Source organism: Burkholderia sp. PR2 (assembly GCF_052372875.1).
Lineage (GTDB): Bacteria > Pseudomonadota > Gammaproteobacteria > Burkholderiales > Burkholderiaceae > Burkholderia > Burkholderia diffusa.
This window is the reverse complement of the sequence record NZ_JBQRWH010000001.1, coordinates 2,273,302-2,330,581: the sequence shown is the minus strand read 5'-3', so window position 1 is coordinate 2,330,581 and position 57,280 is coordinate 2,273,302. Positions and strand designations below refer to the sequence as shown.

Here is a 57,280-nt window from a genome sequence, read left to right as displayed (position 1 = left end):
TCGAGATCGTGATGTGCACGCCCACCGCGACGCCGCCGAAGTGGCTCGTCGACCGTCATCCCGAGATCCTCGCGATCGGCGCGGACGGCCTGCCGCGCAAGTTCGGCTCGCGCCGCCATTACGACTTCTCGTCGCCGACCTATCTGGAAGCGTCGCGCCGGATCTGCACCGCGGTGGCCGAACGCTACGGCCGCCATCCGGCCGTGCGCTACTGGCAGACCGACAACGAGCTCGGCTGCCACCAGACGGTCGTCAGCTACTCGCCGGCCGCGCTCCTGCGCTTCCGCGAATGGCTGAAGGCGCGCTACGGGACGATCGACGCGCTGAACCGCGCGTGGGGCACCGTGTTCTGGAGCATGGAATACCGGCATTTCGACGAAGTCGACGCGCCGGTCGGCACCGTGACCGAAGCGCATCCGTCGCACCGCCTCGACTACCGGCGCTTCGCGTCGGACGAAGTCGCGCGCTATCACCGGATGCAGGTCGACGTGATCCGCGCGCATTCGCCGGGCCGCGCCGTCGCGCACAACTTCATGCAGCTCTTCACCGAGTTCGACCACTACGAAGTCGCGCGCGACCTCGACGTCGCGACGTGGGACAGCTACCCGCTCGGCGCGCTCGAGGAGCAATGGTTCGCGCCCGACGTGAAGGCGCGCTGGCTGCGCACCGGCCACCCGGATTTCGCGTCGTTCAATCACGACCTCTATCGCGGCATGTCGAAGCTGCCGTTCTGGGTGATGGAGCAGCAACCGGGGCCCGTGAACTGGGCGCATTGGAACCCCGCGCCGCTGCCGGGCATGGTGCGCCTGTGGAGCTGGGAGGCGTTCGCGCACGGCGCCGGCTGCGTGTCGTACTTCCGCTGGCGCCAGGCGCCGTTCGCGCAGGAGCAGATGCATGCGGGCCTGCACACGCCCGACGACAAGCTCGACGAAGGCGGCCGCGAGGCGCAACGGGTCGCGCATGAAATCGCCGCGGTGCTCGGCGCCGGCGCGGATGCCGATGCGAACGGGGCCGTGCGTGCGCCCGTCGCGCTCGTGTTCGACTACGAAGCGAAGTGGCTGCTCGAAGTGCAGCCGCAAGGCGCCGATTTCCACTACCCGCGTTTCGCATTCGAGTACTACTCGGCGCTGCGCTCGCTCGGCCTCGATGTCGACATCGTGTCGGCACACGCCCCGCTCGACGGCTACCGGCTTGTCGTCGTGCCGCCGCTGCCGATCGTGCCGGACGACTTCGCGGCGCGGCTCGCCGCGTCGGGCGCGCATGCGGTGTTCGGCCCGCGCACCGGTTCGAAGACCATCGACCTGCAGATTCCGCCGACGCTGCCGCCCGGCCCGCTCGCCTCGATCCTGCCAATGCGCGTATGGCGCGTCGAATCGCTGCGGCCGAACGTGACCGAGCGGATCGACGGCACGCTGCGCGACGGCTCGCCGCTCGCTGGCGAGGCACGCCACTGGCGTGACTTCGTCGAGCTTCACGACAACACGCGCAGCGTCGTGCGTGCGCGCTTCGCCGACGGCCATCCGGCCTGCGTGTCGCACGGCACGCTGCACTACTGGGCCGCGCTGTTCGACGATGCGACCACCGTCCGGCTGTTCGCCGATGTCGCGGCCGAAGCCGGCCTGACACCGACGCCGCTCGGCGACGGCGTGCGCGTGAGCCGGCGCGGCGGCCTGACCTACGTTTTCAACTATGGCGACGCGCCGCACACGATCGACGCGGTGCCGCCGTCCGCGTTCGTGCTCGGCACGGCGCACGTCGGGCCGCAGGACGTGGCCGCGTATCGAAGCCGTTCGTAACAACCGTCGCCGGCGCCACGATGCGCCGGTGACGCACAACGACACCCAGAACAGGAGACACGTATGACACATCGCCCCCTTCGCGTCGCCACCCGGCTCGCCACGGCCGCCGCTGTCGCACTGGCATCGCTCGGCACGACGGCGCCCGCCGATGCCGGCACGCTGACGATCAACATCGCGTTCAAGGGAGCCAGCCAGCGTGCGGTCTGGCAGTCGACGCTCGAGGCGTTCCACAAGGCCCATCCTGACATCGAGGTGAAGCCCACCTTCGTCGACGAGGAAGCGTACAAGGTGCAGCTTCCCGCGTGGCTCACGACCGTCGCACCCGACGTCGTGAACTGGCACGCGGGCGAGCGGATGGCGTACTACGCGAAGCGCGGGCTGTTCGAGGACCTGAGCGGCGACTGGGCGAAGAACGGCTGGGGCGCGATGTACGCGTCGACGCGCGACGCATCGTCGTACAACGGCAAGCAGTACGCGGCGCCGACCGTCTATTACTCGTGGGGGCTGTTCTACCGCAAGGACCTGTTCCGCAAGGTCGGCATCGCCGACGAGCCGAAGACGTGGGACCAGTTTCTCGATGCGTGCAAGAAGCTGAAGGCGGCCGGCATCACGCCGATCGCGGTCGGCGGCCGCGACGCATGGACCCTCGCCGGCTGGTTCGACTATCTCGACCTGCGCCTGAACGGCAATGCGTTCCACCAGCAGTTGATGGCCGGAGACGTGCCGTACACCGACCCGCGCGTGAAGAAGGTCTACACGACGTGGAAATCGCTGATCGATTCGGGTTATTTCATCGACAACGCGCTGTCCTACGATCTCGACGGCGCGCAGCCGTTCCTGTTCCAGGGCAAGGCCGCGATGATGCTGATGGGCACCTTCATTGCCGCGGGCTTTCCGCCGAACGTGAAGCAGGAAATGGGCTATTACCGCTTCCCGATCATCGACCCGAAGGTGCCGACCGCCGAGGATGGCCCGGTCGAATCGCTGCACATCCCGACCAAGGCGAAGAACAAGGCCGACGCGCACACGTTCCTCGCGTTCGTCGAAACGCCTGAAATGGGCGCGAAGCTCGCGGAAGGGCTCGGCTCGCTGTCGGCCAACAGCAAGTCGCCGGAGCCGGCCGATCCGATCTCGCGGATCGGCTTCCGGATCCTCGCCGACACGCGGGGCGGCGTCGCGCAGTTCTACGACCGCGACATGACGAAGGAAATGGCCGACGAAGGGATGAAGGGGATGCAGCAGTTCCTTGCCAATCCCGCGCAGCTCGATACCGTGCTCGCGCAGCTCGAGCAGACCCGCAAGCGGATCTACAAGAAGTAACCGCGTGACCCCTGCGGCGGCCCCGTGCCGCCGCGTCCGCCCAGGAGGCTTGCCGTGTCCAGTCCGATCACGTCCAGACCCGTCGAAACGCCTGCCGCGCCGCCGGCCGGCAGGTCGCCCGCCGCACTGCGCGCGCGCCGGCCGTCGCCAACCGCGCGGCGGCAACGGCGCGCCGCGTGGCTCTTTCTGGCGCCCGCGTGCGCAATGGTTGCCGTCTATGTGGTCTGGCCGATCCTGTCCACGCTGTGGCTGAGCCTCTGCAACTGGGACGGGATGACCGAGCGCACGTTCGTTGGTCTCGCGAACTACGCCGAGCTGCTGCACGCGCCGACGTTCTACACCGCGCTGCGCAACAACGTGATCTGGCTCGCGCTGTTCATGCTCGCGCCGCCGCTCGGCCTCGCGCTCGCGCTGTACCTGAACCAGGCGGTCGCGGGCATCCGGCTCGTGAAGTCGCTGTTCTTCGCACCGTTCGTATTGTCCGGCGTGGTCGTCGGCCTGATCTTCTCGTGGTTCTACGATCCGACCTTCGGGCTGCTCGCGCTGATCGCCGGACACGGCATCCCGGTGCTCGGCGACGCGCGCTATGCGACGTTCGGCATCGTGTTCGCCGCGCTGTGGCCGCAAACCGCGTACTGCATGATCCTGTACCTCACCGGCCTCACGTCGGTGAACCCGGAGCAGATCGAAGCCGCGCGGATGGAAGGCGCGCGCGGTTTCGCGCTGTTGTGGCACGTGGTGCTGCCGCAGTTGCGGCCGACCACGTTCATGGCGATCGTCGTCACGGTGATCGGCGCGCTGCGCAGCTTCGACCTGATCTCGGTGATGACGAGCGGCGGCCCGTTCGAGAGCTCGACCGTGCTCGCGTATTACATGTACGACCAGGCGATCAAGTACTACCGGCTCGGCTATTCCGCGGCGATCGCGGTCGTGCTGTTCGCGATCATGCTCGTCTACATCGTGTTCCAGTTGCGCCGCATGCTGCGCAACGAGCAATAACCTGACCGGTGGCCATCATGTTTCCGACTCCCGTTGCTCAATGGAAGCTTGTCTCGCGCAGGCTGTACAAGTTGTCGCTGCCCGTTGCGCTGCTGATCTGGCTGCTGCCGATGATCGCGGTGTTCGTCACGTCGGTGCGCTCGACCGAGGAACTGGTCGAAGGTCACTACTGGGGCTGGCCGCGGCACTTCTCGATGATCGAAAACTATCGCGACGCGCTGACCACGTCGCCGATGCTGCATTACTTCTGGAACAGCGTGCAGATCACGGTGCCGTCGGTGCTCGGGTCGATCGCGCTTGCCGCGATGGCCGGGTTCGCGCTGGCGACTTACCGGTTTCGCGGGAATACCGCGTTGTTCGGGACGTTCGTCGCGGGGAATTTCGTGCCCGTGCAGGTGTTGATGATTCCCGTGCGTGATTTGTCGCTCAGGCTTGGAGTATTCAATACGGTCGAGGCGTTGATTCTCTTTCACGTCGCGTTTCAGACGGGGTTCTGCACGCTGTTTCTGCGGAATTTCATCAAGCAGTTGCCGTTCGAGCTGATCGAGGCGGCACGGATCGAAGGGGCCGGCGAGTGGACGGTGTTCTGGCGGATCGTGTTGCCGTTGATCCGGCCGGCGTTGGCCGCGCTTGCGATTCTCGTGTTCACGTTCGTGTGGAACGATTACTTCTGGGCGCTGTGTCTCACGCAAGGCGACGAGGCCGCGCCGATCACGGCGGGGGTAGCGGCGCTGAAGGGGCAATGGACGACGTCGTGGAACCTTGTCTCGGCCGGGTCGATTCTCGCCGCGTTGCCGTCGGTCGCGATGTTCTTCGCGATGCAGAAGCATTTCGTCGCGGGGCTGACGTTCGGGGCGACCAAAGGGTGAACGCGCCCTGACCGCCGATCGCGGATTCGGATCTCCCCCTCTTCATCGAGAGGATTGCCCGCTTCGGCGGGCTTTTTTATGGTTCTTCGTGGATTTCCGTGGACGTCGCTTGCCGACCCGGAGTTGCCGTTCAGGCTCACGTAATGAAAACGGCCGCTTTCGAGAGTACAAGCGGCATTGGCCGGCAGAGTTGGTGCGCACCAAGCACACCGCATCCCAGAGCAGGCTCATCAAAGCGGCTCTCTCCTCCCGAACGTCTCACGGACCGGGTGGAATGGTGCGCTGAGTCCAATCTTGCGGGTAATGCAGACTGGGTTCGGAGTTAGAACGTATGACGAACGCCGACCGCAAACGTATTGCCGGTGGGACGGGCGCTCAGCTTGTCGTAAGTGTAAATCGCGTAAATGTCCGTCCGTTTGGAGAGCAGGTGGTCGTAACCGAGAGAGGCGGTGTTGCGAAAGCTGTTGGTCGCATGAGTAGGTCCGGACCGTTGCGTACGTGCCCACTCTGCAAGCAGGAAGTCGGCCGGTGAGAAAGGGATCGACAACCCTGCTTCGTACGTGTGGCTGCCTGTCGGCGTACTCACGTCACTTGTCATCGCCCAGGCCCCGTAGAGCGTCACGAGCTTGAAGTCGTAGGCTGCACCCGCGAGATATGCGTACTGCGCGCCGAGCGGCCCTGCTGCGGTATACCGCACGCGCTGGCCGGACAGCACGGCCGTGAGACCGTGCCCTTGATAAGTCAAGTGAACCCCGAGGTTACCGATGCCAGGCGAACCCGCAACGCCGCCAAGGCCGTAGATGACTGTCGCGCCGAAACCCTTGAAGTTTGGGGTCGTGTATTTGGCGGTGTTATTCCACACCGTGTCGCCGATGATCGTGCCGCCATAATTGGCCACGAACGTCTGGACGACGAGCGGTGAAAAGACGACTGATGATCCGAATGGATTGACGAGGGATTCTGCTGTATAGGTCGGGTTCCGCTGCCGCCCGAAGGTCACCTGGCCGAAATCCCCGTTAAAGCCCACGTAGGCATTGCGCGACCAGAACGGGTCTGTCGCGTTGCGGCCCTGCGCGCCGTTTTGCGGCTGGAAAAAGCTCTCAAGGGCAAAGATGGCGCTGAGGCCGCCGCCGAGGTCTTCCTTGCCGCGGACGCCCCAGAACGAAGTGGTCAGTCCTCCGCTCCCCATCAGTACCGCAGACTGAGGCGTGTCGCTACGTTTGACACTCCCGACGTAGGTACCAACGAGCCCATAAAGCTGGACCTGCGAGCCGCTATCTGCGTGTGCATCGTCAGGCGTCAATGCCAGAGCTGAACCGAAAATTGCCGTCATCCCAAGCGTACCTACAACTTTCCGCGCACGAAGCCGGACCTTGACCCGATTTGTCTTTTCCATTTCGGTTGTCTCCATTCATATTCTTGTGAACGACTTCTTCTTGTGGCATCCCGTAGTAGTACTGATGGATAGCCTTTGAAGCAATGACGCTTCTTGCTAGCATGTCGCTGAAGCTAACGGTGTGACGAGTGAGGGGGCTCCTTCCCCTGAGTCATCCCAGGAGAAGGAGCCGTCATGATGCAAGTGGTTACGGGGAAATCTCTTCGAGCGCGCGATTGGTCGTCTCCACCATTCGTGTGGCGACGAAGAAGCCCACAACACTGACCACGGCAAACATGATGAATACCGCAGCGATGCCTTTCCCGGTCAATACGACGCCGACGATCGCGGGCGCGGCAGCAGAAGCGGCTCGCAGCCAGGACGTTGCGAGACCAGTACCGATCGCACGCATGCGGGTCGGATAGATTTCAGGGGTGTACAGGTACAGAAGTACAGTCGTGGTCGCCATCACAGCGTAGGCCGACGAACCCAGGAACATCACGGACCATGCGCTGCCTGCGCCATGAATGCCCAGAGTGGCGAGCAGGATTCCACTGACGATGAAGCAGGCCATGGCCCAGCGGCGGCGCCCTACCCGATCAATCAGCAACGCGCAAGCAAGCACCCCGCATGTGCTCAGGACGTTCGAGATGGACGCCATATGAAGCGACTCTTGCAGCGACAGATGGTAGACCGTCTTGTAGAGGCTTGGCAGCCAGTTGTTGATGCCATTGGCCACGAAATAGGAACTCGCCCAAAGTAACCACACGACGATGGTGCGTCCTCGGTAAAACGGCGAGAAGAGTTCTTTCCAAGTTCCTTTCTGCCTGGACTGGAGACCGTTCAGCAGGCCCACCACGCGCTCGTCGACCTCGGCCTTCTGCGTCTGCGTATCAAGGTTGCGCTTCGTCGTGCTTGACTCTAGCCGCTCGATGATGCGTTCAGCTTTATCGAAACGACCACGTGATATGAGCCACCGCGGCGATTCCGGAAGGCGTGCGATCAGGATCGCTACGACGATGCCAGGAATCCCCCCGATCAGGAACATATATTCCCAACCGAAGGTGGGGACAATGAACGCACCGAGCTGCGCTGCCGCGAGCAGACCCAACGGGAAAATGAGTTCGTACAGAATGAAGAAACGCCCCCGGCCATGCGCTTGAGACAGCTCGTTGATGTACGTGGCGGCCACGGGCACTTCTCCTCCCACGCCGATGCCCTGCAGGAAGCGCATCAGAAACAGCATATGGAAGCTGCCGGCGAAGGCGCATACCACGCTCATGGCTGACATGACGCCCACAGTGATTGTGGCGCTCGGCACACGCCCCAAGCGCTCGGCAAGCCAACCGAAGACCAACGCGCCTACGACCTGGCCAAGATAGCCGGAGGCGATCAGCACGCCGATCTGGCCCGGAGAAAGATGCCAAAGCCCCAGCAGTACAGGCAGGACAAAAGCAAGCGAAAGTGCGTCGAATGCGTCAAAGAGCGTCGCGCTGCCCATGACGATACGTGCTTTGGTGTGCCACTTGCAGAACGGCACGTTTTCGATGCGGAACAGCAGGTTCGCAGCACGCAGTTGCTCGCTCACGGGACGCGTTTCGCTCAGGGATTGACCAGGGCCGACGCCGTAGGCGGTCGAAGGGGTATTCATGCTGTCTCCTGAATAGCTGCATTTTATGGGCCTTCGGTTTTCTTCTTGTTTTGAAGCACCGTTCGCGTTCCTTTCGTGTTTTTTCGCGAAGTCGGTGCTTTTTGCGGTCGTTTCCCGATCCTGTTATGGCGACGAGCGAAATGAGTCTCGCGGGTCGCTGTTGGTGCTCAGCGCTGATAGCGAAGCGGGGCGGCGCTTCGCTAGCGTCATAACGGCTATGAATGCGCCGCGCCTGCGTCAGTCAACGAGGCCTGCCGAACGAAGCGCGTCTGCGATTTCAACGTCCGCGCCTTCTGCGAGCGGCAGCAACGGCGAACGCACCGTGGCGTGCTCGAGGATGCCGCGCGCCACGAGACCGTGCTTGAGTGCCACGGTGCCTTCCATGTGCGAGCCACGGTGGTACACGTTGCGCGTCACCGGCAACAGGCGATCATGGATCGCGCGCGCGGCCTGATAGTCTTTCGCCTTGCCTGCCTTGATCAGTTCGATGAGCGGCTCGGGAGCCAGTCCGCCGTAGCCGACGAGCGCGCCGTCGACGTCGAACATCGTGTGGAGCAGATACTCGTCGTGGCAGGTCAGGATTTGCAGGTCCGGGCGCTCGCGGCGGATGATGGGGATCTCAACGTCCCAGCGACGCATATTGCGCACGCCGTTTTTCATCGCAAAGACGCCCGGTTGTGCGGCGATTTCCAGCTGCGTTTCGAGGTTGTAGGTCGCCTTGGTGGCATCCGGGTACTGGAACAGGATGAGCGGCAGGCCGCTGCCTTCGTAGATCGCACGGTAGCGGTCTTGCGGTGCACCCTTCTGGTAGCCGAAGCGCAGCCAGCCGTGCGACGGATACACCAGACCGGCCGACGCGCCCGCCTCGACAGCGCGCTTCGCTTCGTCCACGGCGACTTGCGTACCTTCGAGCGTGATACCGGCGATGACCGGGATCTTGCCATCGACGGACTTCACGAAGCTTTCAATGACTTGGGCCTGTTCTTTCTGCGTCATGAACGTGCCTTCGCCAGCGTGGCCGAGCACCGTCAGACCTTTAACGCCTTCGATGCTGCCGAGCCAGGAACCCAGTCGTTGAATTGCTGCGTGGTCCACCGCTCCATCGCGGGTGAAGGGGGTAACGGGTGCCGGGACCAAACCGCGCAGATCGATCGCTTTCATAACGTCTCCAAATGTGAGCTTTTCCACTCCTCTTTCCGAGAGGAGAGCCCGCTGCTCGTTTCGCATCAAGCTGGAACAACGGTGCATGCGTTGCAGTGTAGGGATGACCGATTTATGCGGGAACTGCCTAATCGCACATTTCAGCTATACTTATTTGACATATCTTATTGAGGCTTGGCAGTGGACTACGCGGCTTGGAAGCTGTTTATCGACGCGGCGGAACTCGGCAGCTTGAGCAAGGCGGCCGTGGCATACGGGACCAGCCAGCCGCATATCAGTCGTCAGATCGTCGAGCTTGAGCAGTACTGCGGCGGTCGTTTGTTTCAACGCACAGGGCGCGGCGTGGTGTTGACCGATTTGGGAGCGCGGATTGCGCCGCGCGTCAGGACGTGGCTTGCCAGCACGGAGCAGTTGTCCAACGACATCCGCAGTTCGGCGAGTGAGCCAATCGGCGTGGTCAGACTCGGAATCTTGCCGTCCACCGCTCATCCGCTGGTCAGCACCTTGTACCATCGTCTTCGAGAGCGCTTTCCCTTGGTGCAGTTGCAGGTGCGAGAGGGCCAAGGGGCGGTGTTGGATACGTGGTTGGAAAACGGAAGTGTTGACCTTGCGATCCTTTTCCGAAATAGCCCGACGCCGAAAAACGGGGACGAGTATCTGGTCGAGGCGGCGACCTACCTGGTCGGCGCGGAAGGCGATCCTTTGACCAAAGACTCCACGGTTGCTTTTTCCAGGCTCGACGGAATTCCCCTCGTCTTTTTCTGTCGCCCCAATAGCTGGCGCGATCGGCTCGAACAAATCGCGGGGGAACACCGGGTCTGCCTGAATTTCGCGGCAGAAGCCGACTCGTTGAGTCTGCAGGGACACATCGTGGCAGACGGCGGCATCTACGCATTGCTCGGACCTTACGCGATTGCCAATCTTGAAAAGGAATGTCGGTTGCAGGCGTCAATGGTGGTTGAGCCGACCGTGTCGCGCTTCATTGCGCTGGCCATGTCGCCCCACGGCGAACTGACGCTGGCGTGCCGCACGGTGATGCAGCTCACCAAGGAGATCGCGCGGTCGCGCAACCTTTCTTCGGACCTTCGGCTGGGCGTGTCTGCTGCCTTCCTGCGCTCCATTTGAGGACTGTCAGGCGCGAGAATTGTGCGCTTCGCAATGTACTGTTGTTAGAATACGGGTAAATACTTACATTTTGGCGCATATACTTTGACGCTTCTAGCAGTACTTCAGATGAACCGACGCCAAAAAAATAGGTATGTGATGAAACAGATTTTCGTGGCGGCTGCACTTGCCTTGCTTGCCTCATTTCCGTTGCTTCGTTCGCCCAGACTGTCGCGCCGCTCACGCGCGCACAAGTGCGTGCCGAACTCACCAACCTTGAACGCGCCGGCTACAACCCCATCCCTGACGATGTAGAGTACCCGGCGCGGCTGCAGAAGGCTGAAGCCCGATTGCAAGCGGAACAAATGGCCTCGCAGCGCCAGGCTGCGAATCAGTCCGGCACGCAGCAACGCTAATTCGGCTCGCCGAAAGCCAGCCTAATCTCTGCGGGCAGCCGGACCCTGCCGGTCAGACAGATCTTTTCGAGCCTTAATGACGCTTAGCGGAGACCAGTCGCCGTTCGAATGTCATGGGACGGCAGTCGCGACAGTCCCTTGGTGGCCGAACACCGACGTTCCTCCCCGGCGTTCCCCGAAATTCCGCGATGAACCTTTTTTATGCGCAATTGCCGCCGAGGTAAAAGAGAAGCTCGGCGGCTTCGGTATGACGAAGCAATGACTGAGATCCCGGAAGGCGCATTTGACTGAGAACCCTCGAATAGCGTCATCCCGCCTGAAACGAGGGAAAAACGTCGTTGACGCCAGCATCGCTTGCCCACAGCGGCGCGCGTCAGAGCGACGCGGGCCGATTCATTGCCCCTCCCCTACACGCTCCCCGCCCCCTTCTCCCTCAACCGCGCATCCACCGCGCCGATATTCTTCTCGTGCGCGACCAGCATCAACGACAGCGCGTGATGAATATCCGGATCGGCCAGCGTCGGCAGCAGCGTCTGCAGTTTGCGCACGACCCAGCGTTGCCCGCGGTTCAGAAACGCCATCCGCTCGGCCAGATCATCGATCGCCATCGCCTTTTCATAGAATGAACCGGTCGCACGCGTAGGCATTGCACCGAGCGTCCGAATCGCGTCGACCAGCACGCTGCACCAGTGCGCCTCGTCCTGCCGAATATGCGCGATCAGCCGGTGGAGTTCGGCATCCTCAGTAACCGCTGCCGCAGTCTCGGATGCAACGCGCGCCCCCGCCCGCTCCGCCTCCAGCAATTCATCGAGCGCCGTGAGCAACGCCGCACGCGCCTCATCCACTTCACCAGCCGATGAAGCCGCGCTTGTCTCGACGATCGCCGCCGCATCACACACGATCCGGCGCAGCACCTCGCCGGCCGACTCGATCGCTCGAATTCGCGCGGCCCCCGTGCCCGCATACAACGCCATCGCCTCGAAATCACCAGTCATCGTACGCAACGGCGAGTCGGTGCTGAACAGATAGATGGGCCGCCCTTCCTCGTCGCCGATCACCACGCGCGCATCACTGAACGGATCACCGCGCTCGCCACGCGTGACACTCGACGGCAGCACGCGCACCCGCGCGCCGCGCGGCCAGTTGATGTGAAAGATATCGGTCAACAGCGTGTCGCCTTCACGCGCATCGACGATCCGCTGCTGGTGATACGCATGCGCGAACGATTCGTGCGTCGCGATGAACGCCGTACCCATCACCGCCCCCTGCGCACCGAGCGCCATCGCGGCGGCCACGTCGGCGCCGTCGACGATCCCGCCGGCCGCGAGCACCGGCAACCGCGTCGCGCGAATCACTTCAGGCAACAACTCGGCCAGCGGCCGATCACCACGCACGTGGCCGCCAGCCTCGCGCCCCTGAGCGATCAGCGCCTGCGCCCCGGCCGCCTCGGCCGCGCGCGCATCGTCGAGCGAACCCACCTGATGAACCACCCGCACGCCCGCATCGCGCAGACGCCGCACGACGCCCGGCATCACATCCCAGAACAACGCAACCACGGGCACACGCAACTCGATACACGCATCGATCTGCGCATTGAGCAATTCGGTCGGCGTCGACGCGGGAATCAGGTTGACGCCGAATGGCCGCTCGGTGGCCGCGCGCACCCGTTCGACCTCGCGCCGGATCAGCGCGACCGGCTCGCGCACCATCCCGAGAAAACCGAACCCGCCGGCGGCGCTCACCGCACTCGCGAGCTCCGCCCGCGCGACGCCGCCCATGCCCGCGAGCACGATCGGCCATGCACAGCCGAGCAGGTCGCAGACGGGGCGATGCAGGATCTGGACGGCGCGGGCCTCCGGCCCGTCGCCACGCGTCGGAATCGACATGCAGCGTCCTCCTTCAAGGATTGGCGGCGCGTCACGGTCAACCGCGAAGGCGCGTGTCGCGCAAGGGCGAAACGGGTCGTGTCGGGCCACGCATCAAATGGGTCACATTGTGACATATTGATCCATGAGACCGCGCGACCAGCGCAATATGCCTGATGCACGTCACGGCGCCAACGGCCACGCCGGTTCAAGCGGCTCAGGTCCATCCTTCAAGGCGCAGCGTCGAGCGCACGAGCCGCTGCTCCTCCGCTTCGATCTCGCGCAGATAATCGACGCACTGCCGGATATGCTCGCTCGCGGCCTTGCGCGCCTGGTCGGGCAACCGCCCGGTCACCGCGTTGTAGAGTCGCGCATGCTGCCGATCGATCTGCTTTTTCAGCGGCTCGCGGTGATAGAGATTGTTCACCGACGCGAACACGGAACTGAGCAGCAGATCCGTCAGCGACTGCAGCGTGTTGACGAGCACCGGATTGTGCGACGCCTCGCAGATCGCGAGATGGAACGCATGGTCGAGCTTCGCGCGCGCGGCCGGGTCGAGATCCTGCGCGTCGGCCGCGGTCATTTCCTCGTATCGGCGCTTGATCAGGATGAAGTCGGCGGGCGTGCCGCGCAGCGCGGCGAGCCGCGCGGCTTCGGTCTCGAGCATCCCGCGCACTTCGAACAGGTCGTACAGCGTGCGCGGCTGCGAGCCGAGCAGATGCATCATCGGCGAAACCTCGCGCTGCGGGGTCAGGCTCGCGACGAACGAGCCCTTGCCGTGCGTCGTGTCGATGATCCCGCGCGCGCGCAGCAGCTTCATCCCTTCGCGCACGGCCGTGCGCGACACGCCGAGCTTCTCGGTGAGCCGCCGCTCGGACGGCAGCGCCTGCCCGGCCTTGAGCACGCCGTCGACGATCAGTTGCTCGATCCGCTCGGCAACGACGTCGGCGACATTGCGCGCCGGCGCTTGTCGATCCTGCTTTTCCATACTGGTATGACCACTTTGGGCGAATGTCGTTGATTTTCTCACAATCCCTTGTTTGAATTGGGTTTTTCCCCTCGATCGATGCCCCTCGACAGGCACGTCTCGAAAAACTGGTATGACCACGCTGGCGACGTCTGGACATACCCCCTCCGCCCGCCAAGAATGCCGTCCATCCGGTGCGCCGCGCATGCCGCGGCCGCCTGCATGATGAAGAGGGTGGAGACGGAGACACACGATGAGTTTCACCTACGACGAACGGATCGACGGCCCGCTGGCGACCGTCGACCGCGACACACTCGTTGCCGCACTGCACGCGGCTGCGCCCGGCCTCGACGTGCTGCACGAGCGCGAGGCGCTCAAGCCGTTCGAATGCGACGGCCTCGCCGCATACCGCACGGTGCCGCTCGCGGTCGTGCTGCCCGACACGGTCGAGCAGGTGCGCGCGGTGCTGCGCGTCGCGGCCGCGCACAGCGTGCCGGTGGTCGCGCGGGGCGCGGGCACGGGCCTGTCGGGCGGCGCGATGCCGCTCGAAAAGGGCCTCCTGCTCGTCATGTCGAAGTTCAACAAGATTCTCGACATCGACCCCGATGCCGGCATCGCGCGCGTGCAGCCCGGCGTGCGCAACCTCGCGATCTCGCAAGCGGCCGCGCCGCACGGCCTCTACTACGCGCCCGATCCGTCGTCGCAGATCGCGTGCTCGATCGGCGGCAACGTCGCCGAAAACGCGGGCGGCGTGCATTGCCTCAAATACGGGCTGACGGTGCACAACATCCTGAAGGTCGAGATCCTGACGATCGACGGCGACACGCTCACGTTCGGCGCCGACGCGCTCGACGCCCCCGGCTTCGACCTGCTCGCGCTGTTCACCGGCTCGGAGGGGATGCTGGGCATCGTCACCGAGGTGACGGTCAAGCTGCTGCCGAAGCCGCCGAGCGTGAAGGTGTTGATGGCGAGCTTCGACGACGTCGCCGAAGCCGGTGCGGCGGTCGCGCGGATCATCGGCGCGGGCGTGATCCCCGGCGGGCTCGAGATGATGGACAACCTCGCGATCCGTGCGGCCGAAGACTTCATCCACGCGGGCTATCCGGTCGACGCGCAGGCGATCCTGCTGTGCGAACTCGACGGCGCGGCGACCGATGTCGACGAAGACGCCGAACGCGTCGCCGCGCTGCTGCGTGAGGCCGGCGCGTCGGAAATCCGCGTCGCGCGCGACGAAGCGGAGCGTCAGCGTTTCTGGGCCGGCCGCAAGAACGCGTTCCCGGCGGTCGGCCGCATGTCGCCCGACTACTACTGCATGGACGGCACGATCCCGCGCCGCGAACTGCCGCGCGTGCTCGAAGGGATCGCCGCGCTCTCGGCCGAATACGCGCTGCCGGTCGCGAACGTGTTCCATGCGGGCGACGGCAACATGCATCCGCTGATCCTGTTCGACGCGAACCGTCCCGGCGAGCTCGACCGCGCGGAGGCGCTCGGCGGCAAGATCCTGGAGCTGTGCGTCGCCGTGGGCGGCAGCATCACCGGCGAACACGGCGTCGGGCGCGAGAAGATCAACCAGATGTGCGTGCAGTTCAACGCCGACGAAATCACGTTCTTCCACGCGGTGAAGGCCGCGTTCGATCCGCGGCGCCTGCTCAATCCCGGCAAGAACATCCCGACGCTGCATCGCTGCGCGGAGTTCGGCGCGATGCACGTCCATCACGGCAAGCTGCCGTTTCCCGAACTGGAGCGCTTCTGATGCGACGCGAACGCGAACCCGAATCGATCGACGACAGCGCGGCGCTCGTCGCCCAGGTCGACGCCGCGATCCACGATCGCCAGCCGCTGCACATTCGCGGCGCGGGCACGAAGGCGTTCGTCGGCCGCGCCGTCGAAGGCCGCACGCTCGACGTGCGCACGCATCGCGGCATCGTCGCGTACGACCCGACCGAACTCGTCATCACCGCGCGCGCGGGCACGCCGCTCGCCGAACTCGACGCGATGCTCGACGCGGCGGGCCAGATGCTGCCGTGCGAGCCGCCGACGTTCGGCGGCGCGGCCACCGTCGGCGGGATGTTCGCGGCCGCGCTATCGGGGCCGCGCCGCCCGTGGGCCGGCGCGGTGCGCGACTTTGTGCTCGGCTGCCGCGTGATCACCGGCCACGCGAAACATCTGCGTTTCGGCGGCGAGGTGATGAAGAACGTCGCGGGCTACGACGTGTCGCGGCTGCTCGCGGGCAGCTTCGGCTGCCTCGGCGTCGTGACGGAGGTGTCGCTGAAGGTGCTGCCGAAGCCGCGCGCGACCGGCGATCTCGCGTTGCCGCTCACTGCGGGCGAAGCCGTTCAACGCGTCGCCGGGTGGCGGCGCGCGGGGCTGCCGCTCGCGGGCGCCTGCCACGCGAACGGCGTGCTGCGCGTGCGCCTCGAAGGCGGCGAGGGCTCGGTGAAGGCCGCGCGCGACACGATCGGCGGCGAGCGCATGGACGATCGCGACGACGGGTTCTGGGCGCGGCTGCGCGACCTGTCGCTGCCGTTCTTCGACGATCCCCGCCCGCTGTGGCGCGTGTCGGTGCCGGCCGCCGCGCCGCTCGATGCGCTCGCCGGTACGGTGCTCGTCGACTGGGGCGGCGCGCAGCGCTGGCTGAAAACCGACGCCGCACCGGCCGACGTGCAGCGGTTCGCCGCGCAGTGGGGCGGCCACGCGACCTGCTTCACGGCCGGCACGACGTCCGAGCCGTTCCAGCCGTTGCCGCCCGCGCTGCTGCGCGTGCATCGCCAGCTGAAGGCGCAGCTCGATCCGCATGCGATTTTCAATCCCGGCCGCCTGTACGCGGACGTCTGACGCCAACCCGACTTCGAACCGCCGATGCAAACCAATCTCAGCGAAGCCAGCAAGGCCCTCGACCGGGCCGACGAAGCGGAAGCGATCCTGCGCGCGTGCGTGCACTGCGGCTTCTGCAATGCGACCTGCCCGACCTACCAGGTGCTCGGCAACGAGCTCGACGGGCCGCGCGGACGCATCTACCTGATCAAGCAAATGCTCGAAGGCGAACCGTGCGGCGAGCGCACGCAGCAGCATCTCGACCGCTGCCTGACCTGCCGCAACTGCGAAACGACCTGTCCGTCCGGCGTGCGCTATCACACGCTGCTCGACATCGGCCGCGCGGAAGCCGAGAAACGCGCGCGGCGTCCGGCGCGCGAGCGCCTGCTGCGCGCCGGCCTGCGTCACGTCGTGCCGCGGCCGGCGACCTTCGCCGCGCTGCTGAAGGCCGGCCGCGCGCTGCGCCCGCTGCTGCCCGACGCGCTGCAGGACAAGATCCCGGCCACCGTGCCCGCCGCCATGCCGCGCCCGCCCGTGCGCCACGCCCGGCGCGTGCTGATGCTGGAAGGCTGCGTGCAGCCTTCCCTGTCGCCGAACACGAACGCGGCCGCCGCGCGCGTGCTCGACCGGCTCGGCATCAGCGTGACGCCCGCGCGCGAGGCCGGCTGCTGCGGCGCGACCGAATATCACCTGAACGCGCAGGATGCCGGGCTCGCACGCGCACGCCGCAACATCGATGCATGGTGGCCCGCGATCGCGGCCGGCGCGGAAGCGATCGTGCTGACGGCGAGCGGCTGCGGCGCGTTCGTGAAGGAATACGGCGACCTGCTGCGCTCCGACCCCGTCTATGCGGACAAGGCGCGGCGCGTCAGCGCGCTCGCGCGCGACCTCGCGGAAGTGATCGCGGCCGAGCCGCTCGACGCGCTGGCCGATGCGACGCAGCGCCGCGTCGCGGTTCATTGCCCGTGCACGCTGCAGCATGCGCAGCGGCTCGGCGGCGCGGTGGAGAGCATCCTGATGCGGCTCGGCTTCGATCTGACGAATGTCGCCGACGGCCACCTGTGCTGCGGCTCCGCCGGCACCTATGCGCTGACGCAGCCCGAACTCGCCACCAGGCTGCGCGACAACAAGCTCGACGCGCTCGAAGCCGCACGGCCGGACCTGATTGTCACGGCCAACATCGGCTGCCAGACTCACCTGAACGGCGCGGGCCGCACGCGCGTGCGCCACTGGATAGAGCTCGTCGACAACCGACTCGTCAACTGACCGCTGATTCCGGAGGAACGCCATGAAAACGAAGCCCGAACTCGAACTCGCCGACGTCGACCGCATGCTCGCCGCCGCCCGCGCGGAAGCCGAGCGTCACGGCTGGGCCGTGTCGATCGCCATCGTCGACGACGGCGGGCACCTGCTCGCGTTCGCACGCCTCGACGGTGCATCGGCGGCCAGCGCCTGCATCGCGCAGGACAAGGCGCGCGCGGCGGCGCTCGGCCGTCGCGAGACGAAGGCGTATGAGGATATGATCAACGGTGGCCGCACGGCGTTTCTGAGCGTGCCGCTGACGGGGTTGCTCGAAGGCGGCGTGCCGGTGACGGTGGAAGGCCGCATTGCGGGCGCGATCGGTGTGTCTGGCGTAAAGTCCGAACAGGATGCGCAGATCGCCCGCGCCGGCACACAAAGCGTCGCGGCCTGATCCGCGCGCGTTTTTCATTCCCCGGGAGGAATCACGATGATCGACCAAGCAGGACTGCAAGTCGCGCCAGCGCTGAGCCAGTTCATTGAAAACGAAGCACTGCCGGGCACCGGTATCGACAAGACCGCATTCTGGAGCGGTTTCTCGGCCCTGGTGCACGACCTCGCGCCGCGCAACCGCGAACTGCTCGCGGAACGCGACCGCCTGCAGCAGGAACTCGACGCGTGGCATCGCGCGCACCCCGGCCCGGTGCGCGACCATGCCGCGTATCGCGCGTTCCTCGAACAGATCGGCTATCTCGTGCCGGTCCCGTCGAACGTCGCGGCAGCCACCGCGCACGTCGACAGCGAGATCGCGACGCAGGCCGGCCCGCAGCTCGTCGTGCCGCTGTCGAACGCGCGCTATGCGCTGAACGCCGCGAACGCACGCTGGGGCAGCCTGTACGACGCGCTGTACGGCACCGACGCGCTGCCGGAGGACGGCGGCGCCGAACGCACCACGGCCTACAACCCGACGCGCGGCCAGCGCGTGATCGACTACGCGCGTGAAGTGCTCGACAACGCGGCGCCGCTCGCGAGCGGCTCGCACCGCGACGCACTGCGCTATCGCGTGGAGGACGGCCAGCTCGCCGTCGAAACCGGCAAGGGTGTCGTGCATCTCGCGCAGCCGGCGCAGTTCGTCGGCTATCAAGGCGCGGCAGGCGCACCGTCCGCGATCCTGCTGAAGCACAACGGCCTGCACCTCGAGATCCAGATCGATGCGTCGACCCCCATCGGCCGCGCCGATCTCGCGAACGTGAAGGACGTCGTGCTCGAAGCCGCGGTCAGCACGATCATCGACTGCGAGGATTCGGTCGCGGCGGTCGACGCCGACGACAAGGTCCAGCTGTATCGCAACTGGCTCGGCCTGATGCAGGGCACGCTGGTCGAGGAAGTCGCGAAGGGCGGCAAGACCTTCACGCGCCGCCTGAACGCCGATCGCGAATACACGACGCCGGCCGGCGGCACGCTGACGCTGCACGGCCGCTCGCTGCTGTTCGTGCGCAACGTGGGCCACCTGATGACCAACGGCGCGGTGCTCGACCGCGACGGCAACGAGATTCCGGAAGGCATCCTCGACGGCGTCGTCACGGTGCTGTGCTCGCTGCATGACCTGAAGGCGAAGCGCAACTCGCGCACGGGCTCGATCTACATCGTGAAGCCGAAGATGCACGGCCCGGTCGAAGTCGCGTTCGCCGACACGCTGTTCGCGCGCATCGAGGACCTGTACGGCCTGCCGCGCAACACGCTGAAGATGGGCATCATGGACGAGGAGCGCCGCACGAGCGTGAACCTCGCCGCCTGTATCGCCGCCGCCGCCGCGCGCGTCGCGTTCATCAACACCGGCTTCCTCGATCGCACCGGCGACGAGATGCACACCGCGATGGAAGCCGGCCCGATGATCCGCAAGGGCGACATGAAGTCGTCGGCATGGATCCAGTCGTACGAGCGCAACAACGTGCTCGCGGGCCTGTCGGCCGGCCTGCGCGGCCGCGCGCAGATCGGCAAGGGCATGTGGGCGATGCCGGACCTGATGCATGCGATGCTCGAGCAGAAGATCGCGCATCCGCGCGCCGGCGCGAACACCGCGTGGGTGCCGTCCCCGACCGCCGCGACGCTGCACGCGCTGCACTACCACCTCGTCGACGTGCAGGCTGTCCAGCAGGAACTCGAGAAGACGCCGTACGCCAGCGAACGCGACGCGCTGCTCGAAGGCCTGCTGACCGTGCCGGTCGTCGAACGCGCCGAGTGGAGCGAGGCCGAGATCCTGAGCGAAGTCGAGAACAACGCGCAGGGCATCCTCGGCTACGTCGTGCGCTGGGTCGAACAGGGCGTCGGTTGCTCGAAGGTACCGGACATTCACGACGTCGGCCTGATGGAAGACCGCGCGACGCTGCGCATCTCGAGCCAGCACATCGCGAACTGGCTGCGCCACGGCGTGATCACCGAGGCGTTCGTGCTCGACGTGTTCAAGCGGATGGCGCGCGTCGTCGATCAGCAGAATGCCGGCGACCCGAACTATCGCCCCATGGCGCCCGGCTATGACCAGTCGACGGCATTCAAGGCCGCGTGCGCGCTGGCCCTGCAGGGCACGTCGCAGCCGAGCGGCTATACCGAGCCGCTGCTGCATCGGTTCCGGCTCGCGTACAAGGCGCAGCAGCACGGCGCGTAAACCCTTGGCATGCGGGCTTTCCCGCATGCGGTTTCGCGAAACGGGCGGCCATCGTGGCCGCCCGTTTTTCATCTGCGAATTCATGCGGATACCGAAATGGATAATCGGTCCGTATCGCATGACCTCAAGTTCCTGCTTCACCGGCCGTTAAAGCAGTAAAACCGGCCAGCGTGGAATTCGCGCCGCTCCTGCCCCTGGCGCAAAGCCTTGCGCCGCAACGCTCCACGCGCGATTGGCAAGTGTCGGCCACGGCGATAAGTTGATCCGGATCAACGGTCCGCAACATTCTCCGCGCATACGAATACGCGCGTTATACTCGGATCAATCCGCGCCGCCCGATTCGTCGGATCGTCGGATCGCGGCCAAATCTTCCGGTGAACGGAGTGATTTTTGCGGTTTATCTGGCCGCAATCATCGATGATCGGCTCCCGTTCTCCGGTCGATCGGGCGGCATGCGCATCGGAGACCGCATACCGGATCGCCGCCGGCAAATCATACGAACAATCGCATCGGCCCGCCGCCTGGCGCAGATGCCCATCGATCCACGGACCATGGCAGAAACCGACTACGCAATGCCCAGCGAATCCGGTCTGACGGGCCGCATCGCCGCGCAATTTCGCCGGTTCCTGCTGCCGCACCTGATCTTCTATTCAGGGCTGCTGATCGCGCTGCTCCTGTTGCTGCTGTGCGCCATCGTGCTGTACGAAGGCCGTATCGACGCACGCGATATCGCGCGCACCACCCAGCAGAACATCGCGCTGATGGCGTCGTGGGACATCGAGCGCAACATCGAGATCTATTCGCTGTCGCTACAGGCGGTCGTCGACGGCTCGAACGATCCCGAAGTCGCCAGGCTGCCGCTGTCGCTGCGCCGCCAGGTGCTGTTCGACCGCGCGACGACGGCCAAATATCTCGGCGGCATCTACGTGCTCGACGCGAACGGTGACATCGCGGTCGACGGCATGAGCGATGTGCCGCGCAAGGCCAACTTCGCCAACGAACCGTATTTCACGGTGCACCGCGACCGCCCGGACGTCGGCCTGTACATCAGCGATCCGTACCATTCCCGACTGCGCGGCGGCTCGCTGAGCATCGCGCTCAGCCGGCGTATCACGCGGCCCGACGGGTCATTCGGCGGCGTCGCCGTGATGTCGATCCGGCTCGAATATTTCCAGAACCTGTTCTCGCGCCTGGCGCTCGGCGATCGCGGCTCCGTCGCGCTGATCAACACCGACGGCCGGATGGTCGCGCGCAAGCCGTACGATCCGGCGATCGTCGGCCGCGACATCAGCAAGGCCAGCACGTTCCGGCACTTCATGACCGCGAACGAGGGCAGCTTCGCCGATACCGCGTCGATCGACGGCGTGCGGCGCCTGTACGTGTTCCGGCATCTCGAAAACGTGCCGCTGATCATCATGGTCGCGCGCTCGGAAGCCGACACTTACGCAGCGTGGTACGACCGTGCGATCCCGATCGGTTCGGCGATGGTCATGCTCGCGCTCGGCTTCGCCAGCTTGTCGCTGCTGCTCGACGTGCAGCTGCGCAAGCGGCACCGTGCGGAAACCGAACTGCAGGCGCTCGCGCGCACCGACGGCCTCACCGGCCTCGACAACCGCCGGATGCTCGACGTCACGCTCGCGCGCGAATGGCGCCGCGCGGCACGCTCGCAACACGCGCTGTCGCTGCTGTTCGTCGACGTCGATCACTTCAAGCGCTACAACGACACGCAAGGCCACCAGGCCGGCGACGACGCGCTCGCCGCGGTCGGCCGCTGCATTGCGGGCTGCCTGCGGCGCCCGGCAGACTATGCGGCCCGCTACGGCGGCGAGGAATTCGTCGTCGTGCTGCCCGACGTCGACACGCCCGGCGCCGTGACGATCGCCGAAGCGATCCGCACCGGCATCCTCGATCTCGGCATCCGGCACGCCACGGGCTCGTCCGACCGCCTGACCGCGAGCATCGGCGTGACGACCTGCTACCCGGAACGCGACGACAGCATCCAGGCCGCGCTGAAGCTCGCCGACGACGCGCTGTACCGGGCCAAGGAACGCGGGCGCAACCGGGTCGTCGTGCAGACGGCCGAGAGCCTGGATCGCACGCCGCGGCGCGCCTGAGCCACGGCAGGCCGCCGCCCCGCCGACCCCGGGCGAAATCGCCGACAATGTCGGCTCGCCGCCGCGCGACACATGTGCCGGCCGGCCCGCGCCCGCTTCACACCACCATGAGACTCAAGGCAAAGATTTTCCTCCTGGCCATCGTGCCATTCCTGCTCGCGATCGCCGGCATCGGCTTCGGCGTGCGCCAGCAGGCGACGTCGCTCGCGCGCACGCAGCATGCGACGATCCAGACCGCCTACCTGTCGAGCAAGGAAGTCGAGCTGAAGCATTACGTCGAGCTCGCGACGAGCGCGATCATGCCGCTGTACGACGCGAGCGGCCGCAATGCGCGCGACGACGCGCTGCTGCGCACCCAGGCGCTCGCGATGCTGCAGAAGATGGATTTCGGCCCCGACGGCTATTTCTTCGTATATGACCTGCACGGCAATGCGCTGATGCATCCGCGCGAGCCCGAGCGCGTCGGCCACAACTACTGGTCGATGCGCGACCCGCAGGGCGCGCTGACGATCCAGCAGTTGATCGGCGCCGCGTCGCACGGCGGCGGCTACGTGCGCTACACGTGGCAGCGGCCGTCGACGGGCAAGCTCGCGCCGAAGCTCGGCTACGTCGTCGCGCTCGAACGCTGGGGCTGGATGGTCGGCACCGGCATCTATCTCGACGACGTCGACAACGCGTTGCAACGCATCGACGCGCGCGCGTCCGCGAACATCGAGCGGACGATGAGCTGGCTCACCGCGATCGCGCTGACTGGCGCGGCCGCGATCGCCGTCTGCGCGCTGGTGCTGAACGTCAGCGAGTCGCGCAGCGCCGACGCGAAGCTCAAGCAGCTCGCGCAGCGTGTCGTCGAATCGCAGGAACAGGAGCGCGAGCGGCTGTCGCGCGAACTGCATGACGGGATCAGCCAGATGATGGTGTCCGCGAAGCTGATGCTCGAATCCGCGCTCGCGCGCTTCGAGCGCGGTGCGACGCGCATGCCCGAAGCCGAGCAGGCGCTCGCGTCGGGTGTCGGACGTCTCGGCGAGACGCTGCGCGAAGTGCGGCGCATCTCGCATGCGCTGCGCCCGGCGATGCTCGACGATCTCGGCCTCGCGGCCGCGCTCGAGCAGCTCGTGCGCGAACTCGGCGCGGAAAGCGGCATCGACATCGGCTATACGCAGGTGGCGCACAGCGGCGCGCGGCCGTTGCCCGCGCCGGTCAATACGGCGCTGTTCCGGATCGCGCAAGAAGCGCTCAGCAACATCGTGCATCATGCGCAGGCGTCGCGCGCGGCCGTCACGCTCGACGTCGGCGCGCATTCCGCCACGCTGACCATCGCCGACAACGGCTGCGGCTTCGATGCCGAGCGGTCGCAGACCGATGCGCGCCGCGGCATCGGGCTGCGCAACATGCGCGAGCGCCTCGACGCGCTCGGCGGCACATTGACGATCACGTCGCAGGTCGGCCACACCGTCGTGGCCGCGCGCGTGCCGCTGCGCGCCGCCTGACCACGCGCCCCATAACCGGAGACCTTTGCCCATGAGCGCCCCCGACACCGCCCGGCCCGCCGCCCGACTGCTGCTTGTCGACGATCACCCGCTGGTGCGCGACGGCCTGCGGATGCGGCTCGAGGCGGCCGACCTGTCCGTGGTCGGCGAAGCCGGCAACGCGGACGAGGCGCTCGCGCTCGCCGCGTCGCTCGAGCCCGATCTCGCGCTGATGGACGTCGGCATGAACGGGATGAACGGCATCACGCTCGCCGGCGTCTTTCACGAGCGCTTTCCGGGGATTCGCGTGCTGATGCTGTCGATGCACGACAACGTCGAATATGTGACGCAGGCCGTGCGCGCCGGCGCGAGCGGCTATCTGCTGAAGGATTCACCCGCGAGCGAGATCGTGCGCGCGATCGGCGCGGTGCTCACGGGGCAGACGTTCTTCAGCGAAGGGCTCGCCGCGCGGATGATCCAGGCGAGCGCGACCGCGTCGCCGCTCGACCGCCTGACGCCGCGCGAACGCGACATCCTCGATGCGCTGGCCGAGGGGCTGTCGAGCAAGCAGATCGCGCAGCAGACGGGGCTCTCGGTGCGCACGGTGGAAACGCACCGGCTCAATCTGAAGCGCAAGCTCGAGATCGAGGGGCAGGCGGAGCTGATCAAGTTCGCGGTCGAGCATCGGCGGCGGTAGCCCCGACACCGGCGTTGCGTCGTGCCGAACATGACGCCGCCACCGCGAACCCGCAACGAAAAGGGCGCCCGAGGGCGCCCTTGATGCATGCCGACATGCTGCACAGCCGGCCGACTGGCGGCGATCAGTTCGTCCGCGAGTTGTGCTTCTGCAGATACGCGATCAGGCCGTCGATGCCGCCCGACGCGAGCTGGCTCTTGAACTGGCCCTGGTAGACCTGGATCAGCCACGCGCCCGACATGTCGATGTCGTAGATTTTCCAGTCGTTACCGACCTTGCCGAGGCGATAGCCGACCGACTGGCTGTCGCCCGGCGTCGTGACCGTCGACTGCACCAGCGCATCGGCGCCCGACGCGCCGCCGGCCTTGAACGAGAACTTCGCGTCCTGGCCGCCGAGCTGCGCGAGCGACGCGGCATAGGTGCGCGTCATCAGCAGCTTGAACTGCTTGTACAGCTCCTGCTGCTGTTGCGGCGTCGCCTGCTTCCAGGCATCGCCGACCGCGATGCGGGTCGTGCGTTCGAAGTTCGTCGCGGGCAGGAAGCGCTGCTCGACGACTTGCGTGACTTTCGCCATGTCGCCGCCGCGCGCGCCCGGGTCGGCCTTCATCGCGTTGACGGTGCCTTCGACCGCATTGCGGACGATGTCGACGGGCGCGCTCTGCGCGAAAGCGGAAACCGACACGGCAGCCGCCGCGACGAAAGCAAAGAGATGACGTTTCATACGGATATCGCACTCGATGAGAAAAAACGGCCGGCGGATTGCATCGGTAGCATTGGCCGGTGGGTCGAAGTATAGCGGCCTGGCGGCCGGCCTGCCGCGCGGTGACCGACTGTTACCTTTCAACCCCTTTTGTCACAGGCCCCGTCGCGGCGCGACGCCAGTCGATTATGTAAGCATCCCCATACAAATCGCCGGGCCCCGCGCGCCGATTCCTGCGCTGCGGAGCAAATATCCTTCCCGCCCCTTTACGCTCCAACGTCGCGACCGACGCCACGTTGCGCCGGTATACTCGTTGTTTTGTCCTTGCCAGCCCCTCCCCGCCGCCACATGGTGACATCTCTCATCGTCCGACTCGTCGCATGGTCGGTACGCCGCCCCGTCTGGGTCGTCGTGCTGTCGCTCGTCGTCGCCGTCTTCAGCGGCGTCTACGTCGCGCAGCACTTCAAGATCAACACGGACATCAGCAAGCTCGTCGATGCCGAACCCCAGTGGGCCGCGCTCGGCCAGGCCGTCGACAAGGCCTTCCCGCAACGCAACGGCACGATCCTCGCGGTGGTCGAGGCCCCGGCACCCGAATTCGCAACCGCCGCCGCGCATACGCTCACCGAAGCCCTGCAGAAGCAGGCCGACGCCGGCCGCATCGGCCAGGTCGCCGAACCCGGTGGCGGCCCGTTCTTCGAGCACAACGGGCTGCTGTTCCTGTCGCCGCAGGAAGTGTCGGACACGACGACACAGCTCGCGAGCGCGCGGCCGCTCGTCAACGAACTCGCGAAGAACCCGAGCCTGACCGGGCTCGCGACCACGCTGTCCACCACGCTCGGCCAGCCGCTCCTGACCGGCCAGGTGAAGCTGCCCGCGATGGCGAAGCTGCTCGCGCGCAGCGCCGCGACGGTCGACGACGTGCTGGCCGGCAAGCCCGCCGCGTTCTCGTGGCGCGGGCTGGTCGACAGCGATGCCGCGCGCCAGCCGGCCCGCGCGTTCGTCACGGTGCAGCCGGTCGTCAACTACGGTGCGCTGAAGGCCGGTGCCGAGACGACCCAGGTGATCCGCGACACGGCGAAAGCGCTCGGCCTCGAGCAACGCTACGGCGCGGTCGTGCGGCTGACCGGCGAACAACCGCTCGCCGACGACGAATTCGCGTCGGTCGAAGACGGCGCCGCGCTCAACGGCGCGCTCACGCTCCTCGCCGTGCTCGTGATCCTGTGGCTCGCGCTGCGCTCGAAGCGGATGATCGGCTCGGTGCTCGTCACGCTGTTCGTCGGCCTCGTCGTGACCGCGGCGCTCGGCCTTGCGATGGTCGGTTCGCTGAACATGATCTCGGTCGCGTTCATGGTGCTGTTCGTCGGCCTCGGCGTCGATTTCTCGATCCAGTACGGTGTGAAGTACCGCGAGGAACGCTTCCGCGATCCGCGCATCGATCACGCGCTGATCGGCGCCGCGCACTCGATGGGCATGCCGCTCGCGCTGGCCACCGCGGCCGTCGCGGCGAGCTTCTTCTCGTTCATCCCCACCGCCTATCGCGGCGTGTCCGAACTCGGCCTGATCGCAGGCGTCGGGATGTTCGTCGCGCTGCTCACCACGCTCACGCTGCTGCCGGCGCTGCTGCGCCTGTTCGCGCCGCCGGGCGAATCGAAGACGCCGGGCTTCCCGTGGCTCGCGCCGGTCGACGACTACCTCGATCGCCATCGCAAGCCGATCCTGATCGGCACGCTCGTGGTCGTGATCGGCGCGCTGCCGCTGCTCGCGTTCCTGCACTTCGACTTCAATCCGCTGCATCTGAAGGATCCGAACAGCGAATCGATGGCGACATTGCTCGCGCTGAAGGATTCGCCGGAAGCGGCCGTCAACGACGTCACGCTGCTCGCGCCGTCGCTCGCCGAGGCCGACGCGGCCGCGAAGCGCCTCGACGCGCTGCCGGAAGTGGGCCGCACGACGACGCTGTCGACCTTCGTGCCGGCCGACCAGCCGGCCAAGCGTGCGGCGATCGCCGCCGCCGCGAGCGACCTGCTGCCCGCGCTGACGCAGCCGGCCGCGCCGCCCGCGACCGACGCGCAGCGCGTCGCCGCGCTCAAGCGCGTGTCGGACCTGCTGAGCTACGCGGCCGAAGATCACCCGGGCCCGGGCGCGGCCGCCGCGCAGCATCTGTCGGCATCGCTCGCGAAGCTCGCCGCCGCGGATGCCGCGACGCGCGACCGCGCCGAACGCGCGTTCTCCGACACGCTGCGCATCGCGCTCAATCAGCTCGCGACGCTGCTGCAACCGCAGGACATCACGCGCGAATCGCTGCCGCCGCAGCTCGTGCGCGACTGGATCGCGCCGGATGGCCACGCGCTCGTGCAGATTTCGCCGAAGGTGCCGACGGGCGTCGATCCGAACGACGACACGATGCTGCGCCGCTTCGCGAAGGCGGTGAAGGCCGCCGAGCCGGGCGCGATCGGCGGCCCGATCTCGATCCTGCATTCGGCCGACACGATCATCAACGCGTTCCTGCATGCGGCGCTGTGGTCGATCCTGTCGATCACGATCCTGCTGTGGATCACGCTGCGACGCTTCGGCGACGTGCTGCGCACGCTGGTGCCGCTGCTCGTGTCGGGGCTCGTCACGCTCGAGATGTGCGTCGTGCTCGGCATGTCGCTGAACTTCGCGAACATCATCGCGCTGCCGCTGATGCTCGGCGTCGGCGTCGCGTTCAAGGTGTACTTCGTGATGGCATGGCGCGGGGGCCAGACGGGCCTGCTGCATTCGAGCCTCACGCACGCGGTGCTGTTCAGCGCCGCGACGACGGCAACCGCCTTTGGCAGCCTGTGGCTGTCGCATCATCCGGGCACGTCGAGCATGGGCAAGCTGCTCGCGCTGGCGTTGACCTGCACGCTGATCGGCGCCGTGGTGTTCCAGCCCGTCCTGATGGGCAAACCGCGCGTCAAACGCGCCAAGAACCAATCGCAAGGAATCAATGAATAAGGTGCGAATCATTGCGGCGACCGTTGCCGCCACCGCAGTGCTGTCCGGCTGCGCGACGGGACCGAACCGCAACCCCAATGACCCGCTCGAGCCGATGAACCGGGCGATGTACAAGTTCAACGACACCGTCGACACGAACATCGCCCAGCCGATCGCGAAGGGGTACCAGAAGGTCACGCCGACGCCCGTGCGCACCGCGATCAGCAACTTCTTTTCGAACCTCGGCGATCTCGGCAACATCGCGAACAACCTGCTGCAGCTCCGCATCACCGATGCAACCGAGGATCTGATGCGCGTGGCGATGAACTCGGTGTTCGGCGTCGGCGGCCTGATCGACATCGCGACACCGGCCGGGCTGCCGAAGCATCATCAGGATTTCGGGCTGACGATGGCGCGCTGGGGCGTGCCGTCCGGCCCGTACCTCGTGCTGCCCGTGTTCGGGCCGAGCACGATCCGCGATGGCGTCGGCCGCGCGGTGGACGTTCGCTTCAACCTGCTCAACTACATCGAGCCGGCCGTGCGCAATCCGATGTACATCGCGCAGTTCATCAGCGCGCGTTCGGACCTGCTCGGCGCAACCGACCTGCTGAAGCAGGCCGCGCTCGATCCGTATTCGTTCGTGCGCGACGCATACCTGCAGCAGCGCAAGTCGCTGACGTATCGCAGCCAGTCGTCGTCGGGCACGCTGCCGACCTACACCGAGCCGGGTGAATCGGGCGCCGTGCCGGCGGCCACGCCGGCCGTGCCGGGGTTGCCGAACTACGAGGATCCGGGCGAGGGTGCCGCACCGAACAACGCGCCGGCTGCGCCGGGGTTGCCGAAGTATGACGATCCGGGTGCGGACGGCGCGACGCCTGCGAGTACGCCTGCGAGTACGCCTGCGAGTATGCCTGCGAGCGCGCCTTCGAGTGCGCCTGCAGCGGCGCCGGCGGCTGCATCGGCCGGGGCGACGACCGCGCCGGCCGCCAACGGCGCGCCGATCGCGCCGGCGATGCCGACGGTGCCCGCGAGCGGTCCGGCCGCGCAGTAACGCGCACGGCATCCGCCCGCAAGCCGAAGAGCGCTGCATCATGCAGCGCTCTTTTTTTTGCGTGTCCGGAAAACGAAAAAGGGGAGGGGGAGAGGAGAAGCCGAACGCGGCGAGCGCCGCTCAGACGATCCGCATCGCGCCCGCACGTTCGAACGCGTGCCGCGCCTGGATCAGCGTCGTGCGCGCCGCGCGCGCATCGCCCGCGACCTGCAGCAACGGACCAAGCTGCGACGGCTGCTTCAGCAGCTCGCGCAGGATCGGCAGAATGGCCGTGCTGCCGTCGTCGCGCAGGCCGGCCGTCGCCGCGCGCGGCAGCGTGCGCCACGCAGGGTCGACGATCGCGCGGCACACCGCGAACGGCACGCCGCGCGACGCCGCGAAGGCCGCGGCGATATGCGATTCCATGTCGACGGCAAGCGCGCCCTTCGTGCGATGCAGCGACGCCTTTTCCTGCTCGCTGACCACCGGCGCGCCGACTGCCGCCATCGTGCCGCGCGTGACGCGCGCCCACACCGGCGTGTCGTGCAGCGCGGCGACGAGCCGCGCGCTCCAGCCCGGATCGGTCTGCACGCGGCCGAACGGCCCGTCGATCGCGTCCGCGATCACGAGCGCGCCCGGCGCGAGATCGGGTGCGAGCCCGCCCGCCGTGCCGAAGCTCACAATGCCCGCGCAACCGCGCGCGGTCGCCTCTGCCAGCGCGCGCTCGAGCCGGTCGGCCCGCGCCGCGAACACGGCCTCGACGCCGTGACCGCGCGCGATGCGTGCCTCGAATGCCATCCCCGTGACGGCGATGACGGGCAACGTGCCGTTGTGCTGCGCCGGTGCCACGCGTTACATCCCGACCGTCACGCGCGTCGCATTGGCGCGCTTCAGGTTGCGATAGCGCGCGAGCGCCCACAGCGGGAAGAACTTGCGATACCCGTGATAGCGCAGGTAGAACACGCGCGGGAAGCCGGTCGCCGTGAAGCGCGTCTCGTCCCACAGGCCTTCTTCGTTCTGCTGCGCGATCAGGTAGTCGACGCCGCGTGCAACGGCCGGGTTGTTCACCTCGCCGGCCGCCATCAGGCCGAGCAGCGCCCAGGCCGTCTGCGACGCGGTGCTCGGCGCCTGCTCGAAGCCGCGGTAATTCAGCTTGTAGCTGTCGCCGTCCTCGCCCCAGCCGCCGTCCTTGTTCTGGATCGACAGCAGCCACTGCGCGCCGCGCTTCACGCGCGGATCGTCCGGCGTCAGGCCGGCCGCGTTCAGCGAGCACAGGGCCGTCCACGTGCCGTACACGTAGTTCATCCCCCAGCGGCCGTACCAGCTGCCGTCCGGTTCCTGTTCCTTCAGCATGTAGTCGAGCGCGCGACGGGCCGGCTCGCTGTTCAGCGCACTCTCGCCAAGTTGCGACAGCATCGACAGGCAGCGGCCCGATACGTCCGAGGTCGGCGGATCGAGCAGCGCGCCGTGATCCGAGAACGGGATGTTGTTCAGGTAGTACTGCGTGTTTTCCGGTTCGAACGCGCCCCAGCCGCCGTCGCTACTCTGCATGCCGACGACCCATTCGCGCGCGCGCGCCATCGATTCGCGATACGTATCCGTCTGCTTGAGCTTCTGCGCACGGTCCATCGCCATCACGACCACCGCCGTGTCGTCGACGTCCGGATAGTGCGCGTTCGCATACTGGAACGCCCAGCCGCCCGGCCGCACGTTCGGGCGGCGCGAGATCCAGTCGCCGCGCACGTCGAGGATCTGCAGCGGGCGCAGCCAGTCGAGGCCGCGCAGCACGGCCTCCTCGGCACGCGCGTCACCGGTTTCGAGCAGCGCATGCGCGACAAGCGACGTGTCCCACACCGGCGACAGGCACGGCTGGCAATACGCTTCGTCCTCGTGCACGACGAGCAGCTTCTCGATCGACTTGCGCGCGATCGCGCGGTTCGGATGATCTTCCGCATAGCCGAGCACGTCGTACATCATCACCGCGTTGGCCATCGCCGGATAGATCGCGCCAAGGCCGTCCTCGCCGTTCAGGCGCTCGTCGACGAACGACACGGCCTGGCGGATCGCGCGTTCGCGCGTGTAGCTCGGGAACAGGCCGTCGACCGCGCGCAGCGCGTGGTCGACCACGCGGAAGAACGCGAACCAGCCAGGGCTCTGGTGGCCCTGGCGCGGCAGCAGGCCGGCGTTGACGGGCGGGTCGATGAACAGCTCGTCGATGCGCACGCCGCGCGGGTTCTTCGCGATCGGACGCTTCGCGTTCAGCACCAGCAGCGGCACGATCACGGTCCGTGCCCAGTACGACACCTTCGACAGGTGGAACGGGAACCATTGCGGCAGCAGCATGATCTCGACCGGCATCATCGGCACCGCGCGCCACGGAATCGCACCGTACAGCGCGAGCTGGATCCGCGTGAACACGTTCGACATCTCGGCGCCGCCCATCGCGTGGATCGCACGGCGCGCGCGCTGCATGTGCTCGGCGTTCTCGTCGTCGCCAATCACCTTCAGCGCGAAATACGCCTTCACGCTCGCGCTGATGTTCGGCGCGCCGTCGGTGAACAGCGGCCAGCCGCCGTCGGCCTGCTGGATGCGACGCAGATAGCGGCCGATCTTCTGTTCGAGCTCGAGGTTCGGCGTCTCGCCGAGATAGTGGACGAGCAGTATGTATTCGGCGGGAATCGTCGAATCGGCTTCGAGTTCGTAGACCCAGTGTCCGTCCGCGTTCTGCGCGGCCAGCAGCGCGTCGGTCGCGCTGGCGACAGCCGCGTCGAGTCCGGCCGGCACGGTGCCGGCGGACAGGTTAGCCATATCGGTGAGATCGTTCATCGGTCCCTCTCTTATTGTGTCTGGAGCACGTCCGCGGCCAGTTGGCCGGAACGGATCGCGCCCTCGATCGTGGCGGGCAAGCCGGTGGCAATCCAGTCGCCCGCCAGCACGAGATTGGTCCAGCGCGTACGCACGGCCGGACGTTTCATTTCCTGCGACGGCACCGCCGCAAACCCCGCGCGCGGCTCGACGACGAGCTGCCACGCGGGGAGGGTTTCCGGGTTCGCGCCGGTCACGCGCGCGACGTCTTCCCAGATGCGCCGCGCGAGCACATCGCGCGGCATGTCGAGCCAGCGGCCCGCGTCGCGGATCGTCGCCGCGAGCGGACCATCGCCTGCGCGCACCGCGTCGACGATGCCGTTGACGACGGCCGTCTGCAGCGGGCTGCCCGCCGGTGTATCGACCGCGAAATACGCGGTCACGACCGCGCTGAACGTGTCGGGCGCGGTGAGATCCGGGACGAGCGGCTGCGCGACCTCGGGCGGCACTGCCAGCACGACCGCGTCACCCGGCGCGAGATCGACACGCTCGCCGCCGATCGCGACCGCATCGACCGCGTTGCCGTGCGCGCCGAATTCGAACGCATCGAGGCGCGAGTTCAGGCGGATCTGCGCGCCGCCGTGCTGCAGCATCCGCAGCGCCGGTTCGACGAATGCGCTGCCGAGGCCGTGGCGCGCGACGAGCGGGCGCCAACCGGGGCCGCCCGCGGCAAACATGCCGCACAGTGCCGCGCGCGCGAGCTCGGCGCTCGCGTGGCGCGGTTCGACGTTCAGCACCCCGAGAAAATACGGCCGCAGCCAACGATCCCACAGCACGCCGTCGCATCGCATCGTCTGTGCGAGTGAGCGCCCGGTGCGCGCGAACGCGAGCGACGCCAGCGCGAGGTAGTCGACCGGCGTGGTGCCCGGCGCACGCGACGCGGCATCGAACACCCACGACGGCCAGCGCCCGTTGCCGAAGCGCAGCGTCCAGCGCTGCTGCGACGCGACGTCGATCACCGGATATTCAGGCAGTGCGGGCCCCGTGAGCTGATCGGCCGCGCCGATCGCGCGCAGGTAGCGCTGCGTCGCGGACTGCCCCGCGAAGACCTGGTGCAGCCCGCCGTCGAGCGTCGTGTTCAGCGTCTCGTCGAACCACGAGCGGCAGCGGCCGCCAGCATGCGCATGCGCGTCGTGCAGCACGATGCGCCGCCCGCGGCGTTGCAGCTCGACGGCAGCCGACAGGCCCGCGAGTCCTGCACCGATCACGTGGACGGTTCTGGGCATTGGCTCAGAACAGCGCGTAGCGCGCGGCGATCATCAGCATGCGCGCCTTCGGCTTGCGCAGCGGCACGCGCGGGGCGGCGAAGCCACGCGCGATCGCGGCTTCCAGAATGCAGCGGTACGCGCCTGACATGATGCGCGGCGCCTTGACCTGCGCGCGCGTGCAGCGATCCATCACGGCGTCCGCCGCGCGGAAATGCTCGAGCGCACGCTCGACGAGCGTTGCGCACACGCGCGGCAGCGCCGGGTCGCGCACGATCGTCGCCGGATCGGTGATCGCGATGCCTTCGCGCGCGAGCAGCTCGCGCGGCAGGTAGCAGCGGTTGATCGCCGCGTCGTCGTCGATGTCGCGCAGGATGTTCGTCAGCTGCAGCGCGCGGCCGAGGTGGTGCGACAGCTCGATGCCTTCCGCCTCCGGGATCCCGAAAATCCTCACCGACAGACGGCCGGCCGCACTCGCCACGCGATCGCAGAACAGGTCGAGCGTCGGTTCGTCCGGCGCGCAGATGTCCTCGGCGGCGTCCATCGCCATCCCGTCGATCATCGCGTGGAAGTCCTCGCGCTTCAGGTCGAATGCGCGGATCTCGCGCTCGAGCGCGACCAGATGGCGCGGCGGCTGGCCGGCGAAGCACGCGTCGATGTCCGCGCGCCAGCGATCGAGGCCCGCGTTGCGCTCGGCGCGCGGCAAGTCGCTGTCGGCGATGTCGTCGACCGCGCGGCAGAACGCGTAGACCTGGAACATCGCGTCGCGCTGCACCGCCGGCAGGATGCGCATCGCCAGATAGAAAGAACTGCCCGATGTGACGGCAGCGGCGTCGGTTTCTTGTTCGTCCACGACGAGATTGGAAACGGCCAAGACGAGCTCCACGGAGACACCCACGCGGGGCGATTGAAGAAGCCATGCCCGGCTGGGTTGGTCAGGGCGTCAAATGCGTGCGAGATATGCGAACGATCGACGCAGACAGGCACAAATTACCGGCCGGATGCCGGAATTGGGCGAAAGTATAGCAATCTTTGAAGTTCGAAGGGCGGAGACGCGCCGCGCCCGGCAGGCCGTCAGGGGGCTCGGGCCTGCGTGGCCGGGCGCGCCCGAGAGCGGCGTCGCGCCGCCCGTCAGCCGTAGACGATGTCGCGCTGCAGATCGAGCGCAATGAGCCCCATTTCACGGGTCAGCTGCAGCATCGAGCGGCGTTCGAGGCGCGAGCCCATGAAGCTCGTCACGCGCCCGTCGGGGTCCGCCGTAAACTGGAACGACGGGCCGCCGGTGCCGAACCACGCGCCCGGCACGTCGGGCGACTCCTGCCAGTCGATCTGCTCGAACACGCGCGCGATCCCCGCGCGCACCACGTCGCCAGGGCCGATCGGCGGCGCGATCTCGCCCAGGTCGTCGAGCGAATAGGGGCCAGGCTTGTCCGGCCGCCGGTAGAAGAGGTAGTCGACGTTCATGGGGCGCAATCGGAAGCAAAGCGTCAAATTAGCGCGCTTCGGCGCAAATTCAAATCAGATCAGGACGAATTGTGGCCTGAACGAGACAAAAGGGCCGCATCGCGGCAGCCGATCCGGGCACGCGCACGCGCACGGTCGGGCCGCGCGTTCATGCTTGGACGCGCGCGGCTTCGTCTAAGATGAACACCTCTCTCGAAAAAGACACGGACACCATGGAGACGAATGTAACCGCTGCCGCGCAATCCGGCCATCCCGTTTTCGTGCTTGTGCACGGCGCGTGGCATGGTGCGTGGTGCTACGCGCACGTCGCGGCCGCGCTGGCCGCGCGCGGCTACCTGTCGATCGCGCGCGACCTGCCCGCGCACGGCGTCAACGCCCGCTTTCCCGCGTCGTATCTCGAACGGCCGCTCGACGAGGACGCATTCGGCGCCGAGCCGTCGCCGGTGGCGAATACCACGCTCGACGATTACGCGACACAGGTGATGCAGGCGGTCGACGACGCATACGCGCTCGGGCACGGCAAGGTCGTGCTCGTCGGCCACAGCATGGGCGGCCTCGCGATCACGGCCGCGGCGGAGCGCGCGCCGGAGAAAATCGCGAAGATCGTCTATCTCGCGGCGTTCATGCCCGCGTCGGGCGTGCCGGGCCTCGACTACGTGCGTGCGCCCGAAAACAAGGGCGAAATGCTGGGCCCGCTGATGCTCGCGAGCCCACGCGTCGCGGGCGCGCTGCGGATCGATCCGCGCAGCGGCGATGCCGCGTATCGCGCGCTCGCGAAGCGCGCGCTGTACGACGACGTCCCGCAGGCCGACTTCGAGGCGGTGGCGAACCTGATGACCTGCGACGTGCCGGCCGCGCCGTTCGCGACCGCGATCCCGACGACCACCGCGCGCTGGGGCGCGATCGATCGTCACTACATCAAGTGCCTGGCGGATCGCGTGATCCTGCCCGCGCTGCAGCAGCGCTTCATCGACGAAGCCGACGCGTTCGTGCCCGGTAATCCGACGCACGTGCACCAGCTCGACAGCAGCCATTCGCCGTTCATGTCGCAGCCGGCCGTGCTGGCCGGCGTGCTCGTGGATATCGCGAAAAGCTGAACGGCGCGGATCGCACGCGTGAAGCGGCGGCGCGGCGGTTACGCGTAGGCGACCGACCGATCGCGCCCGAGCCGCTTCGCACGATAGAGCGCGGTGTCGGCCTCGTTGACGAGCGTGTCGAACGCCAACGCGCCCGCCGTCGCGCACGCGCAGCCGACGCTCGCCGTCACCGGCACGCTGACGCCTTCCGCGTCGACCGGCGTGCTGCCGATCGCGTCGCGCACCTTGTCGGCCACCCGCATCGCCTCGTCGAGATTCGTGCACGGCAGCAGCAGCGCGAATTCCTCGCCGCCGAAGCGGCCGAACGTATCCTGCGCGCGTACGATCGACGCGACGCGGCGCGCCGTCTCGCGCAATACCGCATCGCCGGCCGCATGCCCGAACCGGTCGTTGATCGTCTTGAAGTGGTCGAGGTCGAATAGCAGCACCGACAGGTCACCGCCGTAGCGCTGCCAGCGCGCGAACTCGTCGCCGAGCCGCGCCTCGAAGAAGCGACGGTTCGCGATGCCGGTAAGGCCGTCGCGATTCGCATGCTCGCGCAGCTTCGCGACCGCCTCCTCGCGCTCGCGCTGCATCACGCTCACGTGCGTGACGTCCGAGATCGTCACGCACACGGCCTCGACTTCGCGGCCACGCGTGAGCGGCATGAACGTGCAGTCCTGCTGCATGTAGTCGACGCCGCCGGTGATCGGCCGGTCGTGTTCGAAGCGAAACAGGTAGGGCCGCTGCTCCCACGAGCTGAATGCGAAACTGCCGAGCTGGAACACGCTCTCGAGCTTGCGTTCGAGCCATGCGCGCGGCAGTTCCGGAAAGCGGTCGAACAGGTTGCGGCCGATCACGTCGGCAGCCGGGATACCGCTGTGGTCCTGCATGAAGCGATTCCACATCAGCACGTTCATCGTGCGGTCGAGCACGAACAGGCCGAAGCCGACCCGTTCGATCACGAGGTCGCTCAGCGACGCGGCGGTGGTGATCGGGGTAGCGGTCATAGCGCGGACAGCAACGCGTCGAGCGCGTCGCCCATCAGCCGGATCGAATCCTCGGCCATCAGCATCACGAAATGTGCGCGGAATGCGTGATCCTCGAGGCCGAAGTTCACTTCGAGCAGCAGCGCGACGCTCCATGCGAGCGCGGTCGGCTGGAACACGTCGTCGAACGACACGTTCGCGCCGAGCAGCCCCGGCGGGAAGAACACGGGCTTGCGGCCGAGTTCGTCGAGAATCGACGCGACGCACGCGCTCATCAGCACGTTCGCGACGTCGAACACGAGTTCGTCCTGCGTGGCCATGCCGGCGTACACGCCGTCGCCGAACGTGCGGTCCATCAGCGACATGAGCCGCGCGACGCCCGCGCTGCGGCACAGCACGATCGCCTCGCCCTTGATGTCGGAACGGAATCCCTGGCGCACGGCTGTCACGTTCTCGTGGATGCCCGTCATCTCGCGCAGCGCGTCGCCCGCATCGGCGGCCTTCACGACGCGCACGCGCGGGACCGAGAGCTCGATGAAATGCCCGAGAAGGAGCGCGAGCCGTGCGGCGGCGCGGCCCATCGCGAGGTTGGCGATCTCCTGCAACGCGTCGCGTTGCTCCGCCGTGAACACCGATTCAGGCATACAACCCATACTCCTTGAGAATGGGCAGCAACGCCTCCGACGTCACGGGCTTGGCAACGAATGCGATCGCGCCCAGCTCGCGCACGCGTGCTTGCGCCTGCGGCTGAATATCGGCGGATACCACGATCACGAACGTGTTCAGATCTTCGTGGCGCAGTGTCTCGAGCACCTGATAGCCGTTCATGTCGGGCATCGTCAGGTCCAGAAACATCACGGAAGCTTTGCCGTCACGATAGAGCGCCAGAGCCTCGCGACCATTCGCCGCATACGCGACGTCGACGTCCCAGTCTCCCGGCAGTGCCTTTGTCAGAAGTTTGCGAGCGAGCAAGGAGTCGTCGGCGATCACGATCGGCAAAGGCATGGCGGCGAAGCGGTATACGGAATGGTCTCTCTCGCGTTAACGACTGCGCGGCGCACTTCTTGAGGCGCCATGCAATCAAGCGTGGGCCCCACCGTGCGGCCGCGCGTGGGCGTCGCGGCGCGAGGCACGCGACACACCGCGCCGCGAACGCCGGCGGGCGCATATATCTGTCATAGGGAAAGCAAGGCGCGATTCTCTGAGTAAACCGAGGGCAGTGCAACTCGCCATTTTCACCATTTCGAACAGAATCGGTTCGATCGCACGGCATTCCGAAAACAGTCGCGGCCATTTTCAAGATAAGCACGCAAAATTTTTCCTTGTGTACGTTTGCGCTGCCGGATTCATAGCGTTTTCAAACTTTCATTTCACACCTGTCGGAATCATCAGGTTGCACATCCGTGCGCCGGTACGGCGAGCAAGCGCAACTCGTTTATGATTGAACATCTCAGCCTGGCCCGCATTCCTCAATGACGTCCGAACGTCCCGCCGACTCCCGCACACCCGCCTCCCCGCCCGCCGACGACTGGCAGGACGACGGCAGCTATGCGTCCGGCGCACCCGAGCACGATTTCGCTGTCCGGCGCGTGACGCTGATCGTGCTGCTGGTCGCGGCGATCGTGCTGCCGTGCATCTACGTGTCGGTCATGGCGTACAACGACCTGACGGCACGCGAGGCCGCGGCGAGCGACGTGACGATGCGCACCGTGCGCGTCGCCGAGGAGCATGCGCTCAAGGTGTTCGACCTGAGCGAGACGCTCGATGCGCGCATCGTCGACCTCGTGCAGGACATGGACGACGCCACCGTGCGCCGCCACGAATCCGACATCCACGAAGCGTTGAACACGATCGGCGGCGGCTATCCGCAGGTGGCCGCGGTGTCGATCTTCGGTGCGAGCGGGATGCTGCTCGCGAACAGCCTCTACTATCCGGCGCCCTATGCGTCGATCGCGTACCGCGACGACTTCGCCGGCATCCGCGACGGCAAGGTGATCGAGCACATCTCGAAGCTGATGATGGGGCCGCTCAAGCTCGAGAACATCCCCGTGTTCAACACGGGCGTCGCGCGACGCCACAGCGACGGTTCGTTCGCCGGGATGGTGTCGATCGCGCTGAAGTCTTCGTATTTCAATGCGTTCTACCGCGACCTGCTCGGCGGCGCGGCCACGCCGATGACGATGGCGCTCGCGCGCTCCGACGGCGCGGTGATCGCGTCGTATCCACCGCCGCCATCGCTCGCGCATACCGATCTCACGGCCACGTTCGGCAACGCACGCAACGATCCGCGCGCGGGCGTCGTGCACGTGCGCCACGACGGCGCCAGCAGCGAGATCGTCGCGTACCGCCAGGTCGGCAGCTACCCCGTGTACGTGACGTGTGCGTACCGCACCTCCGCGATCTGGCATGAATGGTACGAACACCTGAGCGTGCTGTTCATCTCGATGTTCGCGCCGTCGATCGCGCTGTGGTCGGTGATCTGGCTGTCGCTGAAGCGGTTGAAGGCGGAAGAGGAAGCCTGGGACCGCTGGCAGGCCGAAGCGTCGATGCGGCGCTCGATCGAATCGGCATACCGGCAGTCGCGCAAGATGCAGGCGCTCGGCAACCTGGTCGGCAGCGTCGCGCATGACTTCAACAACCTGCTGATGATCATCTCGAGCAACGTGCAGATCGCGCGGCGACGCGGCGTCCAGCATCTCGACAAGGAACTCGGCGCGATCGAACGCGCGCTGAAGAACGGCCAGTCGCTCACGCGCCAGTTGCTCGGCGTCGCGCGCAAGCAGCCGCTGCACAACGAAACGATCGACGTCGGCCAGTGGCTCGGCACGTGCCGCGAACTGCTGAAGACGTCGCTCGGTTCGAAGTCGTCGCTGGTCGTCGCGATCGAGCCCGGCATCTGGCCGATCCGGGTCGATGTCGCGGAGCTCGAGCTCGCGGTGATCAATCTCGCCGTCAACGCGCGCGATGCGATGACGGTCGGCGGCCGCTTTACGGTCGGCGCGCGCAACGTGACGCTGCGCCGCGAGGACGGCTTTCCGCTGATCGGCGACTTCGTTCAGATCTCGCTCGACGATACGGGCTCGGGCATGGCGCCCGACGTGCTCGCGCGCGCGTTCGAGCCGCTGTTCACGACGAAGGCGCAGGGAATGGGAACGGGGCTCGGGTTGCCGCAAGTGTTCGCGTTCTGCGAGCGCTCGGGCGGCCTCGCGACGATCGACAGCGCGGTCGGCGCCGGGACGTCGGTGCGCCTTTACCTGCCGCGCGCACGCGTCGAGGACATCGTCCCGCGGTCACAGCCCGTCTCGCACGACGCCGGCACGCTGGCGGGCCTGCATGTGCTGCTGGTGGAGGACAACAGTGAAGTCGCAGCCGGCACCGAAGCGCTGCTGACGCTACTCGGGCACCGCGTCACCTACGCACCCACCGCCGACGACGCGTTGCGCCTGATCGAGGGCGCGGCCGCGAACGACGCATTCGATCTGGTGATCTCGGATATCCACATGCCGGGCCGCCTGAACGGCATCGATCTCGCCGAAGCGATCGACAAGCGGCCGGGGAAGCTGCCCGTGATCCTGGTCACGGGATACGCGGAGGAACTCGACCGCACGCGTACCGTCAACGTGCGCGTGCTGTCGAAGCCGTTCGACATCGCACTGCTCGACGAGATCCTGCTCGGCATTCGCGAAGCACGCGATGCGCGGCACGCCGGCGCCTGACCCGCGGCATGCGGGCCGGTGCCGGCGGCGGGAAGGGGACGGCGATCAGGCCGCCTTCAGCACGCGCACCCAGTCGACGTAGCGATCGACGAAACCCTGCAGGAACTTGCGGGTGTCCTCGCTGACGATCTGCCCCTCGTCGTCGATGCGCGCCGGGTCATGCTTGATGAACATTTCCGGCTGCCCGAGCATCTTCACGTCGAGATACGCGAGCACGTTGCGCAGGTGCTGTTGCGCGAGCGCGGTACCAACCGCGCCCGGCGACGTGCCCAGCACGGCGCCCGGCTTGCCGGACCACGAGTTGTGCCCCCACGGGCGCGAGCCCCAGTCGAGCGCGTTCTTTAGCACGCCCGGGATCGAGCGGTTGTATTCGGGTGTGACGAACAGCAGCGCGTCGGCCGCTTCGATCGACTGCTTGAAGCGCTTCGCGACTTCCGGAAAATCCGTGTCGTAGTCCTGGCTGTACAGCGGCAGTTCGCCGATCTCGACGAATTCGAAAGAGAAATCGGCGGGGGCGAGCGAGATTGCGGCGTGCGCGAGCGCGCGGTTCCAGGAACCGCGACGCAGGCTGCCGACGACGACTGCAACACGATAGGACATGGCTTTCTCCTTCCGGTGAGTGAGGAATCGGATCGATTGATTCCGAACAGGCAAAAAAGGTCTGTTTATAGGCAAGCCAGCCCGCGAGCCGTCCCACGGGGCAAACCAGCCGACTTTCCACAAGGTTTTCCACAGAAATTGTGGATAACTTGACCGTTATGATCTGATGTTACAGAACGCCCGCGTCGCGATTTCGCAACGCGCGACGCGGGGCTCCGGAAAGCATAGCGCAGCGCGCCGACCGGCTTCATGAATTCGTGACGGAACATCCATTGCGGCGCGGCGTCTCGCCCAGTAAGCTGCTCGCACCGCGATGCGCCCGCCCGGTGGCGCGCACACGATCGCCTCCGCTTCGTAAGGCTCCCGATCCGCCATGCCGTCCGCATACGACGACCCTGCCTATCTCGCGCAACTGCGCCGCGACCTGTTGCGCTTCGCACGACTCCAGCTACGCGATGCCGATGCGGCCGAGGATGCCGTGCAGGATGCGCTGACCGCTGCATGGACGCATGCGGGCGAGTTCGCGGGACGGTCGGCCCACAAGACCTGGGTATTCGGCATCCTGCGCAACAAGCTGATCGACATCCTGCGTGTACGGCAGCGGACGGTGAGTCTGTCCGCACTCGATGCGGAGCTCGACGGCGAATCCGTGCTCGATCGCGAATTGTTCAAGGAAAACGGGCACTGGGCCGCGCACACGAAGCCGCGACCGTGGGCAGGCCCCGAAACGCTGTTGCGGCAACAGCAGTTCTGGACGCTGTTCCAGGCCTGCCTCGACCATCTGCCGGAACACATCGGACGCGTGTTCATGATGCGCGAATTCCTCGACGTCGAGATTGACGACATCTGCAGCGAACTTACGTTGACGACGAATCATTGCAGCGTGCTGCTGTATCGGGCGCGCACGCGCCTGCGCACCTGCCTGAGCGAAAAAGGACTGACGACCGAAGATGCTGCTGGGGAAATGTAAAGACGTGACGCGACTGCTCTCGGATGCGCTCGACCGAGCGTTGACGCTCCATGAGCGCATGCAGGTGCACGTGCATCTGCCGGCTTGCAGTGGATGCCGCGCATATCGCGAGCAGATCGCGCTGCTGCGAACGGCGGCGCATGCGGCGGCGGGGCGGGGGACTGGGGATGAAGCGGGGGGTGATCGGGATGAATCGTCGGGCGACGGGCGAGAGGGCTAGGTTGCCGATGTCGGTCTGAGGTTGCGCTTTGCAGTTGGCGATGTCGTTGTTGACGTCGTAGGTCGACGCTCGAGGCAGCTCGCGGGGCGCGCACGTCGAATACGGGCTGTCCGCTGCGCGGCGTCGGAGGTGGTTGGCGATTGCGAATTTTGTCGGTCGATCCCGGCGCAGTCGCGCCGGGATGATTCGATAAGAAAAATACGTCGAACTAAAATTATTCGAACAACGCCCGCACCGACTCGGGCGGGCGGCCGATGGCTGCCTTGCCTCGATACACGACGATCGGACGCTGCAGCAAAATCGGATGCGCCGCAATCGCTTCGTAGGCCTCCGCGTCCGTCAGATTCGCACGGGCCAGATCCAGCGTCTTGTACGGCTCCTCGCCTTCGCGAAGCATGTCGCGCACCGGGCGCCCAAGCTGACGATGCAGCGCTTCCAGTTCCTCGACCGTCGGCGGCGTCTTCAGGTACTCGACGACGTTCACCGGCGTGCCAGTGGTGTTCAGCGTCTCGATCAGTGCAAGTGTCTCGCGGGACTTCGAGCAGCGGGGGTTGTGGTAGATCGTGATCATCGTTCGGGCCTGCATGAGAAAGGCCCGTATTGTAGCCAGTCTGGTTGCGGGTGTTTCGGCGGGGTGTCGGCACACGGGAGGAAGGGGATTGGAGTCTCGGTGTGGCGTGCAGAGAGCGTGCGTTGCGCCGACGAGCGCGCAGCCCGCTTGACGCGTTTATGCGCATAAAGTGCGTTGCATCGGAAATTTCCGAGGCCTTCTTCGTCGGCGAATAGCTCGGGGGATAAGCTCATCGTCATGCTGTGTTGCCGGCGCCGACACAGAGCCACCGCATGTTTCCGGCGCGCGGTTTTATGCGCAGAAAGCTATCGCGCCCCTGGGTGGAGACGACCGCTGATATCGCGGTCGGCCCGGACACTTCGATGCCCCGAACGATCATCAGCGCAATATGCGATGGCGTCCGCGGCATCGCCGTACGGTCGTCTTTATGCATGTCTGCCGACCGTGCGACCATTGATATCGGCCGAGCCGCTCGATCGTTTATGCGCATAAACACAGCGGGGGACGGCCAGCACGCTTCGTCACTGAACATGGCACGTATGCACCGCATCGGCCTGAGCCGCGCGGCGTTCGTCATCGGAGTGGGGCGCGCGAGCGAGGACTCAGACTCGCCGATGCTCTCCAATACCGCCGAGTTTATGCGCACAAACTCCCCGACACCAAGGCAGCAGCCCCCTTCAATGATCGAAAGGGCAGCACCGATACATTGCGCCGATCAGCGTGCCGAACGTGAGACCGAAGCCGCCCGCCGTCACGACTATCTCCGTTCATCCTCCAACGCAGCAACCTTGCGTCCGCCGGTGCCAGCCATCCGGCATCACCCGCTCGTTTATGCGCATAAACCAATAGCCCGAATGGCTAACGCGTAGTTGGCGAACGACAATTTCATTGAAATATAAATATCGTCCTGTAGAATTCCAACGACCAAAAACAGGAGTGAAAATTGGCCGCGGAAATCATTGCAGTCACTCAACAAAAAGGTGGCGTCGGCAAAAGCACGATTGCCATGCACCTCGGCGCGGCATTCCATGAAAAAGGGAGGCGCGTCCTCGTCATCGACGCAGACGGTCAAAACACATTGGTTCACTGGTCGAGCGCATCCGGTGATAGCGACGCCGGCATCCCGTTCCCGGTCGTCAACCTCGCCGAAGCCGGCGGCCAGATCCATCGCGAAATCAAGAAGTTCATCAACGACTACGACATCATCGTCGTCGATTGCCCGCCGTCGATCACCGAGAAGGTCTCCGGCGTGGTGCTGCTGGCCGCATCGATCGCCGTGATCCCGACTTCGTCGTCGCCGGCCGATTACTGGTCGAGCGTTGGGCTGGTCAAGCTGATCCAGCAGGCGCAGGTGATGAACGAGGACCTCCGCGCCGTCTTCCTGCTGAACAAGACGGAAGAGAAGCGCATGCTGACGCGCGAGCTCAAGCGCGCACTCGAGGAACTCGGCTTCCCGTTGCTGAAGACGCAAATCCCGACCCGGGAAGCGTACAAGCAGGCGATGGCGCTCGGTCAGACCGTGCTGCAGATGAACGATCGCGGCGCCAAGCTGGCCGCTGCGGAAATCCGCGCATGTGCCGACGAAATCGTCGCCATGCTGCCCTGACTTTATGCGCATAAAGGAGTCGCATGAAACCCTCCCAATTTGCAAAAGGATTCCAGGCGCGCCCGGATATCACGACGAGCGAGAAGCGCACGGCGCTTGATCGGCTGAATGCCATCGATGGCATCGTCAAATCCGAGACGGCCACCCCGGCCCCGACGAAGTCCGCCAAGAAGGACATCGCGCCGCCGCCGGCACCGGACGTCCTGCTCGATCCGCTGACCGACGAGTCGCCGCAATATCGCGCGTGGCGCCTCGAGAACCGTTATGCGCCCGGCCAGGTGATCGAGCTGTCGCTGAAGGCGATCAAGCACAGCCCGTTCAACCCGCGGCACTTCTATCTGAAGTCGTCGATCGCCGAACTCGCGGTCAACATCGCGAAGCAAGGGCAGCAGCAGGCGATCCATGTGATTCCGGACTACGACAATCCGGGTTCGTATTTCGTCAGCGACGGTGGCCGTCGTGTGCGTGCGTTGAAGGAAGCGAACAAGGAGTCGGTGAAGGCGATCGTGATCGACGTGCCGATCGGAATCCAGAGCTACAAGCTCGGCTACGACCTGAACGTGCAACGCGATTCGCAGACGGTGTTCGACAACGCCGTCGTATGGCGCCGCTTCCTCGACGACAAACATTTCCAGAGTCAGAAGGAACTGTCCGAGCATCTCGGCCTCGACGAATCGACGGTCGCGGTTGCGCTGTCGATCGGCAAGCTGCCGGAAAGCGTGATGCAGGAGATGGTCGCACGCCCCGATCGCTTCGGTTCGAACATGGCGTATCAGGTCGGCCGTTATCACAATGCGCGCGGCACCGAGGCGACGCTGCGGCTGATCAACAAGATCGTGTCCGACGATCTCAGCACGCGCCAGGTATCGGACATCGTCAAGGGCCGCGTCGCGGCGCAGGAAACGCCGAAGCCGGCGGGTCGCCAGCGCTATGCGCAGCGTCTCGAGATCAAGCTCGGCGGAAAGTCGGTTGGCGACCTGAAGTCGTATGGCGAAGACCGCATCGAACTGCGCCTGCGCGGCCTCCCGAAGGACAAGCGCGACGCGATCCTCGAGCAGCTCGAGCGGATGCTGTTGTCGGATTGATGGAAATGGCCGACAGGGCCTGGCGAGGCGCCGGGCCCGCCGTATGGGCGGGTGGCCGGCGCTGGCCCGTCAGAGGGGCCTGAACGGGCCTCAGGCGGCCCGAGATTGATTCAGGGTGAACGACAGCAGGTCGCCGTCGGTCGGCTCGCCCCAGGTTTTCTGGGCAAGCCAGTCGAAAAAGGCCGTCTCGGCCAGCTTCGAATCGAGACCGCGCTTGCGCCAGTCGTCGCGCAGGTGCGAGCCCATCGTCGGCAACACTTCCGACTCGAACGACTCGCGCGCCACTTCGCGCTCCGCGTCGCCCTGCTCCTCGTACAACACCTTCGCTTCCTTGCGGCGGAACGCCGCGAATTCGCTCAACAGACGTGCCTTCAGATCGTCCGGCTGCGCCGAGACGGCCTTCGCGGCAGGCGCGCCGGAAGGCAGCGCGTCGACGGACTCGACCGGCGGCGCATAGCCCTTCTTCAGCGCGTCCTTGAACAACGCGGGCGCACTGCGCACCGGCGGCAGCGTCGTGCTGCGCATCCGCTGCTCGGTCATCTGCAGCGCGGCGCGAATCCGGTTTTCCTCGCTGTCCGCGTAGAGCGTCTGCGCTTCCTTGAGCGGAATCCCGAGCTTCACCATCCGGTCGACCAGCGTGCTGTCGAACACGTTCGGATGCTCGTCGAGCGCGAGCATCGGCTGCTTGCGCTCGGTCACGCGGAACTGGATCTCCGCGACCCGCCGCCCTTCCCGATGCTCGATCAGCTCGACGAAAATGTTGGTGACCGCATTGACCTCTGCGATCGCCGGACGCAGGTAGTCCCGCTTGAAGTACTTGTACTCGCGCTTCGCCTCGTCGCCGGCTTCCGTATCGGGCGTGCCCGACAGGATCGGACGCCACCATTCCCACGGCTCGCGCATCGTCAGATGGCTCGGGTTCGTCAGGTAACGCACGCAGATTTCGTAGAGCGCAAGACCAGCGCTGCTGCGCAGCTGGCTCTGGAACTGCAGGCTCAGACGCGCGTACTGGACCGGGTCGAGCAGCTTCTTCTTGATCTTCGGTGCAAATGAAAATTCGACCCACACGCGGCGCGTGGCCGGATCCTCAAGAATTTCGGCATCGGCGATCAGTGTCGAGATCCCCCACTTGCGGCCCGGCTTCTGGCTCGACGTCCCCGAGCTCCATTCGACCTGGACGGACACCATACGGCGCAGGTGTTCCTTCACCAGCGCGGTGTCGTTCGAATCGAAGGCGGAGTTGGCGACGATGTCCGACAGCAGCGCGCGATAGGTATCGCCCGAGTCGTCGGCCTGCTGCGCGACGGCGAGCAGGACGTTGAACAGCTTGCGGGTCAGGAGCGTGATCTTGCCGCTCTTCGGCTGAATTGCGATCGCCTCGACGGCCTTACGCAATTCGGCTGAACTGGCACTCACCACATCCACATCGGTTTTCTTGGCGCGCTTCGTGGCCATGCGTCAGGTCGGAGGAGAAGTTTCACGGAAGGATAGCGCCTGTGGTGATATGCGTCCAGAACGACATGCTCACCATAGCCGGTGAAGCGCACGTGCAAAACGGCACTCACCCCAACCCTCTCCCGAAAACCCTCACCGGTCCGGATTTAAAGCGTTTCGGACTCGTCCAGACGTGTCGCGGGATGCGCGGATTCACAGATTTTTGCCTGTGCTCGATACGTGCGAAATTTGCTCCCGTATCGGCTCACCTTTCGATTTGTCGTAATTTTACGACTGCACTTCCGGGTCCTCGTCACAGGGTCGCCACTGGCTGTCACGGCATCGAGCGGACAGGCCCGCAACGCCCTGTATGCATGTACAGGCTCGACTGACGGGGCGATCGCGACCGCGACCGGTGCCCGGAAACCCGCGCCGAAGAGGGACTCCGCGACGTCGATCGAAACCGTTTCAACGGCCCGGGCGCGCATTGTACAGCGCACAGAAACCATTCAGTCCCGAAAATTCTCACCTTATCGGCTCGAAATTCTGTGACCCTGATATCGACGAATCCCCGGCACACGCGGGATCAGCAGCCAGAGGCTCCCGCAAAACCTCACCTTGACGACAAAAACGGCATTCCAACGGACGCGGAAGCGACTCCCGAAAAATCTCACCGTAACCGCCGCGGTATCAAAAATGTCAATGACATCCGATACTTATGTGCGTCAGGCGTTCCGCTGTGTCCGGCGACCATCTCCCGAAAAACCTCACCTTCACGGTGTTCGGGCGGACGCGACAGCCGTGTGCCGATTCCCGAAAAATCTCACCTGTGCCAAAAAGTGGCACAGGGAAAATCAGATTTCCGCCAGTCCCGGTGGGCTTTTCAGCGAATTCGCCCCGCTCCGGATCCCGGAAAGCCTCACCTTTGACCAATTCTTGAGCAAATAGCGCTCCTGAAAAACCTCACCTGTAAGACATCCGACGGCCTGTGACCCATGCCCCGAAAAAGCTCACCTTATCGGCATCCGGGCAGGAAAACCCGCATTTCGCTCCCGAAAAGCCTCACCTTTTGGGCCTCACAGGCTCCACAGGGCACTTTTGCTGTGCAAAATGACGGTCGATTCCCGGAAATCCTCACAGCAAATCGCTGTGGAGTCCCGTGAAACCTCACCTTTCCCGAAAACTGCCCAAAAGATGGGCAGAATGGGGGCGCGAAGAAGGTCCCGCAAATGCTCACCCATGTCTGCACAGGCAGAAAACTGTGCGTTCAGGCACAGCATGGGTTCCGTGGCTGTGTGGCCCCGAAAAACCTCACCTTTGGGAAATCTCGTGTTTCACTGTGATCCCGAATCCGCTCACGACCTTTCCTGCATCGGCTCACGCAGATCCCTGAATCCCATCACTTCAGCTCCCGCAGAAGATCACCTTGGTTCCCGTAAAACTTCACCTTGTCGGTCGGAAAGCCTTGCTACATAAGGCTGTGCCGTGGCGTTAACGTTTTTAACTAAGGGTTCAAGGGTGTTTACTTCTAATACTCTCAAGACATCCGTCATCGAGTTTTCCACAGAGACCCCAACCCCAGAACACCGGCCGGCTACGATGACGCCTGGCATGTGAAACAAATGCACTTTTTCGGGGCCTACCCGAAAACGCTTCCAGAACAAAGACTTGCCTTGTTTTCTTCGCTTTGTTTCACGGAATCGAAGTGCTGGTTCGTCCGGATTGGCTCACAGCCCAGATTTCCGTGCACAGCGATGTAAATTCACCACGCTGTGCGAAAACAAGTATCAAAAAATACGTATTTCGTTATGATCGCAACATGTCAATGTCTGCGAGTCCTCCCATGACGCTGGATGAAATGCGTGGAGTCATCCGAGAAGAACTGGAATCGCTTCGTGCGAGCGGCGCGCGCCGCCAGGAGTTGTCGCTGCATGCGTGCAAGCGGTTGTTCTTCGATCTCGGTATCCGACCATCGGCTGCCAACGTTCGCGACCTGACCCAGACCGGCAGCGCCAGCGACATTCCGAAGGACATCGATCATTTCTGGGAACGAATCCGTTCCGCCTCGAAAATCCGGCTCGACGGTGCGGCGATCCCGAAAGCGGTCGAGGAAAAGGCAGGCTCATTGCTCGGAGCGCTATATGAAGAGGCGTTGAAAGCGGCCAGGGAAAGCCTCGATGTCGATCGCGAACAGGTTCGCGCCTGCATGGCGGATGCGGAACAGCGGCTGCGCGACGCAACGGTTCGCCAGGAAACCCTAGAGGGCGCACTGACGCGCAGCGAAACCCGCAACGAGCAACTGCAGGCGCGTGTGACCGAGCTCGAGGTGCAGCTGGCCTCGCAATCGACGCACGGTTCGGCAAACGAGGCGACGCTGCTCACCACAGTCGGTCGACTTGAAAAGGAGCTGGCTGTCATGGCTGCCCGTGTCGACGCGGAGCAGACGCAGAACGCGACGCTGCGCGACCGCATCGACACGCTCCAGGCCGAATTGCAGCAGCGCACCGAACACTATGCGCAGCAGATCAAGGATGCCGTGGCCGAAGCCGAGCGCCGCGTCAAACCAATGCTGGTCGAGCTGGACTCGCTGCGCAGCATGGCGTCGAGCTACCAGAGCGGCCTGCGCGACGTGCAGCGCAAGGAATTCGATTTTCTTCAGCAGCTGAGTTCGGCCAAGGCCCGCGCGGACCGGCTCGAGGAACAGCTGCGCACCCAAAGCGACGAATTGGACCGTGCGACACGCGACGTGAACACGCTGCGCGCGAGCCGCGGGATGAATCCGGAGATTTCCGCGCTGATCCGGCGCTTGGCCGATGCAGGTCAGCTCGATGCGGATGCGTTTTCCGCGATCGGGACGTCACTGGACCATGAGATTCCGGTGCCGACCCAGTGCCCGCACTGCGACGGCGAACCGGAATTGTCGCAGGGCGACGACGGGTTCGAAGTGTCTTGCCCCGAATGCGAACATGCGTCGGGGCCCTGGCCTTCCCGATTCGAAGCGGTCGCGCGCTTTACGCGCGACTGACGTGTCGCCCGGCACAGGGATCGCACAGGTGAGGAAATTCGGGACGCGTGAGGTGAGGTTTTACGGGAGCTGTGAAACGGTGAGGCTACGCCGCACAAGGCTGCTCACGGATCATGCCGCGTGAGCAGCCGGGTCGGCATCAGTGAGTTTCGTCCTGCTCGGACGCGTCACCATTCGCGAGATCATCGCGCCAGTTTTTCCATGCGCGATGAAGGCGGTTCGACGAGATCGGCCGCATGAAGCCGAGCCATTTGCCGACCCGCTCGGGTGGCACGTCGTGCTCGAACAGTTCGGCAGCGTAAGTGTTGCGCAGCGTTTGCGGGCTCGCGCGCGCGGTGCGTGACGACGTGAGCCCCGCGGATTCAACGATTGCATCGATCGCGCGCAGCATCGTTGCCTTGTGCATCGGCCGCCCGGCGTGCGATGCCGGAAACACGAGCTCGCCCGGAATCTCCTGGCGCTTGCGTTCCACGAGCCATGCTTCGAGCAACGCGATCGCGAACGAGGCCAGATGGGTTTCGCGCGCGAAATCGGGATGTGTCGACGGGATCTGCAGCGACGTTCCACTTGCATTGATGCAACTAATCGTAAGCGCGCGTGCTTCGCCGGTTTTCACGCCGGCCCCGAGAAATGCGGCGACGAGCGCGCGGTCACGCCGCTCCTTCCAGTATGCGGAGCCAGATACGCCAATCGGCGAAAACAGGTAGGCCAGCAACTTCGCGCGTTCGGCCGGTGTCAGGAAACCGGTCGGCTCGTTGTCGCGTGCCTGACGCCAATCCGCTTCGCCATCCTGAGCAATGAAGCGGGCCGGGTTGGTGGACGCGAGCTCGGTGCGCCGGATGTGGTCGAGCACGCGTTCGATCAGCCTCAAATAGCGCATTCGCTGCGTTTTCCGTATGGGAAGCTCGCTGACGAAATTCGCGATCGTTGCGGTATCGACCGTGGCCAGGTTTTTCTGATGTGCACGTAGCCACGCGAGAAAGGCGCCCCATTGTGCGCGGTAGACGTCGGCCGACGAACGGCGGTAGTCCTGCATGGCAAGCCATGCGTCGAACGCGGCTTCGGGCGAGATGATCCAGTCGGACGCACCACGGTCGAACAGATCCTTTTCTTCCGGGCGTGCGGGCGTGTCGGAGGGGGTGGGAAGGGACATGTTGTTTATTCCGTTAGTTGCGTATATGGTAGCCCTATCCGCAACGTGGCGGGCAGCAGGATGCGGGAGCCGGCCGCCGTGCCGAACGGCCAGGGCCTGATGTCAGTCACCCCACGCTTTGGATGGGCGATGAATGCGCTCGCTGGGTGCCGCTTCCTGCGATCTGGCCGCCGCTTCGTACGCGAGAACCGCGAACGAGAAGACAGCGGGTAGCGCATTCGATCGTCCGAAATCGATCGGATCATCCGTTTCGGGAAAAGTCATGTCCGACGGCCGTTCGAACAGCTGGCGCATGCCGGCTTCGTGCCGACTGGCAAACCCGAGATCCGCGAGTGCCTCGGCTTCGATGGCGTGCAGCAGGCGCCACGACAGCGGGACGCGCTGATGGATGTAGCGCCCGGCTATATGGCGCACAATCAACTCGAGGTCGTGCGCGGCAGCCTTGAAGCTGAGCGCGGCCAAATCTTGTTCTTCTGTCATCGCAGGCTCCTGTCGACCGGAGCGGGCGCCTCGGTGCGGCGGCCCCGGCCAATGCATGGCGGAATGTCCGTATACTGTACAAACATACAGTGTTTTCCGCAACTGGCCTTTCGGCCAGCTATTCGCATCGTCAGCGATGAATCACGATCAGTAGTGCGCGCGCTTCCGCCTTGCCGGGATTGCGGATGGCGTGAGGCGTGTCGGCCGGGTAGCGCGCGGTATCGCCCGCTTTCAGGCGTCGGCTCGCCGCCGCGGCTTCGATTTCCATCGCGCCCTGGAGCACGGTGAGGTGCTCGCGCGTGCCGGGTTCGTGCGCGTTCGACACGAGCGCGCCGCCGCCCGGCAGCGTCAGTTCGTACCACTCGAACTTGCCGGCCAGGTCGATCGGGCCCCATACGCGCAACTGATAGCGGCCGTCGTGGCCGGCGAGCGTCGGGATGTCGTGCGGACCATCCACGCGGATCGTCTCCGGCGCTTTCGGTTGCGAGAACAGCTCGTCGAGCGTGATGCCGAGCGCATTCGTGAGCCGCCATGCGACCGCGATCGTCGGATTGGCCTTGTCGCGCTCGATCTCGGAGAGCATCGACTTCGATACGCCGGCTGCGCGCGACAGGTCGTCGAGGGTCAGCTTGCGCTCGTTGCGCAGTCGCTGGATTTGCTCGCCGACGCGCGGCGGCGTCACGCCCGGCGGCTGCGGTGCGGCGCTGGCAGGCGTGCGCCGCGACGCGGAGGAACTTGCCATTTGGTTTCCGTTCGCTTAGAGTTGTTCGGTATTTCGAATTCTAGTTCGGAATATCGGATAAATGCGGTCAACCGAACGACCGACTATAACAGTAGCAGGCCGTTGCGCAGCCGCCACGAGCGGCGCGCGGCGGATTGCGAATCCCTGTCAGGAGCTTTGCGATGCGTGATGCCTTTCTCGCCCAGGTGCGCGGGACGCTCGACCAGATCCGCGCGGACGGTTTTTACAAGACCGAGCGCGAGATCGCGAGTCCCCAAGCGGCGGCCGTGCGGCTCGCCAGCGGTGCCGGCGTGCTGAATTTCTGCGCGAACAACTATCTCGGTCTGGCGAACGATCGGCGCCTGATCGCCGCGGCGCAGGCAGGTCTCGACCAGGACGGCTTCGGCATGGCGTCGGTGCGCTTCATCTGCGGCACGCAAACCGTGCACAAGCAACTCGAAAGCGCGTTGGCGTCGTTTCTCGGCACGGAAGACAGCATCCTCTATTCGAGCTGCTTCGATGCGAACGGCGGCCTGTTCGAGACGCTGCTCGACGAGAACGACGCAGTGATCAGCGACGAGCTGAACCACGCGAGCATCATCGACGGTATCCGCCTCTGCAAGGCGAAGCGTTTCCGTTACAAGAACAACGATCTCTCCGATCTCGAGGCGAAGCTGAAGGAAGCCGACGCAGCGGGCGCGCGCCACAAGCTGATCGCGACCGACGGCGTGTTCTCGATGGACGGCATCATCGCCGACCTGAAAGGCATCTGTGACCTCGCCGATCGTTACGGCGCGCTCGTGATGGTCGACGATTCGCACGCGGTGGGCTTCATCGGCGCGCATGGCCGCGGCACGCCCGAGCACTGCGGCGTCGATGGTCGCATCGACATCATTACCGGCACGCTCGGCAAGGCGTTGGGCGGCGCATCGGGCGGCTATGTCGCGGCCCGCCGCGAGGTCGTCGAATTGCTGCGCCAGCGTTCGCGTCCGTACCTGTTCTCGAACACGCTGACGCCGAGCATTGCCGCGGCGTCGCTGAAGGTGCTGGAACTGCTCGGCAGCGAAGAAGGGGCGAAGCTGCGCGAACGCGTGCGCGAGAACGGCGTGCGTTTCCGCGAGCAGATGACCGCCGCGGGTTTTACGCTCGTGCCCGGTGCGCATCCGATCATCCCGGTGATGCTCGGCGACGCACAGCTTGCGACCAACATGGCCGACAAGTTGCTCGAAGAAGGCGTCTACGTGATCGGCTTCTCGTTCCCGGTCGTGCCGCGCGGTCGCGCACGCATCCGCACGCAGATGAGCGCCGCGCATACGCCTGAACAGATCGATCAGACGGTCGCCGCGTTCGTGCGCGTCGGCAAGTCGCTCGGCATCGTCTGACGGAGGCGCGACCATGAAAGCACTGGCAAAGCTCGAGCGCGGCCCGGGTCTCACGCTCACGCGCGTGAAGCGCCCCGAGGTCGGACACAACGACGTGCTGATCAAGATTCGCCGCACGGCGATCTGCGGCACCGACATCCATATCTGGAAGTGGGACGACTGGGCGCAGAAGACGATTCCCGTACCCATGCACGTCGGCCACGAATACGTCGGGGAGATCGTCGAGATGGGGCAGGAAGTGCGCGGCTTCGCGATCGGCGACCGCGTGTCCGGCGAAGGCCACATCACGTGCGGCTTCTGTCGCAACTGTCGTGCCGGTCGCCGGCATCTGTGCCGCAACACGGTCGGCGTCGGCGTGAATCGAGAGGGCGCGTTCGCCGAGTATCTGGCGATTCCCGCGTTCAACGCGTTCAAGATTCCGCCCGAGATCTCCGACGATCTCGCGTCGATCTTCGATCCGTTCGGCAACGCGACGCACACGGCGCTGTCGTTCAATCTCGTCGGCGAGGACGTGCTGATCACGGGCGCGGGCCCGATCGGCATCATGGCCGTCGCGATCGCGAAGCACGTCGGCGCGCGCAACGTCGTGATCACCGATATCAACGACTACCGGCTCGAACTCGCGCGCAAGATGGGCGCGACGCGCGCGGTCAACGTCGCACGCGAGTCGCTGCGCGACGTGATGGCCGACCTGCACATGACGGAAGGCTTCGACGTCGGCCTCGAGATGTCGGGCGTGCCGAGCGCGTTCACCAGCATGCTCGAGGCGATGAATCACGGCGGCAAGGTTGCGCTGCTCGGCATTCCGCCCGCGCAGACGGCGATCGACTGGAACCAGGTGATCTTCAAGGGGCTCGAGATCAAGGGCATCTACGGGCGCGAGATGTTCGAGACCTGGTACAAGATGGTCGCGATGCTGCAAAGCGGCCTCGATCTGTCGCCGATCATCACGCATCGTTTTGCAGCCGACGATTACGAACAAGGCTTCGCCGCGATGCTGTCCGGTGAAAGCGGCAAGGTGATCCTCGACTGGACGGTCTGAGTGCCGGCGGGGCGGCTCGGCGCGTTTGCCGAGTGCCCCGTTCGTGTCGGCATGAGCGTTTGTCGAGGCAGGGCGGCTTCGACGAACGCGTGAGGTGAGATTATTCGGGAGCTGTTTGCGTGCCGCATGATGGCTCGATCGTGCCTTCGGCTGACGCGCAGGCGAAGAATTCAACGACGGCACCGCGTTTTTTCTTGACGATATGAGGGCGATCGCGCTTCGCTGCCGCAGCACGTATCGATGACATGCAATCACGCATGCATCTCACTCGTCAGCGTCGCGCTCCCGCCCGCACTCTCGCGTCGCTCGGCGCGAGTGTCTCTTCCTGCCCTTCCGTTTCGTTTGCCGCGCCTGAATAGCGCCGTCCTGTCGCACCGCCTGCCTGGGCCACGGTCTTGCCGTGCTTTCGTGACAGCACGTCACCACGCAACGCCGTCACGGCGCCTTCTTGATGCGTGAGCCTATCAACGACGTGCGAACTCACCTGTCCGCCTGCGAGGCCGCATTGATTGGTGCGCTTCCCGCTACCTGATGCGCTCACCGTTCAACCATCGCGGTTCGAGTTGCAGACTCAACACGACGAGCCAGCGTTTCGGGCATTGCGGTGCGATCTCGATCAGTTCGCCATGCTCACGGACATCGTCACGAGCCCGCGCTTCGCCGCGTGCCGATACGCGCGGGATGCGTCCGCCTGAAGCCAGAAGCTGACGAGCGCGCACGTGACGAAGCGGAACAGCAGCAACGTCGCGGCTTCCGGCGTGTAGCCGACCGCGACGAGCAGGGCGTCGAACACGAGCGTCAGAGTTTGCGTGACCGCGATCGTGACGACCGTCAGCTTCACCAGCCCGCGCATGCGCAGCGCTGCCCGCGTGCGGGCATGCCTCAGTGCGAGCCGCGCACGATCGTCGTCGGCTTCGTGTTTCATGACGCCGCTCCGGCACGCCGCGTGACATCGATCGACGTCATGTCGGATGCAGGTATCCGCCCGTCCGACACGCCAACGGCCTTGCACAGGATCGCGCTGTCATAGCTGTGTCCTGCAAACCGCATCACGTCGATCAACTGAAACCCTTCGCGTCGATAGAAGTCGACGAGCCGGACAGCCGCATGCGGCGCGTCAAGCGCGAGGTGCGTCGCGCCACGCGCGGCCGCCCGCCGTTGCGCGAACGCGAGCAGCGCTCGGCCGATGCCGCGATCCTGCCAGACCGGATCGACGGCCAACTGGCCGAGCGTCGCGACGCGTCGGCTGCGGTACGGATCGCACCGCGAATCGGGATCGTGCGGCTGCATCGTGATCGTCGCGACCAGATGCCCGTTACCGAGCGCGACGAAACACTCGCCGGTGAGCATGCGTTCGCGCGTCTCCGACGCCGGCTGGTCGACACCGGGACAGTTGAAGCCTGCGGCGCCGAGCGGCGCGTACGCGCGATGCAGCAACGCGGTCAGCGATTCGTACGAATCGCTGCACGGATCGAAACGCCGTACGACGACGCGGCCATCGAGCCGCTTCGCATAAGCCGCATAGGCACGCTTGGAGCGTGCGGATTCCGGTCGCTGCATGATGTCCTTTCGGCCAGACGGGGTGACCGAAGTGTAGTGAGCACCCTGCGCCAGCTTCAAGAAAAAATGTCGTAAACGCCGCCTGCGATGCGCTGCCCGCCATCGAAACCATGCGGCGTTCGGCCCTTCCGGCGGCAGGGCCTTTTCACATGGGTGTTGACGATGGAGAACGATCGTTCTACCGTAAACCCATGAACACACATGATGACTTCTCCGGCGAACCGGCCGTTCGCGATCGACTGCTCGACGCGGCCGAAGCGCTGATCTACTCGGGCGGCATCCACGCCACGGGTGTCGATGCGATCGTGAAGCGATCCGGTGCCGCGCGAAAGAGCTTTTATTCGCAGTTCGAATCGAAGGAGGCGCTGGTTGTCGCCGCCCTCGAGCGGCGCGACGAGCGCTGGATGCGCTGGTTCGTCGATGCCACGCTGGCGCGCGGCAAGTCGCCGCGTGCGCACTTGCTCGGCATGTTCGATGTGCTGCGCGACTGGTTCTCGCAACCCGATTTTCACGGCTGCGCGTTCCTGAACGCGTCCGGCGAGATTGCCGACGCCGACGATCCGATACGCGTCGTCGCGCGTATGCACAAGGCGCGCTTGCTCGCGTTCGTGCGCGAGCGGCTCGACGCGTATGCCGACGACGCCGGCATCGAGCGCCGCGGCCTGGCCCGCATCGCGCGCCAATGGCTGGTGCTGATCGACGGCGCGATCGGCGTCGCGCTCGTCAGCGGCGAAGCGACCGCGGCGCGCGATGCGCGCGCAACCGCCGAGCTCTTGCTCGAAACGGTGTCTCGAGCGTCGAAGTAACGTGTCCCAACCGGCTGCGTTCGTGCGCAGCCCCAACCTTGAACAGGAGCATCCCATGTCCGCTTCCCCGGAAATTCGTCCGCCCGTTCCGCCCTTCA

The 57,280-nt window shown here is 65.6% G+C and carries 49 protein-coding genes (2 of these 49 running past the window's edge); 27 read left to right on the top strand and 22 right to left on the bottom strand.

Annotated features, from left to right (window positions below; translation table 11 throughout):
• From ACT2FV_RS10350 to ACT2FV_RS10335, 4 genes are all read left to right on the top strand, one after another.
• A protein-coding gene (locus ACT2FV_RS10350; protein WP_444503798.1) for a beta-galactosidase crosses the window boundary here: on the top strand, nt 1-1,796 show its 3' portion. The gene continues 196 nt to the left of window position 1, outside the view; the window shows 1,796 of its 1,992 coding nt (coding positions 197-1,992); its start codon lies off the left edge, out of view; its stop codon occupies nt 1,794-1,796.
• A 63-nt stretch (nt 1,797-1,859) separates the two neighbouring features.
• Nucleotides 1,860-3,119, top strand: coding sequence for an ABC transporter substrate-binding protein (locus ACT2FV_RS10345; protein ID WP_059604697.1), 1,260 nt, complete (start codon nt 1,860-1,862; stop codon nt 3,117-3,119).
• Between the two features lie 54 nt (nt 3,120-3,173).
• Entirely contained in the window at nt 3,174-4,118 is a 945-nt protein-coding gene (locus tag ACT2FV_RS10340; RefSeq protein ID WP_059604694.1) for a carbohydrate ABC transporter permease, read from the top strand.
• 17 nt (nt 4,119-4,135) lie between these two features.
• Nucleotides 4,136-4,987, top strand: coding sequence for a carbohydrate ABC transporter permease (locus tag ACT2FV_RS10335; RefSeq protein WP_444503797.1), 852 nt, complete (start codon nt 4,136-4,138; stop codon nt 4,985-4,987).
• 322 nt (nt 4,988-5,309) lie between these two features.
• Here the strand turns inward: ACT2FV_RS10335 and ACT2FV_RS10330 are convergent, their stop codons facing one another.
• The 3 genes from ACT2FV_RS10330 to ACT2FV_RS10320 form a co-directional block, all read right to left on the bottom strand.
• Nucleotides 5,310-6,383 carry a porin gene (locus tag ACT2FV_RS10330; protein ID WP_151049217.1) on the bottom strand — a complete coding sequence of 358 codons (1,074 nt, stop codon included), beginning with the start codon at nt 6,381-6,383 and terminating at the stop codon, nt 5,310-5,312.
• Between the two features lie 187 nt (nt 6,384-6,570).
• On the bottom strand, nt 6,571-8,013 hold the full coding sequence (locus ACT2FV_RS10325; RefSeq protein ID WP_151049219.1) for an MFS transporter: 1,443 nt from the start codon (nt 8,011-8,013) through the stop codon (nt 6,571-6,573).
• A 237-nt stretch (nt 8,014-8,250) separates the two neighbouring features.
• Nucleotides 8,251-9,174 (bottom strand): dihydrodipicolinate synthase family protein, encoded by a 924-nt coding sequence (locus tag ACT2FV_RS10320; protein ID WP_151049221.1) that lies wholly within the window; start codon nt 9,172-9,174, stop codon nt 8,251-8,253.
• 180 nt (nt 9,175-9,354) lie between these two features.
• On the opposite strand from ACT2FV_RS10320, the gene ACT2FV_RS10315 reads away from it, so the two are divergent.
• Nucleotides 9,355-10,299 (top strand): LysR family transcriptional regulator, encoded by a 945-nt coding sequence (locus tag ACT2FV_RS10315; protein ID WP_151049223.1) that lies wholly within the window; start codon nt 9,355-9,357, stop codon nt 10,297-10,299.
• A gap of 182 nt (nt 10,300-10,481) precedes the next feature.
• Nucleotides 10,482-10,694, top strand: a complete 213-nt coding sequence (locus ACT2FV_RS10310) for a DUF4148 domain-containing protein (RefSeq protein WP_174920103.1) — start codon at nt 10,482-10,484, stop codon at nt 10,692-10,694.
• A gap of 407 nt (nt 10,695-11,101) precedes the next feature.
• Here ACT2FV_RS10310 and ACT2FV_RS10305 read toward each other — a convergent pair whose 3' ends face one another.
• On the bottom strand, nt 11,102-12,580 hold the full coding sequence (locus ACT2FV_RS10305) for a nitronate monooxygenase (protein WP_444503796.1): 1,479 nt from the start codon (nt 12,578-12,580) through the stop codon (nt 11,102-11,104).
• A 196-nt stretch (nt 12,581-12,776) separates the two neighbouring features.
• The gene (glcC, locus tag ACT2FV_RS10300; RefSeq protein ID WP_059604673.1) at nt 12,777-13,547 is read right to left on the bottom strand and encodes a transcriptional regulator GlcC; all 771 of its coding nucleotides are present in this window, start codon (nt 13,545-13,547) and stop codon (nt 12,777-12,779) included.
• Nucleotides 13,548-13,779: 232 nt separating this feature from the next.
• Between glcC and glcD the strand changes: the two genes are divergently transcribed.
• From glcD to ACT2FV_RS10260, 8 genes are all read left to right on the top strand, one after another.
• Nucleotides 13,780-15,279, top strand: coding sequence for a glycolate oxidase subunit GlcD (gene glcD / locus ACT2FV_RS10295; RefSeq protein WP_151049226.1), 1,500 nt, complete (start codon nt 13,780-13,782; stop codon nt 15,277-15,279).
• On the top strand, nt 15,279-16,361 hold the full coding sequence (glcE, locus tag ACT2FV_RS10290) for a glycolate oxidase subunit GlcE (protein WP_444503795.1): 1,083 nt from the start codon (nt 15,279-15,281) through the stop codon (nt 16,359-16,361). Before glcD ends, glcE begins: the two co-directional genes overlap by 1 nt.
• 24 nt (nt 16,362-16,385) lie before the next feature.
• On the top strand, nt 16,386-17,606 hold the full coding sequence (glcF, locus tag ACT2FV_RS10285) for a glycolate oxidase subunit GlcF (RefSeq protein ID WP_444503794.1): 1,221 nt from the start codon (nt 16,386-16,388) through the stop codon (nt 17,604-17,606).
• Nucleotides 17,607-17,628: 22 nt separating this feature from the next.
• On the top strand, nt 17,629-18,033 hold the full coding sequence (locus ACT2FV_RS10280) for a GlcG/HbpS family heme-binding protein (protein WP_174906929.1): 405 nt from the start codon (nt 17,629-17,631) through the stop codon (nt 18,031-18,033).
• Nucleotides 18,034-18,069: 36 nt separating this feature from the next.
• Entirely contained in the window at nt 18,070-20,244 is a 2,175-nt protein-coding gene (locus ACT2FV_RS10275; RefSeq protein WP_151051586.1) for a malate synthase G, read from the top strand.
• A 551-nt stretch (nt 20,245-20,795) separates the two neighbouring features.
• The gene (locus ACT2FV_RS10270; protein WP_444503793.1) at nt 20,796-22,358 is read left to right on the top strand and encodes a sensor domain-containing diguanylate cyclase; all 1,563 of its coding nucleotides are present in this window, start codon (nt 20,796-20,798) and stop codon (nt 22,356-22,358) included.
• Nucleotides 22,359-22,465: 107 nt separating this feature from the next.
• Complete coding sequence (locus ACT2FV_RS10265; protein WP_174906932.1) at nt 22,466-23,845, top strand: cache domain-containing protein; 1,380 nt, start codon at nt 22,466-22,468, stop codon at nt 23,843-23,845.
• A gap of 31 nt (nt 23,846-23,876) precedes the next feature.
• Nucleotides 23,877-24,521, top strand: a complete 645-nt coding sequence (locus ACT2FV_RS10260) for a response regulator (protein ID WP_059680172.1) — start codon at nt 23,877-23,879, stop codon at nt 24,519-24,521.
• Between the two features lie 124 nt (nt 24,522-24,645).
• Here ACT2FV_RS10260 and ACT2FV_RS10255 read toward each other — a convergent pair whose 3' ends face one another.
• Entirely contained in the window at nt 24,646-25,242 is a 597-nt protein-coding gene (locus ACT2FV_RS10255) for an MlaC/ttg2D family ABC transporter substrate-binding protein (protein WP_124629529.1), read from the bottom strand.
• A gap of 327 nt (nt 25,243-25,569) precedes the next feature.
• Here ACT2FV_RS10255 and ACT2FV_RS10250 point away from each other — a divergent pair, with 327 nt between their 5' ends.
• Nucleotides 25,570-28,203, top strand: a complete 2,634-nt coding sequence (locus tag ACT2FV_RS10250; RefSeq protein ID WP_174920095.1) for an MMPL family transporter — start codon at nt 25,570-25,572, stop codon at nt 28,201-28,203.
• On the top strand, nt 28,196-29,233 hold the full coding sequence (locus tag ACT2FV_RS10245) for an MlaA family lipoprotein (protein WP_444503792.1): 1,038 nt from the start codon (nt 28,196-28,198) through the stop codon (nt 29,231-29,233). Before ACT2FV_RS10250 ends, ACT2FV_RS10245 begins: the two co-directional genes overlap by 8 nt.
• A gap of 120 nt (nt 29,234-29,353) precedes the next feature.
• Here ACT2FV_RS10245 and ACT2FV_RS10240 read toward each other — a convergent pair whose 3' ends face one another.
• From ACT2FV_RS10240 to ACT2FV_RS10220, 5 genes are all read right to left on the bottom strand, one after another.
• Nucleotides 29,354-30,010, bottom strand: a complete 657-nt coding sequence (locus ACT2FV_RS10240; protein ID WP_059604817.1) for a phosphorylase — start codon at nt 30,008-30,010, stop codon at nt 29,354-29,356.
• 54 nt (nt 30,011-30,064) lie between these two features.
• Complete coding sequence (shc, locus tag ACT2FV_RS10235) at nt 30,065-32,038, bottom strand: squalene--hopene cyclase (RefSeq protein ID WP_059604640.1); 1,974 nt, start codon at nt 32,036-32,038, stop codon at nt 30,065-30,067.
• An 11-nt stretch (nt 32,039-32,049) separates the two neighbouring features.
• Nucleotides 32,050-33,303, bottom strand: coding sequence for a hydroxysqualene dehydroxylase HpnE (gene hpnE / locus ACT2FV_RS10230; RefSeq protein WP_444503791.1), 1,254 nt, complete (start codon nt 33,301-33,303; stop codon nt 32,050-32,052).
• A 4-nt stretch (nt 33,304-33,307) separates the two neighbouring features.
• On the bottom strand, nt 33,308-34,156 hold the full coding sequence (hpnD, locus tag ACT2FV_RS10225; RefSeq protein ID WP_059529130.1) for a presqualene diphosphate synthase HpnD: 849 nt from the start codon (nt 34,154-34,156) through the stop codon (nt 33,308-33,310).
• Between the two features lie 257 nt (nt 34,157-34,413).
• Nucleotides 34,414-34,746 carry a hypothetical protein gene (locus ACT2FV_RS10220; protein ID WP_059604635.1) on the bottom strand — a complete coding sequence of 111 codons (333 nt, stop codon included), beginning with the start codon at nt 34,744-34,746 and terminating at the stop codon, nt 34,414-34,416.
• Nucleotides 34,747-34,958: 212 nt separating this feature from the next.
• Between ACT2FV_RS10220 and ACT2FV_RS10215 the strand changes: the two genes are divergently transcribed.
• Nucleotides 34,959-35,843: an alpha/beta fold hydrolase gene (locus ACT2FV_RS10215; RefSeq protein ID WP_151048218.1), complete on the top strand. Its 885-nt coding sequence runs from the start codon at nt 34,959-34,961 to the stop codon at nt 35,841-35,843.
• Between the two features lie 38 nt (nt 35,844-35,881).
• Here the strand turns inward: ACT2FV_RS10215 and ACT2FV_RS10210 are convergent, their stop codons facing one another.
• From ACT2FV_RS10210 to ACT2FV_RS10200, 3 genes are read right to left on the bottom strand one after another with little or no spacing between them, the layout of a single operon-like run.
• Entirely contained in the window at nt 35,882-36,832 is a 951-nt protein-coding gene (locus ACT2FV_RS10210; protein WP_059604628.1) for a GGDEF domain-containing protein, read from the bottom strand.
• A complete protein-coding gene (locus ACT2FV_RS10205; RefSeq protein WP_059604625.1) occupies nt 36,829-37,455 on the bottom strand; it encodes a chemotaxis protein CheC in 627 nt (208 codons plus the stop codon). Before ACT2FV_RS10205 ends, ACT2FV_RS10210 begins: the two co-directional genes overlap by 4 nt.
• Nucleotides 37,448-37,816, bottom strand: a complete 369-nt coding sequence (locus tag ACT2FV_RS10200) for a response regulator (RefSeq protein WP_040138947.1) — start codon at nt 37,814-37,816, stop codon at nt 37,448-37,450. The genes ACT2FV_RS10205 and ACT2FV_RS10200 overlap by 8 nt, the downstream gene beginning before the upstream one ends.
• A gap of 467 nt (nt 37,817-38,283) precedes the next feature.
• Between ACT2FV_RS10200 and ACT2FV_RS10195 the strand changes: the two genes are divergently transcribed.
• A complete protein-coding gene (locus ACT2FV_RS10195; RefSeq protein ID WP_444503790.1) occupies nt 38,284-40,527 on the top strand; it encodes a response regulator in 2,244 nt (747 codons plus the stop codon).
• 45 nt (nt 40,528-40,572) lie between these two features.
• On the opposite strand, the gene ACT2FV_RS10190 is transcribed toward ACT2FV_RS10195, so the two are convergent.
• Nucleotides 40,573-41,127 (bottom strand): NADPH-dependent FMN reductase, encoded by a 555-nt coding sequence (locus ACT2FV_RS10190; RefSeq protein WP_124629522.1) that lies wholly within the window; start codon nt 41,125-41,127, stop codon nt 40,573-40,575.
• A 373-nt stretch (nt 41,128-41,500) separates the two neighbouring features.
• Between ACT2FV_RS10190 and ACT2FV_RS10185 the strand changes: the two genes are divergently transcribed.
• Together ACT2FV_RS10185 and ACT2FV_RS10180 are read left to right on the top strand one after the other, a co-directional pair.
• The gene (locus ACT2FV_RS10185) at nt 41,501-42,097 is read left to right on the top strand and encodes an RNA polymerase factor sigma-70 (protein WP_444503789.1); all 597 of its coding nucleotides are present in this window, start codon (nt 41,501-41,503) and stop codon (nt 42,095-42,097) included.
• On the top strand, nt 42,078-42,317 hold the full coding sequence (locus ACT2FV_RS10180; RefSeq protein WP_082728993.1) for a zf-HC2 domain-containing protein: 240 nt from the start codon (nt 42,078-42,080) through the stop codon (nt 42,315-42,317). The genes ACT2FV_RS10185 and ACT2FV_RS10180 overlap by 20 nt, the downstream gene beginning before the upstream one ends.
• 214 nt (nt 42,318-42,531) lie before the next feature.
• On the opposite strand, the gene arsC is transcribed toward ACT2FV_RS10180, so the two are convergent.
• The gene (arsC, locus tag ACT2FV_RS10175) at nt 42,532-42,888 is read right to left on the bottom strand and encodes an arsenate reductase (glutaredoxin) (protein ID WP_059604814.1); all 357 of its coding nucleotides are present in this window, start codon (nt 42,886-42,888) and stop codon (nt 42,532-42,534) included.
• Nucleotides 42,889-43,831: 943 nt separating this feature from the next.
• Between arsC and parA the strand changes: the two genes are divergently transcribed.
• Nucleotides 43,832-44,494, top strand: coding sequence for a ParA family partition ATPase (gene parA / locus ACT2FV_RS10170; protein WP_444503788.1), 663 nt, complete (start codon nt 43,832-43,834; stop codon nt 44,492-44,494).
• 23 nt (nt 44,495-44,517) lie between these two features.
• Complete coding sequence (locus ACT2FV_RS10165) at nt 44,518-45,579, top strand: ParB/RepB/Spo0J family partition protein (RefSeq protein ID WP_124629519.1); 1,062 nt, start codon at nt 44,518-44,520, stop codon at nt 45,577-45,579.
• Nucleotides 45,580-45,669: 90 nt separating this feature from the next.
• On the opposite strand, the gene ACT2FV_RS10160 is transcribed toward ACT2FV_RS10165, so the two are convergent.
• Entirely contained in the window at nt 45,670-47,034 is a 1,365-nt protein-coding gene (locus tag ACT2FV_RS10160) for a replication initiation protein (RefSeq protein ID WP_059604605.1), read from the bottom strand.
• Between the two features lie 1,822 nt (nt 47,035-48,856).
• Between ACT2FV_RS10160 and ACT2FV_RS10155 the strand changes: the two genes are divergently transcribed.
• A complete protein-coding gene (locus ACT2FV_RS10155) occupies nt 48,857-50,038 on the top strand; it encodes a DNA-binding protein (RefSeq protein ID WP_124901793.1) in 1,182 nt (393 codons plus the stop codon).
• A gap of 139 nt (nt 50,039-50,177) precedes the next feature.
• Here the strand turns inward: ACT2FV_RS10155 and ACT2FV_RS10150 are convergent, their stop codons facing one another.
• The 3 genes from ACT2FV_RS10150 to ACT2FV_RS10140 form a co-directional block, all read right to left on the bottom strand.
• Nucleotides 50,178-51,191: a tyrosine-type recombinase/integrase gene (locus ACT2FV_RS10150; protein WP_059604599.1), complete on the bottom strand. Its 1,014-nt coding sequence runs from the start codon at nt 51,189-51,191 to the stop codon at nt 50,178-50,180.
• Between the two features lie 102 nt (nt 51,192-51,293).
• Entirely contained in the window at nt 51,294-51,671 is a 378-nt protein-coding gene (locus tag ACT2FV_RS10145) for a DUF2471 family protein (RefSeq protein WP_059604597.1), read from the bottom strand.
• 130 nt (nt 51,672-51,801) lie between these two features.
• Entirely contained in the window at nt 51,802-52,413 is a 612-nt protein-coding gene (locus tag ACT2FV_RS10140) for a helix-turn-helix domain-containing protein (RefSeq protein WP_059680153.1), read from the bottom strand.
• A 161-nt stretch (nt 52,414-52,574) separates the two neighbouring features.
• Here ACT2FV_RS10140 and ACT2FV_RS10135 point away from each other — a divergent pair, with 161 nt between their 5' ends.
• Nucleotides 52,575-53,774: a glycine C-acetyltransferase gene (locus tag ACT2FV_RS10135; protein ID WP_151048212.1), complete on the top strand. Its 1,200-nt coding sequence runs from the start codon at nt 52,575-52,577 to the stop codon at nt 53,772-53,774.
• Between the two features lie 13 nt (nt 53,775-53,787).
• Nucleotides 53,788-54,816 carry an L-threonine 3-dehydrogenase gene (gene tdh / locus ACT2FV_RS10130; protein ID WP_059529060.1) on the top strand — a complete coding sequence of 343 codons (1,029 nt, stop codon included), beginning with the start codon at nt 53,788-53,790 and terminating at the stop codon, nt 54,814-54,816.
• 616 nt (nt 54,817-55,432) lie between these two features.
• Here the strand turns inward: tdh and ACT2FV_RS10125 are convergent.
• Nucleotides 55,433-55,741 (bottom strand): hypothetical protein, encoded by a 309-nt coding sequence (locus ACT2FV_RS10125; protein WP_444503787.1) that lies wholly within the window; start codon nt 55,739-55,741, stop codon nt 55,433-55,435.
• The gene (locus ACT2FV_RS10120) at nt 55,738-56,376 is read right to left on the bottom strand and encodes a GNAT family N-acetyltransferase (RefSeq protein WP_444503786.1); all 639 of its coding nucleotides are present in this window, start codon (nt 56,374-56,376) and stop codon (nt 55,738-55,740) included. Before ACT2FV_RS10120 ends, ACT2FV_RS10125 begins: the two co-directional genes overlap by 4 nt.
• Nucleotides 56,377-56,567: 191 nt before the next feature.
• On the opposite strand from ACT2FV_RS10120, the gene ACT2FV_RS10115 reads away from it, so the two are divergent.
• The gene (locus ACT2FV_RS10115; protein WP_124901797.1) at nt 56,568-57,182 is read left to right on the top strand and encodes a TetR/AcrR family transcriptional regulator; all 615 of its coding nucleotides are present in this window, start codon (nt 56,568-56,570) and stop codon (nt 57,180-57,182) included.
• A gap of 55 nt (nt 57,183-57,237) precedes the next feature.
• On the top strand, nt 57,238-57,280 hold the beginning of the coding sequence (locus ACT2FV_RS10110) for a nuclear transport factor 2 family protein (RefSeq protein ID WP_059604582.1). It continues 437 nt past the right edge of the window; only the first 43 of its 480 coding nucleotides appear in the window; it begins with the start codon at nt 57,238-57,240; its stop codon lies off the right edge, out of view.

Bases quoted from the DNA above. Each gene is read 5' to 3' on its own strand.
- ACT2FV_RS10345 (WP_059604697.1), top strand. From the start codon at position 1,860: ATGACACATCGCCCCCTTCGCGTCGCCACCCGGCTCGCCACGGCCGCC.
- ACT2FV_RS10335 (WP_444503797.1), top strand. From the start codon at position 4,136: ATGTTTCCGACTCCCGTTGCTCAATGGAAGCTTGTCTCGCGCAGGCTG.
- ACT2FV_RS10330 (WP_151049217.1), bottom strand. From the start codon at position 6,383: ATGGAAAAGACAAATCGGGTCAAGGTCCGGCTTCGTGCGCGGAAAGTT.
- ACT2FV_RS10325 (WP_151049219.1), bottom strand. From the start codon at position 8,013: ATGAATACCCCTTCGACCGCCTACGGCGTCGGCCCTGGTCAATCCCTG.
- ACT2FV_RS10320 (WP_151049221.1), bottom strand. From the start codon at position 9,174: ATGAAAGCGATCGATCTGCGCGGTTTGGTCCCGGCACCCGTTACCCCC.
- ACT2FV_RS10305 (WP_444503796.1), bottom strand. From the start codon at position 12,580: ATGTCGATTCCGACGCGTGGCGACGGGCCGGAGGCCCGCGCCGTCCAG.
- glcC (WP_059604673.1), bottom strand. From the start codon at position 13,547: ATGGAAAAGCAGGATCGACAAGCGCCGGCGCGCAATGTCGCCGACGTC.
- glcD (WP_151049226.1), top strand. From the start codon at position 13,780: ATGAGTTTCACCTACGACGAACGGATCGACGGCCCGCTGGCGACCGTC.
- glcE (WP_444503795.1), top strand. From the start codon at position 15,279: ATGCGACGCGAACGCGAACCCGAATCGATCGACGACAGCGCGGCGCTC.
- glcF (WP_444503794.1), top strand. From the start codon at position 16,386: ATGCAAACCAATCTCAGCGAAGCCAGCAAGGCCCTCGACCGGGCCGAC.
- ACT2FV_RS10280 (WP_174906929.1), top strand. From the start codon at position 17,629: ATGAAAACGAAGCCCGAACTCGAACTCGCCGACGTCGACCGCATGCTC.
- ACT2FV_RS10275 (WP_151051586.1), top strand. From the start codon at position 18,070: ATGATCGACCAAGCAGGACTGCAAGTCGCGCCAGCGCTGAGCCAGTTC.
- ACT2FV_RS10270 (WP_444503793.1), top strand. From the start codon at position 20,796: ATGGCAGAAACCGACTACGCAATGCCCAGCGAATCCGGTCTGACGGGC.
- ACT2FV_RS10265 (WP_174906932.1), top strand. From the start codon at position 22,466: ATGAGACTCAAGGCAAAGATTTTCCTCCTGGCCATCGTGCCATTCCTG.
- ACT2FV_RS10260 (WP_059680172.1), top strand. From the start codon at position 23,877: ATGAGCGCCCCCGACACCGCCCGGCCCGCCGCCCGACTGCTGCTTGTC.
- ACT2FV_RS10255 (WP_124629529.1), bottom strand. From the start codon at position 25,242: ATGAAACGTCATCTCTTTGCTTTCGTCGCGGCGGCTGCCGTGTCGGTT.
- ACT2FV_RS10250 (WP_174920095.1), top strand. From the start codon at position 25,570: ATGGTGACATCTCTCATCGTCCGACTCGTCGCATGGTCGGTACGCCGC.
- ACT2FV_RS10245 (WP_444503792.1), top strand. From the start codon at position 28,196: ATGAATAAGGTGCGAATCATTGCGGCGACCGTTGCCGCCACCGCAGTG.
- ACT2FV_RS10240 (WP_059604817.1), bottom strand. From the start codon at position 30,010: ATGGCATTCGAGGCACGCATCGCGCGCGGTCACGGCGTCGAGGCCGTG.
- shc (WP_059604640.1), bottom strand. From the start codon at position 32,038: ATGAACGATCTCACCGATATGGCTAACCTGTCCGCCGGCACCGTGCCG.
- hpnE (WP_444503791.1), bottom strand. From the start codon at position 33,303: ATGCCCAGAACCGTCCACGTGATCGGTGCAGGACTCGCGGGCCTGTCG.
- ACT2FV_RS10220 (WP_059604635.1), bottom strand. From the start codon at position 34,746: ATGAACGTCGACTACCTCTTCTACCGGCGGCCGGACAAGCCTGGCCCC.
- ACT2FV_RS10215 (WP_151048218.1), top strand. From the start codon at position 34,959: ATGGAGACGAATGTAACCGCTGCCGCGCAATCCGGCCATCCCGTTTTC.
- ACT2FV_RS10210 (WP_059604628.1), bottom strand. From the start codon at position 36,832: ATGACCGCTACCCCGATCACCACCGCCGCGTCGCTGAGCGACCTCGTG.
- ACT2FV_RS10205 (WP_059604625.1), bottom strand. From the start codon at position 37,455: ATGCCTGAATCGGTGTTCACGGCGGAGCAACGCGACGCGTTGCAGGAG.
- ACT2FV_RS10200 (WP_040138947.1), bottom strand. From the start codon at position 37,816: ATGCCTTTGCCGATCGTGATCGCCGACGACTCCTTGCTCGCTCGCAAA.
- ACT2FV_RS10195 (WP_444503790.1), top strand. From the start codon at position 38,284: ATGACGTCCGAACGTCCCGCCGACTCCCGCACACCCGCCTCCCCGCCC.
- ACT2FV_RS10190 (WP_124629522.1), bottom strand. From the start codon at position 41,127: ATGTCCTATCGTGTTGCAGTCGTCGTCGGCAGCCTGCGTCGCGGTTCC.
- ACT2FV_RS10185 (WP_444503789.1), top strand. From the start codon at position 41,501: ATGCCGTCCGCATACGACGACCCTGCCTATCTCGCGCAACTGCGCCGC.
- ACT2FV_RS10180 (WP_082728993.1), top strand. From the start codon at position 42,078: ATGCTGCTGGGGAAATGTAAAGACGTGACGCGACTGCTCTCGGATGCG.
- arsC (WP_059604814.1), bottom strand. From the start codon at position 42,888: ATGATCACGATCTACCACAACCCCCGCTGCTCGAAGTCCCGCGAGACA.
- ACT2FV_RS10165 (WP_124629519.1), top strand. From the start codon at position 44,518: ATGAAACCCTCCCAATTTGCAAAAGGATTCCAGGCGCGCCCGGATATC.
- ACT2FV_RS10160 (WP_059604605.1), bottom strand. From the start codon at position 47,034: ATGGCCACGAAGCGCGCCAAGAAAACCGATGTGGATGTGGTGAGTGCC.
- ACT2FV_RS10155 (WP_124901793.1), top strand. From the start codon at position 48,857: ATGACGCTGGATGAAATGCGTGGAGTCATCCGAGAAGAACTGGAATCG.
- ACT2FV_RS10150 (WP_059604599.1), bottom strand. From the start codon at position 51,191: ATGTCCCTTCCCACCCCCTCCGACACGCCCGCACGCCCGGAAGAAAAG.
- ACT2FV_RS10145 (WP_059604597.1), bottom strand. From the start codon at position 51,671: ATGACAGAAGAACAAGATTTGGCCGCGCTCAGCTTCAAGGCTGCCGCG.
- ACT2FV_RS10140 (WP_059680153.1), bottom strand. From the start codon at position 52,413: ATGGCAAGTTCCTCCGCGTCGCGGCGCACGCCTGCCAGCGCCGCACCG.
- ACT2FV_RS10135 (WP_151048212.1), top strand. From the start codon at position 52,575: ATGCGTGATGCCTTTCTCGCCCAGGTGCGCGGGACGCTCGACCAGATC.
- tdh (WP_059529060.1), top strand. From the start codon at position 53,788: ATGAAAGCACTGGCAAAGCTCGAGCGCGGCCCGGGTCTCACGCTCACG.
- ACT2FV_RS10125 (WP_444503787.1), bottom strand. From the start codon at position 55,741: ATGAAACACGAAGCCGACGACGATCGTGCGCGGCTCGCACTGAGGCAT.
- ACT2FV_RS10120 (WP_444503786.1), bottom strand. From the start codon at position 56,376: ATGCAGCGACCGGAATCCGCACGCTCCAAGCGTGCCTATGCGGCTTAT.
- ACT2FV_RS10115 (WP_124901797.1), top strand. From the start codon at position 56,568: ATGAACACACATGATGACTTCTCCGGCGAACCGGCCGTTCGCGATCGA.